A 54,356-nucleotide genomic window follows, 5' to 3' on the forward strand; every position below is an offset into this window, starting at 1 on the left:
GGCCGTATGCTCGCGGTCGTGGCCGAATGGGAGGTAGGCCTTGCCGCCACCCTCGTAGAACTTCCCGAAGAACTCGACGTACTCGAGGCGGATCCCCTGGAGCCCGGCGGACGTGATGCCGAGCACGAGCACCAGCAGGTGACCGAGCACGAGCACGACGAGCCCGGCGAGCGCGCCGACCAGCAGCATGACCGCGCCCTCGCCGTTGACCAGCCCAGAGAAGACGATGGCTTCGGGGTCGGCGACCTCGTCCATGAAGAAGATGAAGTGGAACTCGCCCTCGGAGAGGGTCGCGCCGAAGACCAGCAGGTTCACCGCGAGCGCCATCCCCGCCTTCGCCAGCAGCACGGCCGCGATCCGTGTGTAGGAGACGACGTGACCGAAGGTCTCGGTGATCGACTCGATGATCCCGATGGCACCCTCGGCGACGGCGACCATGACGAGCCCGACGATGAGCAGGAGGAGCGTCGGGTCCATGACCAGCCCCAGCCCGGGGATCGTGAACAGCTCGATGAAGGGGAAGCCGGTGAACCCGAGCGGGACCGCGACGTTCTCGATGGCCGCGCCGGTGACGGGGTTGGTCGCACCCTCGGTGGCGAACACCTCCCACATGAAGTTGGGCTTGGCGTTAGTCGCCGTCCGGGTGAACACCCATCCCCACAGGCCGACGGTCGCGATGATCCAGGAGAAGCTCTCCAGGAACGCCTCGCCGACCCCGTGTTCGAGGTTGTTCACGAAGTCGAAGAGACGGCCGACGACGATGTGGGCGACGCCGGCGATGCCGCTGAGCAGCAGCCACGCGTAGGCGTAGTAGACGTAGTGGGGCTGTAGCCCCTTGTGGATTGGCGGGGCGCCGCTGGGGTACAGCTGGTACAGCGGCAGGCCGAACAGCTCGCCGTACAGGAACCCGAACAGGGTGGTGAAGCCGCCGGCCCAGGCAGCGATACCGCCCAGACTCTTCACCACGTCGCTGTCGAACGAACGCATGAGCCAGAACCCGAGTCCCGTGTAGAGCAGCCCGTAGCCGACGTCGCCGATCATGAACCCGAAAAACAGCGGGAAGGTCAGAAAGAGGATGACCGTCGGGTCCAGCTCGGAGTACTTCGGGCGGTTGATGATCTCGACCAGTGACTCGAAGGGCTTGACTCCGCCGGGATTGTTCTGTACGACCGGCGGGTCGCTTGCGCCCATCGTGACGGTGCCGCCGTCCGCGGCGGCCTCCCGGTCGTCCGCGCTCCCGGCGTCACCACCGTCGGTCGCGACGTCGCCGCCGTCGGCGGCGGCCGTCGGTTCCGGCGAGCCCGCGCCGCCGGCCGGCTCGCGGTCGGTGACGTGGCCGTCGTCGTCGTACTCCGCCTGCTCGAGTTCGGAGATCTCGACGTGCTCGCCGACCGCCTCGTGGAGCGTCGCGACGAACTCGTCGTACTCCGCGGTCGGGATCCACCCTTCCGCGACGAAGGCGTTCTCCGTCGTCGCGAAGGAAAGCGGCGCCTCGCGGCGCTGGACCTCGATCGTCAGTTCCTCCTCGGCCGCAAGCAGGAACGCGCCGACCTCCTCGGCGGTCTCGTCGAGCTCCCCCTCGACGGCCTCGAGGTCGGCCTCGAGGTCGGCCTTGCGCTGCTGGAGGGTCTCGAGGTGTTCCTCCGGGCTCCCCTCGCCGTCGGGGACCTCGAGTTCGGTGAACGTCGCCTCGACCAGCGTGCTCTGCAGCGTCGCCTCGTCGGTGTACGCGAACACGCCGACGACCTCCTCGCCGGCGAAGACCTCGTAGGCGTCGACGTCGGAGCCTGCCAGGGCGGCCTCGACTGATTCGGGGTCGGCCTGGCCGACGCTGACCGCGAGGCTGTCGTAGCCCGACAGGAGGTCGATGTCGATACCGAGGTCGACGAACGGTTCCATGGCGTCGACCTGCTCTTCGACGCCCCGGAGCTCGTCGCGGAGCTCGTCGCGGCGGTCGTCGAGTTCGTTGACCTCCTGGCGGACCTCCTCGAGTTCCCTCTCGAGGCCCTCCTCCGTGACGACCTGGTTTGCCGCCTCGACGTCGTCCTCGTCGACGTCGAGGATGGTCTTCAGCGACCGGACCGTGACGAGCTTCTCTGCGGCCTCGTCGGCGCCCTCGACCGGGTCGCCGGGCGCGAAGCCCTCCCAGGAACCGTCGTACTCGGTGAGGTGCAGGAGGTGCAGGTCGTGGACGGTCCCGATGACCTCGTCCATGACGGGTTTGGAGCCGGTCACCGAGACCCGGCTCATCCGCTCAGGTCTGAGCATGCACCGCCTCCTCGAACAGGTCGACGACGTGCTCGACCACCTCGTCCGTGCGCTCCTGTGCGGCCGCGGTCAGTTGCTCGCGCTCCTCGCGACCCTCCTCGAGGATGCGCTCGCGCTCGGTCTCGACTTCCTCGCGGGCCTCCGCGACCCGCTCCTCCGCGGCCGACTGGGCCTCCTCGCGGGCCGTCTGGCGTATCTCGTCGGCCTCGGCACGGGCCTCTTCGACGCGCTCGTCGGCCTCCTCGCGGGCCTGTTCGACGATCTCGTCGGCCTCCCGCTCCGCCTCTTTGATGCGCTCGAGAACCTGTGTCTGTGGCATTCCTCAATCACCCGAATGTACTGGGAGTCCCTATTTGGTAGTTGCGAAAGTGTGCGAGCGGAAAGCAGGGGGATTATGCCGGTCGCTTCCCTACCTACTCCCGATGGGCGTCCTCGAGAACAAGGCGCGTGCCCGAACGTTCTACAAGTACCTCTCGAAGGTGTACGACCGCATCAACCCCTTCATCTGGAACGCGGAGATGCGCGACGAGGCCATCGCGATGCTCGACATCGAGCCCGGCGACCACGTGCTCGACGTGGGCTGTGGGACCGGCTTCGCCACCGAGGCGCTCCTCGAGCGCACCGAGAACGTCCACGGGCTCGACCAGAGCGCCCACCAGCTACAGCGGGCCTACGCGAAGTTCGGCAAGCGCGGCCCCGTCCGCTTCTACCGCGGTGACGCCGAACGGCTGCCCTTCGCGGACGACGCCTTCGACGTTGTCTGGTCGTCGGGGTCGATCGAGTACTGGCCCAACCCCGTCGACGCCCTGGAGGAGTTCCGCCGGGTTACCAGACCCGGCGGCCAGGTGCTCGTCGTCGGCCCGGACTACCCCGACAACACCGTCTTCCAGAAGGTCGCCGACGCGATCATGCTCTTCTACGACGAGGAGGAGGCCGACCGGATGTTCGCCGAGGCCGGCTACCCCGACTTCGAGCACCACATCCAGCAGGCCCGGCCGGGCAGCCCCCGCGCCATCACGACCGTGGCCTCTATCCCGAAATAGCGGCGACACAACCCACCTACCTCAGCCGGGACGAACCGTCGGTTTTTCGCCCACGTTTTTGCCGTGAGGCGTCCGCAGCGAGCGAGGAACGCCGAGCGGCAAAAAGGTGGTTCGGCAGGCCCGGCCGGGCAGCCCCCGCGCCATCACGACCGTGGCTTCCCTCCCGGAGTGAGCGGCGACCCGGACGGCTCGCCGGTCGCACCCGCCTCGTTCAGGCAGTCGTCTCCAGGCGCGCGACCACCCCCGCGTCGGTCCGGACCGTCACGGAGACGCTGTCCCCGGGGTCGAGTCGCGTGTTCGTCGACGCCAGTGCGAAGGCGGCGGTCTCCCCGGCGCGCCACTGACCGTCGTGAGCGCTGTTGAACGGACCGGTCGGGCCGCTCTCGAAGCCCGTCGCGGCGAAAAACGGCACCGGGGGCTGGTGGGCGACCGGCTCACCCCCGACGTGGACGGTCACGTCCAGGGCAGCGGCCCGGAGCGTGTCCCCGCCCTCGTGAGTGAGCGCGACCCGGTCCGGGCCGGCCTCGGCTGTCAGGCTCAGGCGCGCGGTCGGGACCGTCGCCGGCTCGCCGGCGGGGACGGCTGCGAACACTGCCGTCCCGGCGACGACCACGACCCCCAGCAGGACGACGGTGCCGACGACGGAACTGACCGCGCGCATGCGGGGGGTGGCCGCGGCTTCCTACTTGAAGGCTGGCCACGGGCCGGCACGCGGAGCGTCGGCGGTGACTACGGCCCCGACAGCGTCACGTTCGCGGGCCCGGCCGTGGCGTTCACCCGGAAGCTACCGGCGGGCTGGAGCGTCAGGAGGCGGCCGTCCGAACCGGTGGTGCCGACGCGCTGCCCGTCGATACGGACCGTCGCGTCCACCGCGGTGGCGTTCGCTCCGCCGGGGCGCGTGACGGTGACCCACATCGGCCCCGTCGGGTGGGTCGCGTTGACCCGGAGCCGGAGGTCGTCGCCGCTCGCGGTCCGCGTCAGCGACACCGGCATGGCCTCCGGCGCGTTCGCCTGGGTCTCGTGGAAGACGTTCCGGGTCGCGCCGTCGAGATACGCGCGGAGGTCACCCTGCGGGTGGGAGGCCTCGACGAGATAGACCGACGAGTCCCCGAACCCGCTCAGGCTCGGGCTGCCGATAGCGTTCTCGAACACCCACGGGTAGAGCTCGCCCGCGCGGTCGTAGGCGCGGGTGATGCTGGTGAACTGGTTTGGCTCGCCGGGGGAGCGGTCCGCCCGGAGCGTCGCCTGCCGGAGGTAGGTCCCGTCCTCGACGGTCGCGGCCACGAGCCCGTCGCTGGCGGCCTGGAGGTAGACCGTCCCCGGGTCGTCGACGCCGGTCGTGCCGTCGACGACCTGGTCGACGACGGGGGTGGGGAGAGCGACGAGCGTCCCGCGGAGGCGGGCGACACGGGTCTGTGTCTCGACCGGAAGCGAGAGGCTTGTCGACCCCGCGGTCCGCTCGCTCACGTGCTCCAGAAGCGCGCGTTCCTGCGCGGCGGCGACCCGGACCATCCCCAGCCGGCGGAGGAACGTCCGGGTGGAGACCTCGTCCTCGCCGTAGGCGGTCAGCAGCTGTCGCTGGCGGTCGTCGAGCCGGTCGAGCCGGTCCTCGATACCGGTCAGCGTGTCGGTGACCACGCCGAGCTGTCCCGGGCCCGGGCCGGCGCCTTCGAGCCGTTCGTCGAGGGTGAGCTCCGCGTGCCGACCGCCGATCCGGGCCGCGCCGACCGAGACCGCGCTCGCGACGTCGAGGTCGGCCTGCGCGTATGTCCGCCGCGTGACGCCGCCGGGTGTCGCCTGGTTCGGCGTGTCGGTGAGCGTCACGACCGCGCCGGCTCCCTCGGCGGGGTCGAGCGCGGCCCGGTCAGGGGGGGCGACCGCGCCGGCTCCGGCGCCCGCGGCGAGGAGGCCGACGGCGAGGAGACCGACGAGAGCGAGCAACCGGGGACCTGGGAGGGCGCTCATCGCCACGGTGTACCCGCCGCTTACACAAAAAGGGTTAGCCTTCCTCTGGAGAGGCGTAACGCCACGAGCGGGCCGCAGACAGTTTATGCGCTCGTCTGATGTTTTATTCTCCGATGGAAAGCGTTTTGCCGCCGCAGGGTCCACGTGGGAGGTATGTCATCGGGGTTTCGCCTCGCCCTGATAGCCCTCCTCATCCCCCTCGTCGCATCAGCGGGCGTGGTCGGACAGGCCGGCGGCCAGTCCGGCGCCGCCACCCCGTGGGTCGAGAACACGACCCTCGAGGTACAGCTCCAGCCCGACGGCGACGCCCGCTGGTCGGTCTCGGCGTCGTACGACCTCTCGACGCCGAACCGGACGGCCGCGTTCCGGACGCTGGCCGAGGAGTTCACCGCCGGCGAGACCGACGAACTCGGACTGTCGGCGTTCGAGCGGGCGGCGAACGCCTCCGCCGCGGTGACGGACCGCGAGATGGAGGTTACCGACGTCGACCGGGCCGCCTCGCCGGAGTCGGCCATCGAGAACGGGACCGGGCGGCTGACTCTCTCGTTCACCTGGACGAACTTCGCCCGGGTCGAGCGCGACAGGCTGACCGTCGGGGACGTCTTCGAGACGCCCGGCGGGACCTGGCTCCCCGGAATCGACGACGGGCAGCGGCTCGTGCTCCGTCCGCCTGCCGGCTACGCCGTCTTCAGTGCCAGCCCCAACGTCCCCGCTCCACAGAACGGCACGCTCGTCTGGACCGGGCCAGCGACCTTCGGGGAGGACAGCTTCTCGGTGACGTTCACCGGGAACCCCGGGACGTCGTCACCGACCGACACGCCGGGCGGGCCCGGCGGGCCGGGCCCGCAGGGAAGCGGTGACCTGTTCTGGGTGCTCGTTGCCACGCTGACCCTCGGGGCGGGCGCTGCGGTGGTCTACGTCGTCGTTCAGCGCAACGGCGGCGAGCACGGACCCGGGCCGGTGGCGGCCGACGACAGCGGCGACGGCGCAACAGCCGCGTCGGCGGGCGGCGACGACGGCGGGGCGGGCGCGGGGGCGGCGACCGATGACGCGGACGGGGAGGAACTCGACGAGGAGCTGCTGAGCGACGAGGAGCGCGTCGAGCGGCTGCTCGAGCGAAACGGCGGCCGGATGAAACAGGCCACCATCGTCAAGGAGACCGGCTGGTCGAACGCGAAGGTCTCGCAGCTACTCTCTGCCATGGAGGAGGAGGGACGGGTCGACAAGCTCCGGATCGGGCGGGAGAACCTCATCTCTTTCCCCGACGAGGACGTGACCGACCTCGACGACCGGGGGTAGACCGCGGGTGGTGCCGGTCGCCGACCGCCTCAGGCCAGAAATACGTGCCGGGGCCGGTCCGCGAGGACGTCGCGACCCCAGTCCAGCGTCTCGGCGAACTTCTCGGAGCGGAAAAAGCCCATCGCGTCCTCCCGGGAGTCCCACCGGCTGGCGATGAACATGTCGTTGTCGTCCTCGCGGTTGACCAGCAGGCTCGTCTCGCGGTGGCCGTCCATCTCGGTCAGCAGGTCACCGACCGACTCGAAGGTCTCGGCGAACTCCTCGCGGTACTCCGGCTTGACCGTGTAGAACATCCCCATCGTCCCGAAACCCTCGCCCTCGTCGGCCCAGCCGACGACCCCGGGGAGGTCAGTCAGGAAACCGCTGGCAGTGTCGGCGGCGTCGGCGGTCTCCCAGAGGCTGACGACCGCCGAGGCGCCCCCGTCGTGGTCCTCGTAGACGTGGGTCCCCTCGTGGGTATCGTAGCGGTCGAAGCCCTCGCGGAGGTCGGTCACCTCCTCGAGGAGCGTCCCGGGGTCGGCCTCCGAGTACAGCACCAGCGCGTAGACGTCCTCGCCGTGGGGGGTGCCGGCGTAGACGTCCATCTCCGCGAGCTCCTCGCGGATGCTCGTGGCGTCCTCGTCGCCGGTGTGGGCGCCCTCAGTGTCTTCCGCACCGCCATCCGCTCCGGCACCCTCCTCCCGGTCGGGTGCGTCATCGACTGGCCCGCGGAGGACCTCCCCGACGCCGGGAAGGTCGGTCAGGAAGCCCTCTGCGGTGTCGGCGGCGCGCTCGGCGTTCCAGACGCTGGCGACCACGGCCTCGCCGTCGGCCGCCCGGACAGCGGTCCCGACGTGGGAGTCGTAGTGGTCGAAGTTCGACCGCAGCCCGTCGACCTCCGCCGCCAGTTCCTGGGCGTCGGCCTCCGAACGGAGGAGGACGGCGTAGTCGCCGGCCCCGAAGTCCGAGCCGGCCTGGAGGCCGAGTTGGCCGAGCCGGGCTGCCATGTCGGTGACCTCCTCGCTCTCGCCGTGTGGGTGGTCGCCCTCGGCGGCGCTGCCGGGGTGTGCGCCACCGCGGCCGTCCGCGTCGCCCGCGGCCTCGCCGTGACCGGGACCCCCGTCCTCAGCGCGCCCGTGACCCCCTTCGCCGGCGTGGCTGCCGTCGTCGCCGTGACCGCCGGCCGTCGCGTCCGCGGGGTGGACCGGCGCCGCGTCGGCGTCACCGGCGTCTGCTGTCTCCCCGTCGTCGGTTGGAACGCGTTCGCCGGCCAGAAGCGCCGGCAGGTCCGCCGGCGGGAACCGCCGGCCGACGTAGAAGGACCCGAAGTCGGCGTACTGCGAGGTCGAAGGGTCGAAACGCATCTCGTAGAGGAGGTCCTTCATGTCGGTGAGGTCGTCGCCCCACAAGGTGACGCCCCACTCCCAGTCGTCGATGGCGATGGCCCCGGTGATCATCTGCTGGACCTGGCCCGCGTGATCGCGGCCGATGTCGCCGTGGGCGTCCATGTGCTCGGCGCGTTCCTCGAAGGACAGGTCGTACCAGTTCTGGTCGGGCTGGCGGCGCTTGTCCATCGGGTAGAAACAGACGTGCGTCGCGTCCGGCACGGCGGGTTTCAGCCGGGTCTGGATGTAGTTGTACAGCCCGGAGTCCTCGTCGAGGTCGCCGGTGAAGTAGTCCCGTGCGCGCTCGGAGTAGCCCGAGGCCTCCGTGACGGAGACGAAAGAGGTCGCGCGCTCCGTGAACTCGGCGAAGTCCGTCGCCTCGAATCGCCGTTCGAGGGCGCCGATGTCGGCCGTCGAGGGCCGCATGTGGAGCAGGAGGAGGTCGGCCTTGTGGCCGAGCACGGAGTACACCGCCGAAGCACCGTCCTCGGCGTCCTCGACGGCCGCCGTCGACTGGAGGTGGTCGACGGCCTCCTCGACGGCCCGGCGGCGGTCGCGCTCGGGCGTCGAGCGCCAGGCGTCCCAGTCGACGGTCCGGAAGTCGTGGAGCACGTACCAGCCCTCGTCGGTGGGCGGCGGGTCGCGTCTGTCGGGCATACCGCTGCGTTCGGCCCGGACGGTAAGGAACCTTGCCTTATCGTCGCCCGCGGACGGACAGCGGGCGGCCGGTCACGCGAGCAACTGCGGGCCGACGAACATCATGACGAGCGCGCCGAGCATGGTCAGCGAGACGACGGTCGTGACGGCGGAGGTCAGCTGCCGGCGGTTGGGCAGCGGCAGCCGGGAGACGACCGCCTCCGTGCTGGTCCGAGTGAGGTGGCCGCCGTCCAGCGGGAACGCGGGGATACAGTTGAAGATGCCGAGGTTGAGGTTGATCCACCCCGTCCAGAACAGCAGGTTCGCGAGCAGGAACACGCCGCCGCCGAGCCCGGCCAGCGGCCCCTGGACCACGTAGAAGTCCGCGACCCCGCCGGTGAAGCCGGCGAAGTTGAACGGCGAGCCCGCAAGCGACGCGATCGGCAGCCCCAGCAGCCAGCCCAGGTGGACGATGATCGACGCGAACAGGCCGCTCTGGCCCTGGATCTGCGGGTGTGACCCGTCAAGCAGCGCGAGGAAGCCCGCAGCGGGGTACTCCCGGACCCCGAAGTCGTCCGGGACGACCCCCGACACGCCGGGGGCGACGCCCGCGACCCCGAGCACGCCGTCCTCGAGTGTCACGTCGACGGTCCGGCGCTGGCCGTCGACGAAGAGCGTGACCGATGTCGACCCGCCGGCCCCCACGGCGTCGAGTGCCTCCCGCAGGTCGGCGGCGGTCCGGACGCGGGTGTCACCGACCCCCGTGATGACGGCGGAGGCGTTCTCCGGGACGCCCTCGTCGACGAGCGGGCTGTCGGGGGTCACCCGCGCGGAGTAGGCCCCGAGCGGGACCGTGACGGACCCCCGGCTGGTCTCGAGGGTCGCGACGGTCCGGTTCTCGACCGCCGCGGCGAACTCGGCCTCGGTGCGGACCGGCGTGCCGTTGACCGCCTCGATGACCGGCGCTTCGCCGCTGCTGACGTTCAGTACCTCGGGGACGAACTCGACGGCGAGGACGCGGCGCTGGACGGTGACCGTCGAGCCGTCGTGCAGGTCGACCTCGACGGCCGCGCTCTCGACGTCGGCCAGCGCCGCTTCGAGTTCCGTCCGGTTCTCGACGTCGGTCCCGTTGACGGCGGTGATGACGTCGCTGTGGCCCAGGCCGGCGTCGGCGGCCGCCGAACCCGGGTAGGCACCGCCGACCGCGACCCCCGGGGCGACCGCGATGGCGCCCGCGACCGGGCCGGCCAGCAGCGCGAAGGCGAGCGCGGTGACGACGAAGTTGTTCGTGACGCCGGCGGCGAACATCCGGCTCTGGGCGCCGCGGTCGGCTTTCACCCGGCTCTCCTCGTCGGGCTCGACGAACGCACCCAGCGGGATGAACCCGAGCAGCGCGACGCCCATCGAGTCGATGTCGATATCCTCGACGCGACAGAGCAGGCCGTGGCCGCCCTCGTGGACGACCATCCCGACCAGCAGGCCGAAGACGATGTCGGGGGCGGCCGACAGCGGGAGGAAGTCGTTGACGCCAGGTATCACGAGGGCGTTCTGTGGCTCGACGGCCCGGGTCTGTTCGGGTGCGGAGAGCACGAGATACGCCGAGAGCACCAGGAAGACCGCGGCAAACAGCATGACGACGACGGTGATCCCGAGCCCGACGTTCCCCCAGGCCCGCCAGAAGCGGCGCCGTTTCGCGAGCCGGTCGAGGAAGGCTTTCCCCCGGCCGGTGTGCAGCGTCACGAGCGGGCCGGAGACACGGACGTAATCCGGGAGGACGCCGCGGGCCTGCAGCGCCAGGAGGGCGAGTACGTAGACCCCGAATCCGATGAGGACCAGCTCGAGCGTACCGACCATTGGTTGCCAGTAGTCGGGTACGGCAAAGAGGGTTTTCCTACGGGACGGCGGGCTGGGGTCGGGGTGGGGCGTCGGCACCGTCTGCGGCGGTCATTTCCGGTTGCGACCGGTCACCGATCCCGTCGCAGCCGGTCGACGACGAACTCCCGGTCGAGCTTCGCGAGGAACGGGCCCAGCTGTGGCCCCTTGTCGTCGTCGAAAAAGAGGCGGTAGCCGGCCGAGAAGAACTCGCCGATGTCGAGGTCGTGGCGCTTGGCCGTCTCGTAGATCTCACCCTGGATCGTCTCGCCGTCGTGGCCCTCGGCGACGAAGTCAGCCAGCTCGTCGAGCGCCCGCTCGGTCTCGGGGTCGAAGTCCACCTCCGGCAACTCGGTGCGCTTGAGCTCGTAGTCGAAGGCGTTGCCGGTCCGGCGGGCCCACTCCCGGGCGCGCTCGACGCGGGCGAGCGCCGCCTCGACGGCCCACTCCGGGGCGTCCTCGGGGACGTGTCCCTCCTTGCGGGCGATCTCCTCGCGTACGGCGGGGTCGTCGGTCATCCCCAGCACCGCGGCGAAGGTGTAGGGGATCCGCACCCGCTCGGCGCGTGGCTCGTCGACGACCATCGGATAGGCGCGCTCGGCGCGGGCCCGCTCCTCCTCACCGGCCTCGAGTTCCCCGAAGTAGACCCGCTCGAAGCGGTCGAACTCGTCGACCAGCTGGTCGACGCCCTCGACGCTGAAATCGCGCTGTTTCAGCGGCTCCTTCGTGAAGAAGTACTTCAGGACCTCGGGCTCGAGGAAGGTCAGCGCCTCGTCGACGGTGAGGACGTTCCCCGCGGAGGAGGAGAGCGGCTCGCCGTCCAGCGTGAACCACTCGTAGACCATCGGCACGGGCGGCTCGACGTCGAGCACCTCCCGGGCGATGGCGACGCCGCTCGGCCAGGAGCCCTCGGCGTGGTCCTTCCCGAAGGGCTCGAAATCCACGCCCAGCAGCTTCCACTGGGCGGGCCACTCGAACCGCCAGGGGAGTTTGCCTTCCCGCAGCGTGGCCGTCCCCTCGTGGCCACACCCCTCGATGACGTCGCCGTCGGCCTCGCTGTCCGTGCACCGGTAGGCGACCGTCCCCGCCTCGAGGTCGACGCCGGTGATGGTCTCGGTGAGCTGGCCACACTCGCTACACTCCGCGAAGAAGGGGACGTAGTCGTCGTCGACCTTCTCCTGGAAGTCGGCGAGGACCTCCCGGGCGCGCTCGCGGTTCGCGAGCACGTGACGGGTGACGGCCTCGAACTCGCCGGTCCCGTAGAGCTCGGTGTTCGATACCATGTCGACCTCGACGCCCAGCCGGTCGGCGCTGTCCTGGAGCAGCCGGGTGAAGTGTGCCCCGTAGGAGTCACAGCAGCCGAAGGGGTCGGGGATCGCGGTGTAGGGCTTGCCGAGGTTGCGCCCGAGCGCGCCCGCGTCGACTTCCCCCAGGCCGACGACGTTCCAGTCCAGGTCCGCCAGGCGGCGGGGGACGGCGCGCAGGCGGTCCTTGTCGTCGGCGGTGAAGACCTGGCGGACCTCGTACCCGCGGTCCCGGAGTGACTCCGCGACGAAGTAGCCCCGGAGGATCTCGTTGAAGTGGCCGATGTGCGGGACGCCGGAGGGCGAGACGCCGCCCTTGATTACGACCGGCTCCTCGGGCTCGCGGGCCTCGATGACGTCGGCGACGGCGTCGGCCCAGAAGGGGCGGTCGGTGCTGCTGGCGGTCCCGTACGGGTCGGGGAGGTCGTCGTCGGTCATCGTGGTTCGATGTCGGTTCCGTCGTGGTCGCCGTCGACGGCCGCGACGACGGCCTCGGGGTCGCTTCCGTCGAGCACGACCGCACGGAGGCCGGCGCGCTGGAGGAGTTTCGTCGCCAGCAAGTCGACGGGCGCGTTGCTCCCGGCGTCGATGTCCATCTCGGCGACTAGCGCCACCAGGTCGTCGACGCCGATCCGGCTGTACTTCGTCGCCTCGGGGTCGGCCTCGGGGTCGGCGTCGAACACGCCGGGGACGCTGGTCGCGTAGACGAGCAGGTCGGCGTCGACGTACTCCGCCAGCGCGGTGGCGACGGCGTCGGTCGTGTGGCCGGCCTCGGTGCCGCCCATCACGGGGACATCGCCCCGGCGGAGCGCGGTCCGGGCCGCCCCGTGGTCGGTCGCGGGCGCCGAGACGGCCCGCTCGTCGAGGGCGGCGATCAGCAGCCGGGCGTTGAGCCGCGTCACCGCGATGCCGAGGTGGTCGAGTTCGGTCTCGTTGGCTCCGAGTTCGCGCGCGGCGCCGATGTATTCGCGGGCCGTCGCCCCCCCGCCGACCACCACGCACACCTCGTGACCCGCGTCCAGCAGCTGCTCGACGGCCGCGGCGTAGCCGGCGACGCGCGAGGAATCCAGGTCCGGCACGAGAACGCTCCCGCCGACGGAGACGACCACTCTCATCGTCCCGCCGTAACCCCGAGGCAGGCTTAAGGGTTGTCAAGCCGCCCACCGAGCACCCGCCGACGGGGAGAGAGACGGCTCGCACGGCCAGCCGGAGAGTCGAGAAAAGAACAGGCAACAAATTCCTATTTTTGCGCGGGAATCACCCGGTCTTACCGTCCCGACAGGGCCGGCCTACCAGCCTGGTGTGGCTCATCTCTCACTCTCTTAGAACTGATTGTAAAATGTCTATCGGGGTTTCAGGCGTTCGTGAAAGGTCGTTTTACGCCCCACGATCCCTGAAAGCGACCGAAGCTACCCGAAGGTTCGTTTCTTTATATGGGGTCGGGGGCGGTATCAGTAGATGAGCCATGAGCGCAACGACGACGCCCTCCCAGGAAAGCTCGAAGGAGGAACGGCTGCGCGCGTTCCTCGAGCGCAAGGCCACCGACGGCGAGATGTACTTCAAGAGCAAGTTCATCGCGGACGAGGTCGGGCTCTCGCCCAAGGAGATCGGCGCCCTGATGGTCAAGCTGAAAGAGTCCGCGCCGGGACTGGAGATCGAGAAGTGGTCGTACACGAGCGCGACCACCTGGCGCGTCGAGCCCGCCTGAGGACCCGACCCGCACTCCGCTGGTCCCCGTGCGCTTCCTCGGCTGACCGCCGGCGGGTCCCGGTCTTTTAACCGCGTCGGGCGCGAACCACGAGGCGATGGAGCGCAGCGAGTGGCCGACGGCGGGCCCTTCGGCCGCCGACGTCGCGCCGGTTTTCGCGGTCTACGACGTCCGCGAGGATGGCGACCGGCTGGTCTACGTCGGCCAGCCCCGCGCTCCGCCCGGCCGCGTCGAGCGCGAACTCTGGCCGCGCTTCCGGGAGTGTGGCTACGAGGTGCAACTCAGGCAGGGGTATCCCGACGGCGGCGAGGGGGACATCCCCATCTCCGCCGGGGAGTACGTCCTCGTCGCCAGGCCCCGGTTGGTCGGGGTCGACGGGGTCCCGTGGACGAACGTCGCCCTCCTCGTCGCGACGGTGTTCTCGACGCTTCTCGTGGGAGCGACGACGTGGTACCGGATCCCGCTGTCTGCGGGGCCGGTCGCGATGCTCGAGGCCTGGCCCTTCGTCGTCGCCATCCTCGGGGTCCTGGGGATCCACGAACTCGGCCACTACGTCATGAGCAGGTACCACGAGGTCGACGCGACGCTGCCCTATTTCATCCCGTTCCCATCGGTCATCGGCTCGATGGGCGCGGTCATCCGGATGAAAGGGCGGATCCCCGACCGGGAGGCGCTGTTCGACATCGGCGTCGCCGGGCCGCTGGCGGGACTGGCGGCGACGGTCGTCGTGACCGCCGTCGGCCTCCAGCTCGACCCCCTCCCCGTCCAGGAGGCCGCGAGTCGGGAGGCCGGCACGTTCATCCGGTTCAACAACCCCGCGCTGCTCGTGCTCGTCGCCGAGCTGACGGGCACGGCAGGAAAACTCGCGGCCAACGGCTCGGTCCACCCGGTCGTGTTCGGCGGGTGGGTCGGGATGCTCGTCACCGTGCTCAATCTCCTCCCGGTCGGGCAGCTCGACGGCGGCCACATCCTCCGTGCGGTGCTCGGACCCCGTCAGGAGACTCTCTCGGCCGCCGTCCCCGCCCTGCTGTTCGCGCTCGCCGCCTACCTCTACGTCGTCGAGGGGACCGTCAACTCCGTCGCTATCTGGGTCTTCTGGGGGCTGTTCGCGCTCGGACTGGCCTACGCCGGCGCGGCCGAGCCGGTCTACGACGAGCCGCTCGACCGGCGCCGGGTCGCGGTCGGCCTCCTCACGTTCGTCCTCGGTGCGCTCTGTTTCACGCCTGTTCCGATCGAGATCGTGACGGTCTGAGCCCGGCCGGGCGACTGCGAGTTGCCCGCCCACGCCGTCAGTGGGTGTACCCCCGGTCAGGCAGCGGCTCGCCGTCCAGCGTCACGCCGGAATCGGTGGCCGTCCCGACTCTTGTCAGCGGGACTGACAGCGCCTCGCGGGCAGCCTCTACCTCTGCCTCCGGCAGCGTACAGACGAGTTCGAAGTCCTCGCCGAAGAACGCGCCCAACTCCAGATACTCCTCGCCGGTCCTGGCCACCTCGTCGACGGCGTCGTCGACCGGCAGCGGCGTCTCGACGGCGAAGCCACAGTCGCTGGCCTCGGCGAGCTGGTGTAGCGAGCGGGCCAGCCCGTCGCTGGAATCCATCATCGCCGTCGCGTGGGGGGCCAGCGCCCGCCCGGCCGCGACCCGTGGCTCGAACCGGAAGAGGCCGTTCGCCCGTTCGACGTCGCCGCGCTCGAACAGCCTCAGCGCGGCGCCGCTGCGGCCGAGCGTCCCGGTCACGCAGACCGCTTCGCCGGGGCTGGCGCCCGACCGGCGGACCGGGTCCGGCGCCCGGCCGAGCGCGGTCGTGGCGACGGTGAACTCGTCGTGGCCGTCGAGGTCGCCCCCGACGTAGGCGCCGCCGGTCAGCTCACAGACCTCGCGTGCGCCTGCGACGAAAGCCGCGATCTCCTCCCACTCGAAGGTCGGCGCGCCGTAGACGGCGACGGCGGCCACCGCCTCGGCACCCATCGCCGCCAGATCCGACAGCGACGCGCCGACCGCCCGCCAGCCCGCCGTGTACCGGGTCGTCCCCGCCGGGAAGTCGGTGCGGTCGTGGAGCATGTCGGTCGTCAGCGCGAGCCCGTCCACGACGGCGGCGTCGTCGCCGGCCGCCGGGAGCGTGTCGGCGAGGTGGCGGAGCGCGGCCCGTTCGTCCATGGGGCGGGTTCGTCCGCCGGGCCCAAAGGCACGTCGCACGCGGGGCGGACCGGCTCGGTCGGCCGTCGGACGGCCCGGGCGACAGCGGGCATCCGGAGGCTTGAAGCCCGGGCCGTCCCACGGCCGGGGTATGGACGGCGACCGCCTCAAGACAGCCGCCGGGTTCGTCGCGGCGGTCGCGCTGCTCGTCGTCATCGTCTGGTACATCGGCTTCGACGAGGTCGTCGCGGCGCTGCTGCGTGGCGACCCCGGGATCGCCGCCCTGACCCTCCCCGTCGCCGTCGTCTGGCTCTCCGCGTGGGGGCTGTCGCTGTACACGGTCCTCGGGGCGCTCGGCGCGCCGATCAGGCCCCACAAGGCGGTCTTCGTGTTCACCGCCGCGGTGTTTTCGAACAACATCACGCCGTTCGGGCAGGCCGGCGGGGAGCCGGTGAGCGCGATGTTCATCTCCTCGGCCTCGGACAGCGAGTACGAGACCGGGCTGGCGGCCATCGCCAGCGTCGACACGCTGCATTTCATCCCGTCGCTGGCGGTCGCGACCGTCGGGCTGGGCTACGTCGCGGTCACGGCCGCGGAGTTCACCCAGGACCTGGTCTTCGCGGTGGCGGCGGCGGCGGCGCTCGCGGCGGTCGTCCCGACGGTCGGCTACCTGGTCTGGCGCTTCCGCGAGCGGCTCAAGCGCGTGGTCGTCGACCGACTGGGGCCCGGCATTCAGTTCCTGGGTCGGGTCGTCCCGATCGCCTCGGCGCCCTCCCGTTCGGTCATCGAGAAGCGCGTCGAGGGCTTCTTTTCCTCGGTCGGCCGCGTCGCCTCGAACCGGCGGGCGCTGGTGACCGCCATGTCGCTGTCGGCGCTGGGATGGGTCTGTCTCTCGACCTCGCTGTGGCTCTCGCTGGCCGCCCTGGGCCACGTCATCCCCTTCCTGTCGATCCTCTTCGTGGTCCCCATCGGGAGCATCGCCGGGGTGACCCCGTTCCCCGGCGGGCTCGGCGGGATCGAGGCCGCCTTCGTCACGCTGCTCCTGCCGCTGGGCGTCCCTGCCGAGGTCGCGACCGCGGCGGTACTCATCCACCGGGGGGCGACCTACTGGCTCCCGACAGCCTTCGGCGGCGGCGCGGCGTTCGTCCTCAGCGCCGAGGCCCGCCGCGCCCGGCAGTAAACGACGTGCTTAAATGACGGCGTCCGGAAAGAGCGTGCAATGACGACGCTCTACGACGTCCCCACCGAGGAGCTGATCGAGGCGGTCGCCGACCGCCTCGCCGAGGAAGACGAGGTCGAGGAACCCGACTGGCTCCAGTTCGTCAAGACCGGCGTGGACCGCGAGCTCCCGCCCGAGCAGGAGGACTTCTGGGTCCGCCGGGCCGCCAGCCTGCTCCGGAAGGTCGCCGTCGACGGACCCGTCGGCGTCGGCAGCCTCCGCACCGAGTACGGCTCCACGAAGCAGGGCTCGACCCGCTACCGGGTCCGTCCCCGCCGACAGTCCCAGTCTTCCGGGAAGATCATCCGGACCGCCCTCCAGCAACTCGAGGAGGCCGGCTACGTCGCGACCGCCGAGGGCGAGGGCCGAACCGTGACTCCCGAAGGCCAGGGCTTCCTCGACGACACCGCCGCCGAAGTGCTCGAAGAGCTGGACGACCCCGCGCTCGAGCGGTACGCCTGACCACCTTTTTTTGCGTCGGGTTTCCTCGCGAGCCGGAGGCTCGCTGCGGAACCACTCCTTGAAAAACGTGGGCGAAAAGACCTCGCCGCTCCCTCCGGTCGCGGCGAGTGAACCGCGGCACAGAGCGCCGCGGATGCTACTTTTCACATTGAGCTAACGTTCGGTCTCGCCGTGGGATTGTTCGCACTCCCCCAGCTGCCACAGCCGAGTTGTTATCCCCAGAGGAGGTATATGGGAGAACCGGTATCTATTAAATAAACAACTACTTTTCCCTTTCGTACGAACGCTCGGTTGATGAGCCAACCTACCTCTCTTCACTCCCGACTCGGACTCTCGGAGCGGTCGATAGCGGGCTTCGGCCTCACGGTGTCAGGCTTCCTCGGATTCATGGGGATAATCACGGCCGAGGTCCTCTATCCGAACTACTCGACGCGACAGGATATCAGCGACCTGGGGTCGACACGCCCGCCCGACCCAGTGATACACGAGCCCTCAGCGACGGTCTTCAATTCGACGATGCTCCTGACGGGAGCGATAGTAGTCATCTCGGCATACCTGCTTTACCGGGTGATGGACCGCCGCGGGTTCCCGATTACGCTCGCCGTCTTTGGACTCGGCGCGTTTGGTGTCGGCGTCTTTCCGGGAAACGTGACTCCGTGGCATGGACTATTCGCGCTCCTCACGTTTCTTACGGGGGGTATCACAGTCCTCCTTTCCGCTCGGGTCGTTTCCCGTCCGTTTTCGCTTCTCTGTGGACTCTTCGGTGCGGTCTCCTTTCTCACTCTCGTCAGTGTCTTCTTTTTCGGACTGGTCGTCGGTGGTCCCCATCCGCTCGAATTTCTCGGGGGCGGCGGAATCGAGCGGTGGGTCGTCTATCCGCTCATCCTCTGGTTGCTCGCGTTTGGTGGCTATCTCCTGGCGAAAGCTGAGGAGACGACGAGGGATACTACGGCGTAGCCGGCGCGTCTTGATACTCCACCGGTTTTCGGACTACGTTATAGTAGGGCCCGAGCGACACCTCGTGTCTAGCTTCGTGACACCCTGGGTGCTCCGTAATGGTTTTGCGGGCGAGCCGACAAACGGGAGGTATGAGTGGCGACCCCAGCGACGAGGAACTCGAGAAGCTCCGCCAGGAGAAGATGGAACAGCTCAAAGAACAGCAGGGCGGCGCCGACGAGGAAGCCATGGAACAGCAGCGCCAGCAGGCCGAGGCCCAGCGCAAGGCCATCCTCCGGCAGAGCCTGACCGACGGCGCGCGCAAGCGGCTCAACACTGTCAAGATGTCCAAGCCGGAGGTCGGCGAGCAGGTCGAACAACAGATCGTCGCGCTCGCCCAGAGCGGCCGCATCCAGGGGAAGATAGACGAGGAGAAGATGAAACAGCTCCTCCAGGAGCTGACCCCCGACTCCAAGAGCTTCGACATCCAGCGGCGGTAACACGGGAATGGAGGTCGGTCTGCTGTACAGCGGCGGGAAAGACTCGACGCTCGCGGCCTGTCTGCTCGACGGGCTCTGTGACGTCACCCTTTGCTGTGGCACCTTCGGCGTGACCGACGATCACTACCAGGCCAGCGAAGCCGGCCGCCGGCTCGGCTTCGAGACCGCCCGGCTGGACCTGGACCCCGAGGTCGCTCGCGAAGCTGTCGAGGAGATGGTTGCGAACGGCTACCCCCGCGAGGGTATCCAGCAGGCCCACGAGCACGCCCTTGAGCGGGCCGCCGGGGAGTGGCCGGCCGTCGCCGACGGCACCCGGCGTGACGACCGCGCCCCGACGGTCGACCGGCCGCTCGCACAGAGCCTTGAGGACCGGTTCGGCGTCTCGCACCTCGCGCCGCTCGCGGGCGTCGGCCGAAACGCGGTCGACCGGCTGGCCGACGCCCACCTCGCCGTCGAGACCGGTCCCAGTGAGGAACTCGCGACGGGCGACTACGAGACCGAACTCCGGGCGCTGATGCGCCGCGAGCACGGCCAGGAGACCGTCGAAGCGGTGTTTCCCGAACACGTCCAGTCGCGGGTGACCGGGCGGCGCGGTCGCGGGAGCGGCGCGGACTCCGAGTAGTCACTTTCAAACGCGCCGTCGCCGAAGACGGGGTATGTACGACCGGATCAAGGGCTTTCGTGACTTCTACCCCGGGGAGATGGCGGCCCGCCGCGAGGTCATGGACACCGTCGAGGGGGCGGCCCGCCGCTACGGCTTCCGGGAGGTCGGCACGCCCGCCCTGGAGCCCGCCGAGATGTACGCCGACAAGTCCGGCGAGGAGATCCTGGAGGAGCTGTACGCCTTCGAGGACAAGGGCGGTCGGGAGGTCGCGCTCACGCCCGAACTCACCCCGACCGTCGCGCGGATGGTCGTCGCCAAACAGCAGGCACTCTCGAAGCCGATCAAGTGGGTCTCGACCCGGCCGTTCTGGCGGTACGAGCAGGTCCAACAGGGCCGATTCCGGGAGTTCTACCAGACCAACGTCGACATCTTCGGCACGAGCGACCCCGCCGCCGACGCCGAGGTTCTGGCGGTGGCCGCCGACGCGCTGACCGGCCTGGGGCTCACGGCCGACGACTTCGACTTCAGGGTCTCCCACCGCGACATCCTCGGCGGCCTGCTGGAATCGATGGACGCCGGCGTCGACACCCGGGAGGCCATCCGGGCGGTCGACAAGCGCCGGAAGGTCGAGCGCGCGGAGTACATGCGCCTGCTGGAGGACGCGGGGCTGGACGGCCGGCAGGCCGAGGCCTTCGACGACCTCCTCTCGACCCCCGAAGACCGGCTCGGCGAGCTCGTCGAGTTCGCGGGCACCGACCGCGTCGAGGCGGCCGTCGAGAACCTCCAGGCGGTCCTCGAGGCGGCCGCCGACTTCGGCGTCCGGGAGTACTGTACCCTCTCGCTGACCACGGCGCGGGGACTCGATTACTACACCGGCGTCGTCTTCGAGTGTTTCGACTCCACGGGCGAGGTCTCCCGGTCGGTGTTCGGCGGCGGCCGCTACGACGACCTCATCGAGGGCTTCGGCGGTCAGCCCACGCCTGCGGTCGGCTTCGCGCCCGGCTACGCCACCCTCTCGCTGCTCTGCCAGCGTGCCGGCGTCTGGCCCGCCGAGGAACTGACGACGGACTACTACGTCCTCCAGGTCGGTGACACCCGCTCCGTCGCGGCACGCGTCGCCCGCGACCTCCGCGAGCGCGGCCACGTCGTCGAGTCCGACGTCGCCGGCCGGAGCTTCGGCGCGCAACTGGACTACGCCGACTCCATCGGCGCCGAGACCGTGGTGATCGTCGGCGAGCAGGACCTGGAGAACGACGAGGTGACGGTCAAGGACATGGAAACGGGCGACCAGACGACCGCTCCGGTCGACGACTTCCCCGGCGACCGCGGCCGGCCGACCTACGACGACTTCGCGTAGCAAGGCTCAACTGGGTCCCGGGAAACCTTCACACATGGTCCCCGACAGCGAGGACAGCGGCAGCGAGAGCGACCTCCTCGGGCGTGGCTGGACCCCCTCCAGACGGACCCGGGCCCTCGTGTTCGTCGGCGTCGGTCTCCTGCTCGTCGTCCACGCCGCCGTCGGCGGGCTGCCGGCAGCGCTCGGGCTCACGGGTACCGTCGAGTATCACGCCCTGAGTGTCGAGGCGGACCCCGACGGCGACCGGCTCCTGTTCTCCGGCGGCGTCGACGGGCGACCCGGAACCTCGGACCTCGCCGTCCGCGGTGGGCTCCGCGACGTCGACTGCTATCTCGACGTCGCGGTCCGGGGCTCGGCCGCGTGTGCGCTGGAACGGCCGCTGGTCGAGGCCGACCTCACGCTCCCCGACGACGACGCCCCCGAGGACTGGCGGGGCTACACCTACCACGGGCGGTTCTACGAGCGCGTCTCGGAGCGGACGAACGGAACCGTGACCCTCGGCCTCCGGCCCGTCCCAGCCGGGGACGTGCTGGCGGACGCCGCGGTTCCGGTCGAGTCTGTCCCCGAGGTCTCGGGCGGGGACGCGGTCCGGCGGGCCGTCGAGACCGGGAGCGTCCGGGTCGACCCGCCCTTCGCATACGCGCGGGAGGTCCTGCGGAGCGACGGGGGCTACTACGTGCTCGTCGCCGAGGACTTCCCGTCGGAGGACGACGGCCAGCATCCGGTGACGACAACGCTGTCGGCGGCGCTGGGTGTCTTGCTGCTCCAGCGCGGCAGGCGTCGCTACGGACAGTGGCGGGCGGAAAACGGCGGGGCGGGGTAGGCCCTCGCCGCCCCTTTGCTACCCCGTCCGGAAGGACAGGTCCAGCGCGGGCGCCGAGTGGGTCAAAGATCCCATCGAGACCACGTCGACGCCGGTCGCCGCGTACGCCGGCACGTCGTCGACGGTGATCCCGCCCGAGGCCTCCGCGAGCGTGTCCTCGGGCAGGAGGTCGACTCCGCGCCCGACCTCGGCGGGTGAGAGGTTGTCGAAGAGGACGACGTCCGCGCCCGCGTCGGCGGCGACCGGACCATCCTCGGGCGTCTCGACCTCGGCCTCGACCTTGGTGGCGAAAGAGGCCTTCTCCCGGAAGTGTTCGACAGCACCCTCGAGACCCATTTCGGCGACGTGGTTGTCCTTGACCATGACCATATGAGAGAGGTCGAGACGGTGGGTGTCACCGCCTCCGGCCGCGACGGCGCGCTTCTCGACGCCCCGGAGGCCGGGCGTCGTCTTGCGGGTGCCCGCGACCGCGACGTCGTCGCTGACCGACCGGGCGGCGTCGACGGCCTCCCGCGTCCGGGTCGCGACCCCGCAGGCGTGACCGGCGACGTTGACGGCCACGCGTTCGCCCCGCAGGACGTCGCGGGCCGGCCCCTCGACGCGGAGGAGCGCGTCGCCGGCCGAGACGCGGTCGCCGGCCTCGACTGCCGGCTCGGCCGCCACGTCCATGTACTCGAAGACGGCGACCGCGGCGTCGATGCCCGCCGCCACCCCTGCCTCCTTGGCGACGAGCCGCCCCACCGTGTCGCCGGCGACGTGGTTGGTCACGTCGTGGTGGCCGAGGTCCTCGCGGAGCCAGGCCTCGACCTGTCTGTCCGTGACGAGGCTCATGCCGTATCCACGGTCGCGCCCGGCCGTTCGGTCCCGTCGTCCGCTCCGTCGACCAGGTAGTGACAGCCAACCGACTCCCGGTTCTCGGCGGCCGCCCGGGCGACCAGCAGCGCGACGACCGAGGCCGCGCGGAGTTCGTACAGCGACCGCGAGGTGCGGGTGCGGGCGTAGGCGTCGACCTCGCCCTTGAGCCGCCGGAGGACCGCTTGGGCCCGGCTCAGCCCGTCGGTCGTCCGCTCGATGCCGACCTGCTCGGCCATCACGCGGCGCAGGCGGCGGAACTTCCCGGCGGCGAAGTTGTCCGGAAGTTCCGGATCCCGGTCCAGCAGCTCCGGCGGCTCGACGGTCCGGATATCGTTGCCGACGGCGTCCTCGCCGGCGCGCAGCCCCCAGACCAGCCCCTCGAGCAGGGAGGTGGAGGCCAGCCGGTTCGCCCCGTGGACGCCGGTGCGGGCACACTCCCCGACCGCGTAGAGCCGGCCCAGCGAACTCCGGCCCCGGTCGTCGACGTCGACCCCGCCACAGAGGAAGTGCTCGGCGGGCGCGACCGGGACCGTCGGGAGGTCGACGCCGGCGTCCTGGCACTTCCCGGCGAGCGAGGGGAACTCGCCCTCGAAGTCGAGCGGGGAGACGTCGAGCACCACCTCGCCGGTGGCCTCGCGCTCGGCTTCGACCGCGCGGGCGACCACGTCCCGGGGCGCGAGGTCGGCGTCCTCGTGGTAGTCGGGCATGAACCGCTCGCCGTCGCCGTTTCGGAGGATGGCGCCCTCCCCGCGGACGGCCTCGCTGACGAGAAAGCTCTCGCCTGCCTCGTCGCCGACGTAGGCTGTCGGGTGGAACTGGACGTACTCCATGTCGGCGACGTCCGCCCCCGCGAGTGCGGCCATCGCGATGCCGTCACCGGTGGCGTCGGCGGGGTTCGTCGACCGGGGGTAGAGTGCCCCGATCCCGCCCGTGGCGAGGACAGTCGCGCCGGCGTAGGTGGGGGTAATCCCGCCGTCGCGTTCGAGCATCGCGCCGTAGACCGCCCCCTCGTGACCCAGCAGTTCGAGGGCGGCGGTGTCCTCCAGCACCCTGACGTCGGTTTCATCGGCCACGTAGTTCAGGAAGGGCACGTGGACGTGCTTCCCCGTGGCGGCCTCGACGTGGAGGATGCGGGGTTCGTCGTGGGCGGCCTCCTGGCCGTAGTCGAACCCCTCGCCGTTCGTGTCGAAGTCCACCCCGATAGTGTCGACGAGCACGTCGCGGACCGCGCTGTCGGCGTTGTCGACGAGCACGTCGACAGCACCGGGGTCGGCGGTGCCGGCCGAGGCGTCGACGATGTCCCGCTTGAACTGGGCGGGGTCGTCGCGGCTGACCGCGATCCCACCCTGCGCCCACCAGGTCGAGGCCGATTCCGGACGGGTGGCTTTCGTCGCGAGCGTCACGTCTGCCCCCTCGCGGTCGGCAGCCAAGGCGGCCGAGAGGCCGGCGATCCCAGCGCCGACGACGAGGACGTCGGTGTCGCGTGGTCCCGGCATGGTCACAGCTCCATCATCCGGTCCATCGCCACGCCAGCGCGTTCCTTGGTCTCGGGGTCGACCTCGATGACGTTGCGCTCCCGGCCCTCGAGGAGTTCCTCAAGCACCCACGTCAGGTAGTTGGGGTCGATCTGGCGCATGGCGTTGCAGTCCATGCATGCGTCCCCACACAGCGGTAGTACCTCCACCTCGGGGTTCCAGCGGTCGAGGTGGTTGGCGAGGTGGATCTCGGTGCCGATAGCCCAGGTCTCACCGGGGTCGGCGTTCTCGACGGTCTCGGTGATCGTCGCCGTCGACCCCACGACGTCGGCAGCCTCAACGACCTCCCGGCGACACTCGGGGTGGACGACCACGTTCGCCTCGGGGTGGTCGCTGCGGACCTGTTCGACGTGGTGCTCCCGGAACCGCTCGTGGACCTGGCAGTACCCCTCCCAGAGGATGATGTCGTTGTCGACGGCTTTGATTGCGTCTTTCGACTCGGGGTCCCAGGGGTCCCACTCGACGGTCTCCTCGGCCATCCCCAGCTCGTGGGCGGTGTTGGTGCCGAGGTACTTGTCGGGCAGAAAGAGCACCTTCTCGCCCCGGTCGAAGGCCCACTCGAAGGCGTCGGCGGCGTTCGAGGACGTGCAGACGAGGCCGCCCTGCTCGGCACAGAAGGCCTTCAGGTCCGCATACGAGTTCATGTAGGTGATGGGAATGACCTCCTCGTCGGTGGCGGCCGTCAGCTCGGCCCAGGCGGCGTCGACCTGCAGCGCCTCGGCCATCCCCGCCATCGGGCAGGAGGCCTCCATCGAGGGGAGGATCACCGACTGGCTGGCGTCGGTGATGATGTCGGCCGACTCGGCCATGAACGTCACCCCGCCGAAGATGACGTAGTCGGCGTCGGTCGCCGCGGCCTCTCTCGAGAGGCCGTAGGAGTCGCCGACGAAGTCGGCGTGCTCGACGATCTCCCGGCGCTGGTAGTTGTGCCCCAGGATCACGACGTCGTCGCCCAGTTCGTCGAGTGCGGCCTCGATGCGCTCGGTCCGCTCACCTTCACTCAGGTCGCGGTAGGCCGGCGGCAACTGCTCCAGATTGTCGTACTTGAAGAGGCTCAGGTCCGTCTCGAACGCCGCGGTTTCCATCTCGGGCATGTGTACCACTCGGATGAAGTTTCAATCGGAACGCCGTATTGAAAACATTTTCTCTTCAATAACGCCGTCCAGACCGATATTGGCTCCCTATCTATCGGTAGAACAGCGAAAGTTGTACGTGCCCGCGAGCCGGACGAGAGTGGTCCGAACGTGGTGGAGGTGAACGCCAGCCGGTCGGCCGCGGGGCTCCGGCCTGAACCGGCTCACGCCGAGCGGAGCGACCGGGAGAACGCGACCCACGCCACGGCGGCGACGACCGCGAGGTAGACGAGGCCCCAGGCGACAGTCGCGAGGTCGACGCCGGCGGTGAACGCGGCGTCGAAGGCCATCTCGACGGTGTAGTGGCCCGGCAGGTAGGGCGCGACGGCGGGCGCCCCCTCCGCAAGCGGGCTCTGTGCCAGGAAAATGTCCAGGAACGGCCCGAACATCAGGACGTAGATGCCGGCGAGCCGGTTCGACACCAGCCCGACGAGGGCCCCGATGGCGCCGTAGGTCAGCCCCGAGACGACCGTCGCGAGGACGAACCACGCGAGCTGGTCGGGGACGTAGGTGAGGGACATGACGGTGACCGCCACGGCGCTCGCGAGCAGCGTCGCGAACCCGAGCAGGCCAAAGCGGGCGAGCAGGATGGTCCGCGGAGCAGCCCCGACGACGACCAGCCGGCTGTCGACGTCGCGGGCGGACTGCATCAGGAACAGCCCCGCGACCCCGCCGATGAGCGCGGCGACCATCGGCGTCATCAGCACCGCGACCATCGGCTTCAGGCCGACGGGCGTCAGCCCCGCGCCGGGGAGGTCGACCGGGACGGTCCGCTCGGGCATGACCCGCGTGAAGAAGACGATGACGTACGCGGGCAGGAAGACCAGCAAGGCGAGCAGGACGGGCGTCCGGGCGTACTCGCGCAGCCCCATCTCGAAGGTGGTCCGCGTCTGACTCATCCCAGGACACCCCCCTCACCGGTGACCAGCGTGTAGACGCCCAGCGCGAGCGCGAACAGGGCCGCGACGTAAACGAACGAGGCGACGATGTTGCCGCTCGCGAGGGCGTCCCCACCGACCGCGCTCTGGAACAGCTTGTGCGGGTAGTGCATCGGCAGAAGCGTCACGAGGACCGAATCGACCTCGAACAGCCCGCTCGACAGCAGTTCGTCGACGTCGGCGAGGAAGATGAGCACCAGCGACCCCTCCAGCTCGCGCGGGAGGACAGCGCCGATGAGCATCCCGACGAGCCCGTAGAGCACGCCGACGAAGGCCAGGACGGCGAACCCGACGCCGGGGTCGGCCACGTCGGTCCGGGTGGTCAGCACGGCCAGCGAGACGGCAGCGGTCAGCAGGCTCGCGGCCACGACCGCGAGCAGCCGGCTCGTGAACAGGACCGAACGGTGAAAGCCACAGACCGCCAGCCGCTCGTCGGCGCTCCTGGCGCTTATCACCTGGAAGAGCCCGATGACCCCCGGCAGGAAGGTGGCGACGAACAGCGTCCCGTTGAGCGCACCCAGCGTCCCCGGCGCGGCGTCCATGTAGGGCAGCCGCGGAAAGGCCCCCATCATCGACCCGTAGCTCGTGACGACGACCGGCGGGAGCACGACCAGCAGCGCGAGGTTGAGCGGCTCCCGGACGAACTCCCGCAGCGTCGCGGAGAGCCCGACCCGCAGGCGGCGGGAGGCGGTCGACATCACCTCACCCCCGCCTCGCCGGCTTGCGTCGAGCCCTCCTCGGTGACGTCTTCGAGGGTGCCGTCGGCGAGTTCGAAGATGCGGTCGAACCGCTCGCGCTCGTTGATCAGGTGGGAGATGATCGCCACCGACGTCCCTCGCTCTTTGAGCTGCTCGGTGAGCTCCCAGAACGCGAGGTAGGTGTCCCAGTCGAAGCCGGTGTAGGGCTCGTCGAGCAGGAGCACGTCGGGGTCGTGCATCAGCGCGACCGCGAGGTTGACCTTCTGGCGGTTCCCGCCGGAGAGGTGGTCGACCCGGTAGTCCAGAAACTCCTCGAACCCGAGCTGGTCGGCCAGGCGGTCCCGGGCGTCCGCGACGGCCTCCCGGTCCATCCCGTAGGCCTCGCCGAACAGCCGGAACGTCTCCCGGACGGTGAGCCGGTCGTACAGGAGTTCCTCCTGTGGACACCAGCCGACCCGCCCGCTCGACTCGACGGTCCCGGCGTCGGCCTCGAGCGCGCCGACGAGGATCTTCATCAGCGTCGACTTCCCCGAGCCGTTCGCGCCCACGATGCCGACCACCTCGCCCGCGCGAACTTCGATGTCGGCGCCGGTCAGCACCTCCACGCGCCGGCGGAAGGGAAGCCGGGAGCCGTAGGCCTTCTCCACCCCCGTCGCCCGCAACACCACTTCGCCGCCCGTCTCGCCGTCGCGGGCCGTCTCCTCTGGGCGGGATGTCCCGTCGGGGCGTTCGTCGGCGATACCACCGTCGGCCGCGACCTCTGATCTAATATTCGGCATTTACCGAATATTCTGAACACAATGATTTATTACTTTCGGCACGTACCGAATATACGATGACCACGGACGACGACCGCGAGAACGAGACCGGCGAGCCGGAGGAGGTCGCGGCCGCCCGGGAGGAGGTGGTCGAGGCGATGGCCCGGGGCGCGGAAGTCTACGGGATCAAGAGCAGCTACGGCCGGCTCTACGGCACGCTGTACTTCGCGGACGGGCCGCTCTCGCTCGACGACCTCGTGGAGCGCAGCGGGTACGCGAAGTCGACGGTGAGCACCGCGATGAGCGCCATGGAGCGGTTCCACCTCGTGCGCCGGCGGTCGATCCCCGGCGAGGGCAAGAAGGCCTACTTCGAGGTCGAGCGGGACCTGTGGTACGCCTTCCAGCAGTTTCTCGACGGGCAGGTCCGCCGCGAGGTCGACGTGATGACCCGGGCGCTGGAGGACGCCGAATCCCGGCTCGAGGCGGCCGAGGGCGAGGCCGCGGAGCACGCCCTCGAGCGGGTCCGCGAACTCCGGGGCGTCTACCGCCGCGGCGAGCAGGCGATCGACCTCCTGACGAGCCAGCGTCTGGAGCGGCTGTCGGAACTGGTCGGGCGGCTCCGGGACGAGTGATACGGATTGCTGTGAGCCAGTACCGGATCGAGCGCACGACAGCGTGCGGCCGTCTCGGTACACAGTCACAGCAACCCGTATGAGAAACTGTTAGGGGGGTGGGCCGCCAGCCGGTGGGTATGACCGACGGTACCGGCGGCGCGGCCGACCCGCAGCGACTCGCCGACCGCGTCCGCGAGGGCGACCTGCGGCTCCACGAACTCGAGGACCACGCCGACCCCGGGACGGCGGCGACGGCCCGCCGCCGGCTGGTCGAGGCCGAGACCGGCGCCGACCTCTCGGCGGTCGGCGAGTACAGCTTCGACCCGGCGGCGACCGAGGGCAACGTCGAGAACCTGATGGGCGGGGCGGGGGTCCCGATGGGGGTCGCCGGCCCCGTTCCCGTCGACGGCGGCGCCGCCGACGGCGAGTACTACCTCCCGATGGCCACCACCGAGGGCGCGCTCGTCGCCAGCGTCAACCGCGGGCTCGGGACCATCCGCGCCGCCGGGGGCGCGACCGCCCGCGTGACCGACTCGGGGATGACCCGCGCGCCCGCCTTCCGGGTCGAGGGCGTCGCCGAGGCTGCCGAGGTCGTCGAGTGGGTCGAGGCAAACGAGGACCGGCTCCGGGAGGCCGCCGAGGCGACCACCAGCCACGGCGAACTGCTGGAGGTGAGTCCCTACGTCGTCGGCGACTCGGTCTTCCTGCGGTTCGTCTACGACACAAAGGACGCGATGGGGATGAACATGGCCACCATCGCGACCCGCGAGGCCGCCGACGTGCTCGAGGCGGAGACGCCCGCCGAACTCGTGGCGCTGTCGGGGAACCTCTGCTCGGACAAGAAACCCGCCGCGGTCAACGCCATCGAGGGCCGGGGCCGGACGGTCACCGCCGACGTCCTCATTCCCCGCGACCTCGTCGAGGAGCGACTGGGGACGACCCCGGAGGCGATGGCCGAAGGAAACTCGCGGAAGAACCACGTCGGCTCGCTGAAGGCCGTCACCCTTGGGGGCAACGCCCACGCCGCCAACACCGTCGCCGCGGTCTTCCTCGCCACCGGCCAGGACGCCGCCCAGGTCGTCGAGGGGGCAAACGCCATCACCACCATGGAGGTCCGCGAGGAGGGGCTGTACGCCAGCATCTCGTTTGCCTCTCTTGAGGTCGGTACGGTCGGCGGCGGGACCGACCTCGCCACCCAGGCCGAGGGGCTCGAGGTCCTGGGGCTGGCCGGCGGCGGCGACCCGCCGGGGAGCAACGCCGACGCGCTCGCAGAGGTGATCGCAGTGGGGGCGCTCGCCGGCGAGATATCGCTGATCGCCGCCTTCTGCTCGCGTCACCTCGCCTCCGCTCACGAGGAACTCGGGCGGTAGCGGTTCAGTGAAGCGGCACCCGCGAGCCGCTCCCGCTCACACCCACTTTCGCGACTCCGCAGCCAGAAAGAGCACGCCCCCGATGACGACCACGAGTCCGACGACGAGCAGCGTCCCGCTGCCCAGCATCGGCCCGACAGCGAGGAAGGTCCACCCCAGGCCCGCCACGCCGTGGGCCATCGCGACCGTCCGCTGGCCCGCCCGGTAGAAGACCACCGCACCGAGGTCGAGCCCGATGGCCAGCGCCACGCCGGCGAGCCCGAACATCGGGATCCGCGCGTCGCCGACCGCGAGGGGGTCGACGACCGGCTCGGCGAGCAACAGCAACCCCGCCAGGCCGACGAAGCCGCCGACGACGTACCGCCCGACACCGGCCGACTCCGGTGACTGCGGCGACTCGGGCGACCCGCTGGGCGAGGGCCACTCGCCGTCGGAGCTCATAGCAGCCGATACCCCCCACCGGCCTCGGTCACCTCGCCGGCCCGGACGAGCTTCTCTAAGGCACGCTCGGCGTACTCGCGGGAGACGCCGTGCTCGGCCGCGTAGGAAGCGACCTCGGCCTCGCTCGGCGCCTCGAGTTCCCGGAGCGCGGCCCGGACGGTCTCCTCGCGGCTCCGGGAGCCCCCGCCGCCGGCCGCGCGGTCGGCTGCCGCCTCCACCTCGCCGGTGTCGACGCCCACGCCCTCCAGGTAGGTCTCGTCGTCGACGCCCGCGTTCTCGAGGTCGTCGTCGAGTTCCGCGAAGGAGCCCACCTCGGCGAAGGCCTCGCTCTCGCCCTGCCGGCTGGCGAGCATCGACGCCCGGACCTCGCGAGCGTGGTCCTCGTCCTCGGTGGTCAGGAACTCCCGGCGGTACTCGTGTTTGCGGGAGGTCCCGCAGCGCGGACACTCGGTGCGCTCGGGGTCGCCCTCCACGATCCACAGCGCCGAACACTCCCCGCAACCGACCACCGCGTACATACCCGGTCATGGGCGTCCGCGTGCATGAATCCGGCGGGCCAGGACGGCGCCCCTCTCTGGAGCCGCCGCCAGGGTAATGTGGATGCTGGCCGAGGCTGGGGGCATGGGCGTGAGACCGTGACCGAGGGGACGACTGCCGGTGCTGGCGGGTGGCCGGGCCCGGCGGACCTCCTCGACGAACCGGCGCGGGAGACCGTCGACGCCGTCGCCGGCGGCGACGCCCGGGGTCCGCTCGCGGTCGTGGGCAGCCCCTTCGCCGGGCGCCGCGCCGTCCTCGACCACCTCGCCGACCGGCTGGACGCGACCCGCGTCCACGTCGGCCCGGCCGGGCCGGACCCCGGTGGGGGGACCGGCGGGATGGAGGCGGACGACCCCGACACCGGGGTCGACCTCCGGGTTCGGACCGGCCCGGACGCCGACGAGCCGGGACGGGAAACCGCCGACGCCATCGCCGACGGGGGCGCGACGGTCGTCTCGGGCTGTCACCACCTCTACACCCGCCGGGTCGGCGGCTTCGAGCCGCTGGACACCTGCCTGGATGCCGTCGCCGGCGCCGACTCGACGGTCGTCACCGGCTGGAACCGGTACGCCTGGACGTATCTCGCTGCGGTCCGGGACCTCGACCGGACGGTCCCGGAGCGCGTCGAGGTCGGCCCGCTGGACGCGGCGGCGCTGTCGGAGCTTCTGCTGGCCCGGTACGACGACATCCCGACCTTCGAGCGCGACGACGACCTCCCGCTTTTCACCCGCCGACAGGTCTCCGTGGCGGGAGTCGACCTGTGGCTGCCGGCGCTGGACAGGGCAGCCCTCGCCGCCCGCCGCGGCGGCGACCCCGACCCCCGCGACGTCGTCTTCGAGCGCCTGGCCGCCGTCTCCGAGGGCAACGTCGGCGTCGCGACGACGCTCTGGGAGCGGGCCCGCGGTTCCGAGGTCCGGCCCAGCGACGTGCCCGACGTCGACCAGCCGGGCCTGGACCGGGAGACGGCCTTCTGTCTGCGGGTCGTCCTCGCGAGCGAGCGCGCCCACCGGGCGGACCTGGCGGCGGTGGTCGGCGACGACACCGAGCGCGCGCTCGGGCGCCTCCGGCGGAACGACCTGGTGACCGTCGACGGTGACTGGGTCGCCCTCTCGCCGGCGGCGGTTCCGACGGCCGTCGCCGAGACCGAACGGGAGCGGATACTGTGAGCGGAGTCGCCGCGGTTTCGGGGGCTGACCCGGTGTTACCTCTCGGCCTCACCGGCCTCCCGGTTGACCTTTCGACGCTGGCCGGCGCGCTCGCGGTGCTCGCGGGCGCGTACGTCGGGGCCCGCATCGTGGCCACGGCCCTGTCGGTCGCTGCGGAGTACAGCGGGAGCCGCCGCATCGGGATCAAGGTCTTCATCCCGGTCGCGAAGTTCGCCATCTACGGGACCGCGGTCTACCTCGTTCTGGGGCCGCTGTTCCGGCTCTCGGCGACCCAGTTGCTCGCCGTCTCCGGACTGCTCGCGGCGGCGCTGGGGTTCGGGCTGCGGGACCTTGCGGCCGGCGTCATCGGCGGGCTCGTCGTCATCGTCGAGAAGCCCTACCGGGTGGGCGACAAGGTGCGCATCGGCGACCACTACGGCGAGGTGACCGACATCAGCCTCCGCGCGACCCGGCTCGTGACCGACGACGACACCGCGGTCGTCGTCCCGAACGCGACCTTCTTCACCGAGAACGTCGCCAACGTCAACAGCGGCGACCCGGAGATGATGGTCGTCACCGAACTCGCGGTCGCGCCCGAGGCCGACATCGAGCGCGCGGTCGACATCGTGGAGGACGCCCTCGTGACGTCGAAGTACGTCTACGTCGACGACGACCACCCCGTCGCTGTCCGCGTGGAAGACGAGGTCTACCACCGGACGGTCAGAGGGAAAGCCTACGTCGCGGACCTGCGCGACGAACTCGCCTTCAGTTCGGACGTGACTCGCCGCGCGCTGGCGGCCTTCGAGGAGGCAGGGGTCGAGACGCCCGAGGTCCCCGACCGGGTGCCCGCCACGGAGTGAGTCCCGACACAACCGTTTTGCGCCCCCTCGCCGAAATCCGGACGTGTTCGAGCGCCGCGACCGCCTGGCCCGCTCGCCGCGCCACGACCTCGCGCTTCAGTGCATCGCGTCGGGGGTCGAGGCCGCCCACCCCGAGCGCGTCGTCCGTGAACGGGTCGCGGTCGACGGCGACACGCTCCGGGTCGCGCGGGGGACGGGCGCCGCCGGGGCCCACGAGGTCGACCTCTCGGCGGTCGACCGCCTCCTTGTCGTCGGTGGGGGGAACGCTGCTGGGACCGCTGCCCGGGCACTCGAAGGGGTGCTCGGCGAGCGTCTTGACGACGGCGTCGTCGTCACTGACGACCCTGCGCCCTGCGACCGCGTCCGGGTCCGCGCAGGCGACCACCCCGTCCCCACGGCGCGCAACGTCGAGGGAACCCGAGAGGTGCTTGAGCTGACCCGGTCGGCCGGCCCGGACGACCTCGTGCTCGCGGTCGTCGCCGGCGGGGGGAGCGCCCTGCTTGCCGCACCGGTCGACGGCATCTCGCTCGCGGACCTGCGGGCGACGACCGAGGGACTGCTGGCAAGCGGCGCGGCCATCGGCGAGGTCAACGCCGTCCGCAAGCACCTCTCGGCGGTCAAGGGCGGCGGGCTGGCCCGGGCGGCCGCGCCCGCGCCCGTCGTCGGGCTCGTGTTCAGCGACGTGGTCGGCAACGACCTCGGGACGGTCGCCAGCGGGCCGACGGCCCCGGACCCGACGACCTACGCCGACGCGCTCGGGGTGCTGGACCGGTACGACGTGGCCGTCACGGAAGCAGTCCGCGAGCACCTCGACGCCGGGAAACGCGGGGAGCGCCCGGAGACGCCGGCCGACCCGGCGGCACTCGGCGACGTCACCAACCGGGTGCTCGCGGACAACCTGACAGCCCTGAAGGCCGCAGCCGACGTCGCTGCGGAGCGGGGGTACACGCCGCTCGTGCTCTCGACGCAGACCCGGGGGGAGGCCCGCGAGGCCGCCAAGACGCACGTCGCGGTCGCTGAGGAGTGCGCCGCGAGCGGCAACCCTGTCGAGCCGCCGGCGGTACTGCTGGCCGGCGGCGAGGTGACCGTCGCCGGCGCCGGTGAAGGGAATTCGGGGCGGGGCGGACCGAACGCGGAGTTCGGGGTGAGCGCGGCGCTGGAGCTGGCCGGTCGCGACCCCGCAACCGGCATCGTGGCCGCGAGCGTCGACACCGACGGCGTCGACGGCCGTTCGGAGGCAGCGGGCGCACTCGTCGACCGCGACACGGCCGAGAACCCGACGGCCGCGCGCGAGGCGCTCGGGACCCACGCGACGGCGCCATACCTCGCCGACCGGGACGCAGCGGTCGTCACGGGGCCGACGGGGACGAACGTCAACGACCTCCGGGTGTTCGTGGTCGGGGAGCACAGACCGGGCGACACCAACCATTAGGGGGTTCGCGCCGACGGACCGGGTATGGAAACGATGGCACCCGCGGACGGCGAGACGGTCGAGGCGGTCGAGGGCGTCCACCTCACACAGCTGGCCGCCGACGAGCGGATGAGCGTCCAGCACTTCCACATCGAATCCGGGGCGACGGTTCCGGAGCACAGCCACCACCACGAGCAGGCCGGGTTCGTCGCCGGCGGCGCGCTCACCTTCTCCGTCGACGGCGAGACCCACGTCGTCGGCACCGGCGAGTCCTTCGTCATCCCCGGCGACGAACCCCACGCCGCGGAGAACCGCGGGGACGTCCCGGTGAGAGGCGTCGACGTCTTCAGCCCGCCGCGGACGGACCCCGACTGGGGCGAGTGAACCGCGGTCTGCAAGGGCAGTTTGCGGGCTCGCTTCCGACGACACCGAAACGCCCGAGTGGCCGGGCGTCGACCCGCCACACATGCCCTCCGTCACGCCCCGCGACAACAGGGAGATGCTTCTCGGCGTCGAACTCACCGTTCTCGGCGGCTTTCTGACCACCTGGGGGCTGGTCGCCTCCTTCATGCCGCTGGTGCTGTTCGGCGTTCCGCTCGTGCTGTTCGGCTTCTGGGTGACCGTCGACACCTACGCGAACGGCGCAGACCCGCGCCGTGACGCCCGCCAGGCTGGCGGTGCCGAGTCCGAGCCGCCGGAGCGCTAACCCGGCGGATCGACCTCGGGAGGGTCGCCGGTGAGCGCTCCGCCGCCGGAGCTGGAGTTCGGTGTGGATGGCCGGTTCGGCAGTCAGCGGCGGGACGGCGGCATTCGCGTCAGGACTCCGCCCGGTCGCGGAGCTTGTACCGCTGGATCTTGCCGCTCGGGTTCTTCGGGAGCTCGTCGACGAACACGTACCGCCGCGGGCGTTTGAACTCGGCGAGTTGCTCTGAGTCGAGGCAGTACCGGTCGAGTTTCTCCTCCAGCCCCTCACGGTCGGCCCCCTCGCTCGGAACGACGTAGGCCGTCACCGCCTCGCCCCACTGGTCGTCGTCGGTGCCCACGACGCCGGCATCTGCCACGAGGTCGCTCTCGTACAGCACCGCCTCGACCTCGGTGGGGTAGATGTTCTCGCCGCCGCTGATGATCATGTCGTCGACCCGGTCGACGAGGTAGATGAACCCGTCCTCGTCTTCGTATCCGAGGTCGCCCGTGAAGAACCAGCCCTCGCGGATCGCGTCGGCAGTCTTCTCGGGACGATTGAGGTAGCCCTCCATCATGCACGGCCCGGTGAGGATGATCTCCCCCTCCTCGCCGGGCGGGACGGTGTCCGCGGGCGTGACCAGGTCGTCCGGGTCCTCGGTGGACGTCGGTTCGACGATCCTGGCGTCGTGGTTCGGGAGCGGCACGCCGACGCTCCCGAGTTTCTCGACGACGTCCTCCGGCTCGATCGCCACCGCGACCGGCCCCATCTCCGTCATCCCGTAGGCCGTGCTCACGACCTCGCCGAACGTGTCGACCAGGTCCTCCAGCAGCGGCCGCGGCATATCCGAGGTCCCGTACCCGATGCTCTCGAGGCTCTCGCCCGCGAAGTCCGTCTCCTCCTTGCTGTCGAGCACCTGCTGCCACGTCCGCGAGGGGAGGCTCATCGACGTGACTCGTTCCTCGTCGACGAGTTCGAGCGCCAGTTCCGGGTCGAAGCCGCTGAGGACCACCGATTTCCCGCCGACGTTGACGCCCGGAAGCAGGCTGCAATTGAGCGCCGCGTTGTGGTAGAGGGGCATCATGATGATCCCGACGCGGTTCCGCGACATCCCACCCATCATCGCCATGTTGTGATAGGTCGCGTTCTCGTGGGTGTGGAGGACGCCCTTCGGCCGGCCCGTCGTTCCGCTCGTGTACATGATCGCCCAGATATCCCCGGGATCGTTCGACGCGGCCGGGGGTGTTTCGACGGCGTCCTCGAGCAGCTCGTGGAACCCGACCGCGTACTCCGGGACCGGATTCGAACCGTCGTCGAAGTACACGAACCGGTCCGCGGTCAGGTTCTCGCGGACGTTCTCGACTGTCCCCCGGACGCTTTCGTCGAAACAGACGACTTCGGCCCCCGAGTCGTCGAAAATATACGCGGCCTCGTCCGGGGCCAACCGGTAGTTGACCGGGCTGAACACCCCTCCTGCACGCGGAATGCCGTAAATCGAGACGACCATCGGGACGGAGTTATGAGACATGACCGAGACGGTATCGCCCTTCGAGACCCCCAGTTCCCGGAGCGCGTTCGCGAACCTCGTCGCCCTCGCGTCCAGTTCCGCGTACTCCAGCCGGACGTCCGCCTCCGGATACACGAGCGCCTCGTCGTCGGGGTATTTCTCCGCGGACCGGGTCAGCGTCTCCGGGACAGTCGGTAGCATGGCGCAACCATCTGTACCGACCGTCTTGTATGTACCCCCGACCCCCCGCCACGCCGGCCACCGCGGGGCCTGTCGGTGCGCCCCGCTCTGACCACGAAACCGTGGTGGACGTGTGACCCGGAGAATTGCCTGCTACATACAGAGGCTGTATGCAACGCGGGGGATCGATAAAACGCGTCTTGTCGGGGACGGGACCTACATCTGGAGTCCGTGTTCTTCACACAGTCGTGGAATACTCTCGAAGTCAACCTCGAACCCGTAGCGCTCGTTGATTGCCTGATACCCGGCCATTTTTTCCTCGTCAGTTGGATCCAGCGGGAACAGTTCGGCAACTTCCTCGAAGAGCCCCGAGAACTCGCCCGGCACGATGATCTCGAGGAGCTGGAGCGGGTCGTCACCGGCGTTCCAGAAGGTGTGCCAGATGTCCCGGTCTTTCACGACGAACTCCCCCGCTGGGACCGTTGAGATTTCGTCGTCGGCGAGAACAGTCATCTCGCCGTCCAGCACGTAGGAGACCTCGTCTTCACGGCTATGGCGGTGCAGCGGCGCGGCGAGCGAGTGGGGTGCGAGCTCGTGTTCCACCACTGCCACACTGGCTTCGTTTTCGTCCGCTGAGACTGCGAGTTTCGCTCCGAGTTGACCTAGTTTGACGTCGTATTTCGCCGGGGGTGTGGCTTGTGAACTCATCACAGGTACTGACGACGAGCGCCAGCATAAACTAGCAATGATCCGTGCTAACTCGGGTGCCAGAGAGGGCCCGAAACGCTTCCATCTCATCGAGATTTGTCAACCGCACAACGTGACGATACCTTTTCTCTGGCCAGTGCAGCGACTGATCCGCGCCCTGTATTCAGCACGGCCGTTTCACCCTCTCACAGCTTGAGAGTCCCAACAGGGCAAAAAACGAGTTACGAGCGCTTCCGGGCGTTCTGGCGGCTCCGCCGTCAGGGGACGAGCGACCCGTTACGCCAGCTGCTCGATATTCTCGACGACGGCGTCGGCGTACTCGGAGGTGGCGAGCTTCTCCCCGCCCTCGATCTGGCGGTGGAGGTCGTAGGTGACCTGCTTCGAGGAGATGGTCGCCTCGCAGGCGTCGCGGACGAGCTGTGCGGCGTCGTCCCAGCCGATGTACTCGAACATGAGCACGCCCGAGAGGATCATCGCGGTGGGGTTGACCTTGTCCTGGCCGGCGTACTTCGGGGCGGAGCCGTGGACCGGCTCGGCCAGGCAGAGCCCGTCGCCGAAGTTCGCGCCCGGCGCGATGCCGAGCCCGCCGATCTGGGCGCCACAGGCGTCGGAGAGGTAGTCGCCGTTGAGGTTCGGCATCGCGAGGACGTCGTACTGTTCGGTCCGGGTGAGGATCTGCTGGAGCATGTTGTCCGCGATGCGGTCGTTGACGACGACGGCGTCCTCGGGAGGCTGCCCGTCGCGCTCCTCCCAGAGGGTGTCCTCGGTGATGACCTCCTCGCCGTACTCCTCTTCGGCGACCTCGTAGCCCCAGTCCCGGAAGGCGCCCTCGGTGAACTTCATGATGTTGCCCTTGTGGACCAGGGTGACCGTGTCCCGGCCGCGTTCCAGCGCGTAGTCGATGGCCTTCCGGACCAGCCGCTTGGTGCCGAACTCGGTGATCGGCTTGACGCCGATCCCGACCGGGCCGTCGTGGATGGTGTCGTCGAAGCCCATCTCCTCCTCGACGAACTCCTTGACCTGCTGGACCTCGTCGGTGCCGGCCTCCCACTCGATGCCGGCGTAGACGTCCTCGGTGTTCTCCCGGAAGGTCACCATGTCCATCTGCTGAGGCTCGGAGACGGGCGACGGGACGCCCTCCAGGTGGTAGGTCGGCCGGACGTTGGCGTATGTGTCCAGAGTCTTCCGGAGCGCGACGTTCAGCGACCGGAATCCCGCACCCACCGGGGTCGTCAGCGGTCCCTTGATCGCGACCCGGAACTCCTTGATCGCTTCGACCGTGTCCTCCGGGAGGTTCTCGTCGTACCGTTCGCGGGCGCTCTCGCCGGCGTAAACCTGCATCCAGCTGACGTCCCGGCCGGTGGCGTTCGCCGCCGCCTCCAGGACCTTCTGTGCCGCCGGGCCGACGTCGGTGCCGATGCCGTCACCGTAGAGGATCGGGATGACCGGCGTGTCGGGTACGTCGAGTTCGTCGTTCTTGGCGTCTACGACCTCGATCGCTTCCCCCTCGTCGGGAACCTCGACCTGTTCGTATGTCATTACGTCGCATTTCAGGGGCCGGGTCTAAATGTATGCCGCTTCCCTGCTAACGGTGATTATTAATCCTGTCATTGGCTGATCTCGGGGCGATTCAGTCGAGGAGCGCGCCGGCCATCGCCCGGAACTCGCGGGGTCCGTTGCGAAGCAACGCCCGCGGGAACCGCTGCCGCGCACCCTCGAACGCCACGGCGAGTGCCGCGTCCGCGTCCTCGAACACGCCCGCCCCGTGCCCCACCAGCACGCGCTCGGGCTCGCAGTCCGCGAACCGCTCCCGCGAGGGAAAGAGTCTGCCGAGCGTCGGGAGTCCCAGCCGCTCCGGGCCGACGGTGAAGGCGTCGTGGGTGCTCAGGTAGTCGGGCACGTACAGCGTCCCGTCCGCCTCGCGGTAGGCGGCGACCTCCCGCCAGGCGTACAGCGGGCGCAGCGGGCGGAGGGCAAAGCCCGCCAGCTCATCCTCGACGCGGTCGACGCGGCAGTCGAGCCGGTCGGGCACCCGGTCGAGCCAGCCGGGGACGGTGACCGGGACGTCGTAGCGGCGGGCGAACCGCGCGGCATCGCGGGCGTGGTAGTCCGAGAGCACCGCGACGCCGGCCACCTCGCCGAGCCCCGCGAGGAGGTCGTCGACGCCCGGCGCGTCCAGCGGGTCGAGCACCCAGACCCCCTCGTCGGTGGACACCGCGTGGCTGACGCGCCGTCCCGCCTCCTCGGGGTGGGCGAGCCAGCCGACGCCGTCTTCCCAGCGGTCGACCTCGCGGTACCGGTCGGAGTCAGTTCGGTCGTATGTCGGGGACACGTCCCCCGACGCGCTCCGGGGGGCGATATCTCTTTTCCTCCGGCGGTCGACGGGCCGGCATGGAGCTACTCGTCCACGGCGGCGCCGGGAGCGAACCCGAGGAGCCCGACCGACGCTGGCGGGACCTGCGGCGGGCCGTCCGGCGCGGACGGAAGCGGGACCGCCCGCTGACGGCGGTTCGGGCCGCCGTCCGCCACCTGGAGTCCGCGCCGCGGTTCAACGCCGGCGTCGGGGGCGCCGTCCAGAGCGACGGCACCGTCCGGACGGACGCGGGTATTATGGGCAGCGACGGGGTCTGTGGCGCGGCCTGCGCGATGCCCGGGGTCGAGCACGCCGTCGAGGTCGCCCGGGTCGTCGCAGAGGAGACCCCGCACGTCTGTGTCGCCGGCGAGCGGGCGGTCGCGCTCGCGGGGGCGTTCGACGTCGGGACCGACCGGGACCTGTGGACCGAGCGCACCCGCGAGCGGTGGCGGGAGGCCGACGTCCCTGCGCCGGCGGGCGGGGACGGCGGAAGCGTCCGGGACCAGCTGGCGGCCGTCCGCGACCGGTTCGGCGGGACGGACACGGTGGGTGCGGTGGCGACCGACGGTGACCGGCTGGCCGCGGCCACCTCGACCGGCGGGCGGTGGTTCGCGCTCGCCGGCCGGGTCGGGGACGTCCCGCAGGTCGGCGCCGGCTTCTACGCGACGGCGCAGGCGGCCGCGAGCGCCACCGGTGAGGGCGAGGCCATCGCCCGCTTCGGCCTGGCGCGGCGGGCCGTGGCGGCGGTCGCCGACGGCGACGACCCCGGCACCGCCGCCGACCGCGTCGTCCGGGGCTTTGCGGCCGAGACCGGCGGCCGCGCGGGCGTCATCGTCGCCGACCGCTCGGGCCGGACCGGCCACGCTCACAACGCCGAGGCGATGGGAACGGCGGGAACCGGGCCGGGGTAGGCGGGCGGAGGCACTCGCCCGGGCCGTGAGAACACGGCGCCCGCCACCACCGGCTTTTTGACGGGGCGGGGAGACCTGCGACCATGCAGGCGCTGGACGACGTCGACCCCGGGCGGGTCGGGCTGGCGGGCTTCGGGCTCCTGCTCGCGCTGGTGGTCGTCTTCGTCGTCTACTCGTTTCTCGGCGTGTTCGTCCTCGGGATCTTCCTCTACTACGCGACCAGGCCGTTTCACCGGCGGTTCGACGCCTACCTGCCGGGGTCGGTCGCCGCGGCACTCTCGCTGCTCGTCCTGGCGGTCCCGGTCGTCGTGCTCGTCGCCTACACCGCCACCGTCGGCTACAGCGAACTCGCAGCGCTCGCGGAGACGACCGGCGTCGACGCGCTGAACGGCGTGGTCCCGTCGGCCAACGTGACCGCGGCCGTCCAGGACCCCGGGTCGCTCTTGACCGACCGGGACCCCGGCCGGCTCGCCGACATCGCCCGGGCCGCGCTCGGCTACCTCGCGCTCGTGTTCTCGTCGGTGTTCGACATCGTCGTCGCCTTCACCATCGCCTTCTATCTCCTGCGGGACGGCGGCCGGCTCCGGGGGCTGCTCGAGAACTACCTCGACCGGCACAGCGACGCCCTCGACGGCGCGGGGCTCGACGACTACTTCGACGCCATCGACGCCGACCTAGAGACGGTCTTTTTCGGCAACATCCTCAACGCCCTCCTGATCGCGGTCATCGGCGCCCTCTCCTACAGCGCGCTCAACGTCTTCGCGCCGGCGGCGTTCGACATCCCCTACCCCGTGCTGGTGGGCATTCTCGCCGGCGCGGCCAGCCTCGTCCCCGTGGTGGGGATGAAGATCGTCTACGTCCCCGTCGTCGCGTACCTGGGTAGCCGGGCGGCGCTGACAGGCGGCGGGTGGAACTTCGTGGTCGCGTTCGCCCTCGTCTCCGTGGTCGTGGTCGACACCGTCCCCGACCTGGCGTTGCGGCCCTGGGTGTCCGGCGGGGACCTGCACCTCGGGACCGTCATGTTCGCGTACATCTTCGGCCCGCTGGTCTTTGGCTGGTACGGCCTCTTTCTCGGGCCGCTCGTGCTCGTGCTCGTCGTTCACTTCTACGACGTCGTGCTGGACATCGGCGCTGAAGCCGACACCCGTGACGACACTGGCGCCGGTGACGGCACCGACGAGGACGCGAGCGGAGTAGATGAGGGGGGCGGAACAACCGAACCGGCAGCCTCCGGTGATACGGCCGACGGCAGCTGATCCCCAGGGTCCGGGAACGTCGGGAACCATTAACCGGGTGGTGGGTGTAGGCCCCCGCATGTACGAACGGATACTGCTCGCGACGGACGGCAGCGACCACACCAGACGGGCGGCCGAGTACGTGCGGACGCTTGCCGACCGGTTCGACGCCGACGTCCACGTCCTCGCGGTGGCCGACGTCGGCAGCGTCTCCGTCGCCTTCGACACCGGCGGTATCGAGCAGGAGGTCATCGAGCGCCTCCAGCGCCAGTGCGAGGAGTGGGCCGAGGAGACCGGCGAGTTCGTCGACGCCGCGGAGACGGCGGTCCGCAGCGGCAAGCCCCGCCAGGAGATCCTCGACTACGCAGCCGAGCACGGCGTCGACCTCCTGGCCATGGGGACCCACGGCCGGACCGGGATCCGCAGGTACGTCATCGGGAGCGTGACCGAGCACGTCCTCCGGCGGGCGGAGGCGCCGGTGCTGACCGCGCGGGCCGACGAGGAGGCAAACGGCGGCGAGATCGACCGGGTGCTGGTTCCGACCGACGGCAGCGGTGCGGCGGAAGCCGCCGTCGACCACGCGGTCGCCGTCGCCGACGCCTGCGGGGCCGCCGTCCGGGTGCTCAGCGTCGTCGACACCCGCGCGCTCGCCGCTCAGTCCGAACTCGCTCCCTCGGATGCGGTGATCGAGAGCCTCGAGGAACGGAGCGAGCACGCCGTCAACGAGGTGGCCGAGCGCTGCGAGGAGGCGGGGCTGTCCGTCGAGACTGTCGTCGCCCGCGGCGCTCCCTCCAGGGCCATCTGCGAGGACGCCGACGAGAGCGGCGCCGACCTGGTCGTTATGGGGACCCACGGACGCAGCGGACTGGACCGCGTGCTGCTCGGAAGCGTCGCCGAACGGACGGTCCGGCACGCGCCCGTTCCCGTGATGGCCGTCCGCGGCGAGGACTCCGGCGGGGAGTAGCCCGTCCGCGGTGGCGAGGCCGGGGGGGAGTGGCCGGATCGAGTGGCTCCGGAGTGGACAAAGGCTTTGCCCGCCACCGCTCAAGGGCGGGTATGAGCGAGGTAGACCTGGAGGCCGAGCAGTACGAGAAACACCGCGAGGCCGGCGAGATACTCGCGACCGTCCGCGCGGAGGCCGTCGAGCGCGTCGAGGTCGGCGCCAGTCACCTCGAGGTCGCCGAGCACGTCGAGGACCGCATCCGCGAGCTCGGCGGCCAGCCCGCCTTCCCCGTCAACGTCAGCATCGACGAGGAGGCAGCCCACGCCACGCCCTCGGCAGGCGACGACAGCACCTTCGGCGAGGAGATGATAAACCTCGACATCGGCGTGGCCGTCGACGGCTGGCTGGCCGACTCCGCCATCACCGTCGACCTCTCCGGGAACGAGGACCTGGTCGAGGCCTCCGCCGAGGCCCTGGAGGCGGCCATCGACCTCGTCGAACCCGGCGTCCAGACCGGCGAACTCGGCGCCGCCATCGAGGAGACCATCGACGGCTACGGCTACAACCCCGTGGTCAACCTCACCGGCCACGGGCTGGGCCACTGGGAGCAACACACCGAACCCAACATCCCCAACCGCGCGGTCTCGCAGGGCGTCGAACTCTCGGTCGGGGACGTGGTCGCCATCGAGCCCTTCGCTACCGACGGCGCCGGCAAGGTCAGCGAGGGCAACGAGGAGGAGATCTTCGCGCTGGAACAGGAGCGGTCGGTCCGGAACCGGCAGGCCCGGCAGGTGCTCGAACAGATCACCGAACAGTTCCGGACACTGCCCTTCGCCACGCGGTGGGTCGACTCCTCGCGGGCGGAGATGGCCCTGCGCCGGCTCAAACGCCAGGACGTCATCCACGGCTATCCCGTCCTCAAGGAGGAGGAGGGGAAGCTGGTCAGCCAGAAAGAACACACCGTCATCGTCACCGAGGACGGCTGTGAAGTGACGACCCGGTGAGCGGGCCCAGCGAGGGGGACTGGTCACTCGCCAGCGAGAGAGCGGCCCGGACTCACAGCGGGGTCAGAAGCGACGGCAGGGCGGTCGGCGCAACGGCGACGACGACCTGTCCGACGCCGGCGAGAACCACGATTGCGCCGGCGGCCGGCTCGAGCCGGCTGCCGAGGCCCGCGAGTCGACCGGCTGCCAGGTCGAGTCCGAACCCCACCGCGAGGGTCACGGCCAGAAGCGGCAGAGCGACGCCGGCGGCGTAGGCCACCACCACGGCGACCGCGACCGGCGGCGAGAGCGCGACTGCCTGGACGACGACCGCCAGAAAGACCGGCAGCACACAGCCGGCAGACGCTCCGGCGTAGCCGGCCCCGAAGAGCACGAACCCCGAGGTACCGGCACGCCGGGCCGGCAGCGCGACCGTCAGCGCGGGACCGCGTCCGGTGAGCAGGCTGGCCCCGAAGGCGACCAGCGCGACACCGACCAGCGGTTCCACGACCGGCAGCAACCGCGAGACCGGCCGGCCGGCGAGCACCGCCGCCCCCGCGAGCCCGCCGAGTGTCACGACGACGCCCACCCCGGCTGCGACGCCGCGCGCGACGATGCCAGCCGCTCGTCGGTCGTCGCCGACGGTACTGGCGTAGTACCCCACGTAGCCCGGGACCAGCGGGAGCGCACACGGCGACAGGAAGGTCAACACGCCGGCGCTGGCCGCGAACGCCAGGTAACTCCCAACCGGGTCGCTCACGAGTACTCACCGCCACCTGCGGCCCGTATCTCGTCGACGATCCGCGCGGCGGTCGTTCGCCCCGCGTGCGACCAGGTCTCGGTGCCGTCGGGCGCGACGACGACAGCCCTCGGGACGCTCGTTGCGCCGTAGCGCCGCGCCAGCGCCGTCCCGTCGTCGGCGGCGACGGTCCAGGTCCCGCCGTGGTCGGCCCACCACGAGGCGACCGCCTCGGTCGAGATACTCAGCCCGACGGGTTCGCTGGTCACCGAGAGGAACTGGACGCCGTCGGGGACCTGCCTGTGGGCCTCGCCGACGGCGGACATCTGCGACGCACAGACGCCACAGGTGGTGGCGAAGAACTCGACGAACGTCACGCGGCCCGGCTCCGGGACGGTCGCCCGGCCCGCCTCGCTCCCGGGGGCGTCGATGGTCTCGACGGTCACCGGCTCCGCCTCGCGTACGTCCTCGCCGGTGAGCGACTCGCCGAGGCCGTTGCATCCGGCAGCCGTCGTCGCGGCGGCGACCGAGGCGAGCAGCTCACGCCGCCGCACGCGGGTCACCTCCGCTTCTCGTTCGCTCTGGCACGCTCACCACGGCTGGAAATGAGGCAGCGGGATCCCCGGCAGGACGACCCCGAGCGCCGCCAGCCCGTGCTGGAGCGGGATGTACCCCAGGACGACGAAGGCGAGTCCGAGGACCCGGTGGAGCCGCTGGCGAGTGCCGACCTCCAGCCCGCTTGCCAGCGTCCCGGTCAGGAAGACCGCGGGGACGGTTCCCAGCCCGAGCGCCGCGAGCGCGGCCGCGCCCCCGACCGCCGAGCCCTGGACGAACGCGTACAGGTACGCCGGGTACAGGAGCGGACAGGGCAGGAGCCCGTGGACCGCGCCGAGCCCGGCGATGCGGTAGTCGCCGACCCACGCGTCGACCCGCGGAACCAGGGTGCCACGGACTGCGGCCGCGACCCGCCCGACCCCGGGGACTGGCACGCGCCGCGTGCCGCTGCCGGCGAGGTAGCTGGCGCCGACGGCGGCGACGACGGCCCCGACGAGGATGCCGGTCGCGGCCCGGACCTCCGTCGCCACGAGGGTCACGTCCCGGAGGCCGACGAAGACGAGCTGGCCGGCCAGCCCGAAGAGCCCGCCGAGCAGGGTATAGCTGGCCGTCCGCCCGAGATTGAACAGCGCGTGCTGCCGGACGGCCTGCGTCGTGAGGACGTCCTCGCGTCCCCCCGCGTCCATCCTGGCGGCGTAGGTCGCGACCAGCGGCCCGCACATCCCGATGCAGTGTGCGCCCCCGAGCAGGCCGACGAGCGCCAGCACCGGGAGGCCGAGTGTCTCCGTGCCGAGGAGGGGATTGGCCGGTGTGCATGTCGCCATCAGTCAGGAGGTGGCCTCCACGACGGTCTCGACGTCCGAGAGGACGCGCTCGTGGTCCGGCCGGTCGGTCCGGTAGGCCCGTTCGACGACCCCGTCCGGATTCCGGAGGAACGTCAGCGAGAGGTGCCGGAAGTCGTAGCCCGGGAGACGCCGGGACTCGCCCGCACCGACCCGCTCGAACGTGATGCCGAGCTTCTCGTCGACCACCGTCTCCGCGCGGGCCGCCGACTCCGGGCGCAGGAACCGCCAGTTCCCCGCCCCCATGTCGATGTTCATTTTGCGGGCGTACTCCCTGAGTAGCTCGGCGTCGTCGCGCTCGGGGTCGAACGTGATCGCCAGGAACGTCACCTCGTCGCCGATACCCCGCTCGAGGGTTCCGTGCTGGACACCCGCCAGCTGGCCGACGAGACGGACACACTCGACGGGACAGCTGGCGAAGAAGCCGGTCACGACCAGCGTCCCATCGATGGCGGTGCTGTCGACCACCTCGTCGGCCAGTGGGTCCGGTAGGCTGAACGCCGGCAGCGCCTCCCCGTGGGCCGGATACGGGAGGTCGCTGCTGTCGAACTGCCGGTCTCGCGGCGGGTCGAGAACAGTCTCACCAGCGGTCGTGCTGTCCCCGAGAACCGTGGTGAGACAGCCGGAACTCGCCGCGGCGACGCCGAGACCAGCCGCAAGGTAGGTTCGTCTCTCCATCGATCGAGGCTCGTCAACTCACGGATGTAAGCCGTCTGGTGCACCCTTCGAAAACTTCCGACAGCCACACCAGACGGCCTATTATTGCCGCCGACCCAGCTTCCGGTATGGACGGTCCGACCACCCCAGTTGACCGACGCAGACTGCTCGCGCTGATCGGTGCCAGTTCCGCTGTCGCCCTGGCGGGCTGTGCCGGCGGGGGCGACGACGGCGACGGCTCGCCTCCGACGGACACGCCGACGCCGAGCGACGTCGTCCCGGAGGAGTACCGGACCGCGGCCAGCCTGAACGACAGACAGCGCGACCCTGATGCGCTCTCGGCCAAGAGCGACGTGAACTATCAGGACGAACCGGACGACGGCCAGCAGTGTTCGGGCTGTGCGTACTACATCCCGGACAGGAACGGCGACGGCGTCGGTGCCTGCTCGATCGTTGAGGGGAACATCGAGCCGAGCGGGTACTGCGTGAGCTACGCCGCACACGAGGAGGGAACCAGTACGGACGGCGACAGCACCGGGGACGGCGAACCGTCGCTCGCGCCCGCCGACGTCCCCGGGGACGCGGAGTGTGCCGTCTGTGGCATGACCGTCGCGAACTTCCCGGAGTGGAACGCCCAGACGGTCCACGAGGACGACACCCGCGAGTTCTTCTGCACCGCCGGCTGTGCGACCACCTACTACGCCGTCACCGACCAGTTCGCCGACACCGATGCGGCTATCGCAGGCCTCTGGGTCAGGGACTTCGACAGCCGGGAGCTGGTCGACGGCACGAGCGCGTCCTACGCGCTCGAGACCGACTCCGACCGCGTCGACGACCCGATGCGGCTGAACCCCGCGCCGTTCGCGACCCGCGAGGACGCCGTTGCCTACGTCGAGGCGGTGGCTCACCTCACCGTCGAGGACATCGTCGAGCTGTCGGCGTTCGACCGAGACCTGGCCGAGCAGTACCGCGGCCGGCTGATCGAGTGACGGGTACCGGAAACGCCGGTGTGCGGGGTGAACACGCCGTCCGGTCCGTCTGTCAGTCGAGGAGCGCGTCGTCGACCAGCCGGGTGAACCGGTCGACCAGACGGTCCGGGGCCGAAGGCGAGACCTCGTCGAGCAGTCGGCGCGTCTCGTCGGGTCGAGTCAGCCTGATGTGGCTCCGGCCGTGTTCGTCGTAACACTTCTCCGCGACACCCGCGTCGACGAGCGTCGAGACGTGCCAGGAGACCGTGCTCCGGGCCACGTCGAGGTCCGTTGCCAGGTCGGCGGCCGACGGCTCCGGCTCCTTGAGCGCGGCGACGATGATGCCCCGGACGGTTTCGCGCCGGAGGAGGGCGATCGTTCGCTGCTCCCAGGGGTCGTACCCCTCCGGGAAGTAGTGGGTACGGTCGCGGACCTTCGCGGTATCGAGCCCCCCCGCACGACGGAGCCGGCGGAGGTGGTACTGCGCCTGCCCGGTCGCGATGCCGAGGTTGCGGGCGAGTTCGTTGAAGTGGACGCCCGGGTTGGATTCGATGTGTCGGCGGATCGCCCGTCTCACCTCGCTCATGGGAGCCACTAGCCGCCTCTCGGTAAAGACACTCGCTGGCGTTCCCAGCTGCTGGGAACGTAGCACTCAGCCGGCCCGCGACGGCGTCCCGGTGCTGTACAGCGCGTACAGGACGAGCGTGGCGACTGCGAAATCCGAGCCGTGCTCGATGAGGTGGTGAACCGGCATCGGAACGATGCCGAGCACCGTCCCGAATCCGATGACCGACCGGGAGACGAGAATCCCGAGCGCGGCCGTCACCAGGAGGTAGACCCTCGTCCGTCGCCGGCGGTAGCCGACCAGCCCGGTCAGAAACAGCGTCGCTGTCCCGAGCGTCGCGAGGACGAGTACGGCGAGGATCGCCGCCGCCTCGGCCCCGCTCACCCAATCGGCCGCGGACGGGAACATATCCGCTCAACACACCTGAGCCGTGAGTGTGTTACGGGTTCCGCCGGAAAGCCCTCGCCTCTGGACCCTTCCCCGCGCTCCAGCCACGGCTGGCAGGGCCCCGGGCGACAGTGGAGCCCGCTACCCGTCCGCGCACGGACCGCTCGAGGCGCCCTGGCACGGCCCAGCGTCGTTCCGGGAGCCCCGGAGCGGCCGCGCTTTCGACGGGGCTACGGGAGCGGACTCACGGCCGTCGCGGAGTCGAGTCTCTCACCGGTCCGCAGGCAAGTCAGGAGTGGTGCCCCCACACCCGTGGGCTGTGCGGCAACCGGAAGGGGTGGCTGGTGTGGGTGAGAGCGGGTACGCGGATGTGGGGCGTGGATGGCACCTACTCGTTGTTCATCCGGGTCGTCGTGGTGGTGCCACAGACGCGACACTCGCTGACGCGGTACGGCTCGCGGGAGAACTCCGCGTTGTCCGGCGTCGTGCTCTCGGTCAGGATCCGGACGTTCACCTCGTGTGGCGTCTCCCGGCCGCAGTCGGAACACGCTTCGGTCATCGTGGTGACCGCGTCGTTCGTGGTTGCCATCCTGCCTGTACCGTGTCCCGGAAGGGGGATAAAAAGGGTCGACCGTTGAGTCCGTTCGGACCGTTTTATCGACGGAGGGGAGCGAGATTGGTCGCCAAGCACCTCAGAAAACTCGAGACAGTTCACAACCGACTCTCAGGGAATATTTCGCCTCATTCCCGATGAACGGCCGATCCCTTTATGTACACCGTCACGCTCGCCGTAGAGGGAAAACGTGCGGTGGGGAGAGCCGAGGGCGTACCGGATCAGAGCGGTCACAGTCGGTCGAGAAAAGCGTCGAAAGCCCCGCTCTCGGGGTGGACATGGCAGTACGTTCCCAGCGCCCGGTGTTCCATGAGTCCGTCCCGCCCGTCGCTGATGCCATCGCCCCGGGCGACGTCGAAGGCAAAGGAGGCATCGGAGCCGACGCTCGCGCTGGAGTAGTGAAACTCGTGGCCACGGAGCCTCCTGCCAGCCGCCGCGGTCAGCGCGCCGGTCCGCGCCCGGAGTTCGACGTGGTCGAGCGCCTGGTACCGGTCGTGCATCCGGACCTCCGTCGGGAGGATGCCCGCCATCTCGTGAGTCTGGCTGTCGGCCGTCGTCAGCGTCTCTGCCATGGCCATCAAGCCGCCACACTCCCCGTACACCGGGAGGCCCTCGGCGGCCCGGTCGGCGAGCCGGTCAAGGGTCGGGCTCCCCGCGAGCGCCTCCGCGTGGAGTTCGGGGTAGCCTCCCGGGAGGTACACCCCGTCGCAGTCGGGCAGCGGGTCGCCGGCAACGGGTGCGAACGTCACCACCTCGGCGCGGTCCCGGAGGCGCTCGACGGTCGCCGGGTAGGAAAAACAGAAGGCGTCGTCCCGGGCGACGGCGACGCGACGTGCCGTCCTCGAGCGGTCGGCACCGACGTCGACGGGCTGGGGGTCTCGAGGCTGGCGGGCGAGTTCCAGCAGCCGGCCGGTCCGGAGGCAGTCGGCAGCGGCGTCGAGCGCCTCGGCGTCGGGGGCGGAGTCCGCGCCCATCTCGAGCCCGAGATGCCGGTCCGGGATATCGAGGTTATCGCAGGGGGGTACGCGACCGAGATACGCGACGCCGTCGGGGAGCGCCTCGCGGACACCACGCTCGTGGCGACCGCCGGCCGTTTGCTGGGCGACCACGCCGGCGACATCGATGTCCCGGCCGGCCCTGGCGGCGTATTCGTGGAAGCCAAGCGCCGTCGCGCCGACGCTCTCCATGCCAGCGCTGGCATCGACGACCAGAACGACGGGGAGGTCGAGCGCCTCCGCGACCATCGCGGTGCTCGCAGCATCACCGTCGTACAGTCCCATCATCCCCTCGACGACGCAGACGTCGCCCTCGCCGCGGTGGTAGTTGCGGACAAGCCCGTCCTTACCCTGGAGCCATGGGTCGAGTGTCCGGGAGGAGCGACCGGTGACAGCCTCGTGGTGGCTGGGGTCGATGAAGTCCGGACCGGCCTTCGCCGGCTGGACCGCCTTCCCCTCCGCCTCGAGGGCGCGGGCGACCGCGAGAGCCGCCACGGTCTTGCCGACGCCCGAGCGCGTGCCACCGAGGACAAGCCCCTTCATGGCCGGGGAGGGCGTGTCGGGCGGCGCAACGCTCGATCGCTCATCCGTCGCCCCCCGTGGCGGCGGCCGGGCCCGGCCCGGATTCTGGCGCCCGGACGACAAGGACCGACAGGTCGGAGAACGCCGTCCCTTCGGGCCCGTCACCGGTGTCGCCTGCGAGGGTTCCCAGAGGAGAGCGCGTCGTCGTCTCTCCCGGCCGGGTCAGCCGCTCGAACACCAGCGCATCGAGCCCCGGGTCGACGCCGCGGTCGAGGGCGTACCTCGCCAGGTCCTCCGGCATCCAGTCGTACGGACGGGGAATGACCAGCAGGTGTCGCCGCCCGGCCGTCCGCACCAGACGGTCGAGCGTCTCGTCGACCGGACCTCGCCGGTGGAGCGAGAGGACCGCCGACCGCTCCAGTGGCGTCCGCGCCCGGCTGGCCGCGACCTGTACCGACGATACCCCCGGTACGACACGAACCGGCCCGTCCACCGACCCTTCGACTTTCTCGAGAAACTGGTACCCCGAGACGTTCGGGTCACCCATCAGCACGGCGACCCCATCGTCCCCCCCGGCAACGCGGTCGCCGAACCGCTCCAGCGCCGCCGCCTCGTCGTCGTATCCGCAGGCGATGACCGTCGCGTCGGTAGCATCACGTGCCAGGTCGACGACCGTCTCGAACCCCACGACGATGTCGGCCTCAGAGAGGAGCCCGCGGGCGCGACCGGTCAGGTGCCCCGGGCCCGGCCCGACGCCGACAGCGTGGGCGGTTACCTCCCCGTGCGGCGGCTCCGGGCTCCGTGCCGCGTTTCCCCCCGGCGTCGATCCCCTCTCAGGCGTTTCTGTCATAGGTTTCCCTCGGTCGCGTCGCAGTCTGTTTCACGCTGCACAAGTCTAGTTTAGATAAGTAAATATTTATTGGACAGGGCTCACACCGGGGACGCATGGACAGGACGGTGTTGGTGGCGGTTGTCGTTCTCACCGCAGCATTCGTGCCCGCGGTGGCAGGTGCACAGACAGCAGACGGTGACTGTTCGTTCCCGGTCGAGCGAACAGACGTGACCGGCACGGAGGTCCGTGTCACAGAGGAACCGACGCGCGTGGTGACGCTGAACCCGAGTGCGGCACAGACGATGTGGGAGATCGGCGCACGGGAGAAGGTCGTCGGCGTCACGAAACACGCGTCGAACCTCGACGGCGCCGCCGCGAAGACGAACATCTCCGGCGCGGGGCAGACGATCAACAACGAGGAAGTCGTCGGGCTCGAGCCCGACCTGGTGCTGGCTCCGAACACGGTCACCAACGACACCGTGGAAAAGCTCCGGGACTCGGGGCTGACGGTCTATCGGTTCCGGGAGGCCGAATCCATCGACGACATCAAGCGAAAGACGGTGATCATCGGGGAGCTGACCGGGGAGTGCGCCGGCGCGGCCGAGACTGTCGAGTGGATGGAGTCGCGGCTCGCGACCGTCGACCAGGCGGTCGAAGGAGCCCAGCAACCCGACGCCATCTACGTCTTCTACAGCTATACCTCCGGACAGAACACGTTCATCCACACCCTCATCGAGCGGGCCGGGGGCGACAACATCGCCGCGGATGCCGGCATCAAGGGGTACAAGCCGGTCAACCAGGAGGTGATCGTCAACCGCAACCCCGAATGGATCCTGCTCAACGATGACTGGGACGAGGTGCCGAACAACGCCGCCTACAACAGCACGACCGCCGTCCGGGAGGACAACGTCCTCGTCATAAACAAAAACCACCTGAACCGGCCCGGGCCACGGGTCGTCTACGCACTGACGACGATGGCCGAGACCTTCCATCCGGAGGCCTACGCAGCCGCGAATACGACCGACACGACGGCCGCGTCGAGTGGGACCGACACGGCGGTCGAGACGGCGACGGAGACGGCAACGGGGACGGCCGGAGACGGACAGTCGACGATGTCCACGCCGGCCGAGCAGACGACGGGTGGCGGCAGTCCGGGCTTCGGTGCCGTCGTTGCACTCCTCGCGCTCGTGGTGCTCACCGCCGGGGCGGTCGGTGCTGGCCGGGAAAGATGACCAGCTCCGACCTGACCGTCGTTTCGACGACCCCGTCGGGGACGGAGATCCTGTTCGAACTCGGGGTCGAGCCCGCGGCGGTCTCTCACGCCTGCGACTGGCCGCCGCGGGCGGCCGAACTTCCGTCGGTCGACAGGTCACGGGTGGACGCCGACCGGAGCAGACAGCGAGACGAGCAGGCGGCCGGCGATGTCTACGACGTCGACGTCGGGCTGTTGCGCGACCTCGCCCCGGACTTGGTCGTCACGCAGTCGGTCTGTGGGGTCTGCGCGGTCGACGAACAGCTGGTCGAGACACACCTGGACGACCTCCCGACGACCCCGCAGGTGCTGCCGCTCTCGGCTGCGGACCTGGAGGGGGTGGCCGGATGTATCCGGGAGGTCGGGAGGGCAGTCGGACGAACCGACCGGGCCGAAGGGATTGTCGACCGCCTCGAGTCGCGCGTAGAGCAGGTCGGCGAGCGCACGGCAGCCGTTACACACCGGCCGAGCGTCGTCGTGCTAGAGTGGATGGACCCGATCCACGCCGCCGCGAACTGGGTGCCGGAACTCGTCTCGGCGGCCGGCGGTCGCTACCCGCTCGCGGAGACAGGACAGCGGTCCCGCGAACTGGCCTGGCAGGAAGTCCGGGCGGTCGACCCGGAGGTGCTTGTGGTGGCGCCGTGCAGTGCCAGCCCCAAGTGGGCCCTCGAGCGGCGCGACGAACTCCGGTCCCGCCCGGGGTGGGATGACCTGCGGGCCGTTGAGGAGGGGCGGGTGTATGCGCTCGACGGACGGTTGTTGAGCAGGTGGACGCCGCGCCTCGCCGACGCGCTCGAACGGCTTGCGGGCATGTTTCACCCCGGGCTCGCCGCCGGGACTGCCGAGGTGCGACCGCTGGCCGACCGAGGGCGGTGAGCGCCCACCGAAGGTGAAGCGTAAGCCGTTGGCCGTACATGCGGGGGCATGGACCAGGTGTTTGCCCCGTGGCGCATCGACTGGGTCGAGCGGTCCGACCGTAACGCGGAGTTCGAGGGGTGTGTCTTCTGTGGGATCCCCGAGCGGGACGCCGACCGGGAGTACAACCTGCTCGCGCGCGGCGAGGACGCCTACATCCTCCTGAACAACTACCCCTACAACCCCGGGCACGCGATGGTCATCCCCCACCACCACACGGGCGACTACCGCGAACTGGACGACGCGGCGCTGCTGGCAAAGGAGCGGCTCGTCCAGCGACTCGTCGACGCGATGGACGACGCCCTCTCCCCAGACGGCTACAACGTCGGCTACAACCTCGGCGGGGCGGCCGCGGGTGGTTCCATCGGCGAGCACCTCCACGCCCACGTCGTCCCCCGCTGGGGCGGGGACACCAACTTCATGCCCGTCGTCGGCGACACGAAGGTGATCGTCGAGGCCGTCGCCGAGACCTACGACCGCCTGCGCGAGGCGCTGGCCACCCAGGAGGGCGTGACCGACCGCGGGGAGGGGGCGCTCCGGGTGGAGCGGTAGTCCGGGGCCAGCCGAACGAAGCGGCTTTGAGCGGGCGGGATGAAGGGGGAGGCGATGTCGCGACGGACCGCGCTCCGGCGGGTCGGCCTCCTCGTCCTGGGGGTCAACGCCGTCCTGTTCGTCGCGAAGGGCGGGGTCTACTTGGAGACCGGGAGCCTCGCGGTCGGCTCCGAGGCCGTCAACAGCCTCGCCGACACCGTCTACAGCCTCGTGGTCGTCGCGGGGCTGTATCTCACCACCCGCCCGCCCGACTTCGAGCACCCCCACGGCCACGAGCGCATCGAGCCCTTCGTCTCGCTGTTCGTCGCGCTGGGCATCTTCGCGGCTGGGGGGGCCGTCCTCTGGCAGGCCGGCTCAGCCGTGCTCGAGGGGAGCGTGACGGTCAGCCGGAGCCCGGCAGCGGTGGCCGTCCTCGCCGGGACCGCGGCCGCGAAGTACCTCCTGTATCGGTACTGCCTGCGGGCCGGCACCGAGAACCGCTCGCCGGCGCTCGTGGCGACGGCGCTGGACAACCGCAACGACATCCTCACCGCCGGCGCGGCGCTGGCCGGCGTCCTCGGCGCCGGCCTCGGGTATCCCGTACTCGACCCGCTCGCTGCGGGGGTCGTCGCCGTCGGCATCCTCTACACTGGCGTCGAGGTCGTCCGGGACAACGTCGACTACCTGGTGG

57 protein-coding genes (2 of these 57 only partly in view) are annotated in these 54,356 nt (G+C 70.4%); 27 read left to right on the top strand and 30 right to left on the bottom strand.

All coding sequences use genetic code 11. The features are described 5' to 3' along the window. Window positions 1-2,268 carry the 5' portion of a V-type ATP synthase subunit I gene (locus GN153_RS01080; protein ID WP_159898918.1) on the bottom strand. Its footprint begins 6 nt before the window's first position, so 2,268 of the gene's 2,274 nt are visible here — the first part of the coding sequence; it begins with the start codon at window positions 2,266-2,268; its stop codon lies beyond the left edge, outside the window. Next, window positions 2,255-2,587 carry an ATP synthase archaeal subunit H gene (gene ahaH / locus GN153_RS01085; protein WP_159898920.1) on the bottom strand — a complete coding sequence of 111 codons (333 nt, stop codon included), beginning with the start codon at window positions 2,585-2,587 and terminating at the stop codon, window positions 2,255-2,257. The genes GN153_RS01080 and ahaH overlap by 14 nt, the downstream gene beginning before the upstream one ends. 103 nt (window positions 2,588-2,690) lie before the next feature. Between ahaH and GN153_RS01090 the strand changes: the two genes are divergently transcribed. Further along, complete coding sequence (locus GN153_RS01090) at window positions 2,691-3,311, top strand: methyltransferase domain-containing protein (protein WP_159898922.1); 621 nt, start codon at window positions 2,691-2,693, stop codon at window positions 3,309-3,311. Between the two features lie 211 nt (window positions 3,312-3,522). On the opposite strand, the gene GN153_RS01095 is transcribed toward GN153_RS01090, so the two are convergent. Together GN153_RS01095 and GN153_RS01100 are read right to left on the bottom strand one after the other, a co-directional pair. Further along, window positions 3,523-3,972 carry a type IV pilin gene (locus GN153_RS01095; RefSeq protein WP_159898924.1) on the bottom strand — a complete coding sequence of 150 codons (450 nt, stop codon included), beginning with the start codon at window positions 3,970-3,972 and terminating at the stop codon, window positions 3,523-3,525. Window positions 3,973-4,040: 68 nt separating this feature from the next. Next, window positions 4,041-5,276 (bottom strand): DUF7094 domain-containing protein, encoded by a 1,236-nt coding sequence (locus GN153_RS01100; RefSeq protein WP_159898926.1) that lies wholly within the window; start codon window positions 5,274-5,276, stop codon window positions 4,041-4,043. Between the two features lie 153 nt (window positions 5,277-5,429). On the opposite strand from GN153_RS01100, the gene GN153_RS01105 reads away from it, so the two are divergent. Next, a complete protein-coding gene (locus GN153_RS01105; RefSeq protein ID WP_159898928.1) occupies window positions 5,430-6,575 on the top strand; it encodes a helix-turn-helix transcriptional regulator in 1,146 nt (381 codons plus the stop codon). Window positions 6,576-6,604: 29 nt separating this feature from the next. Here GN153_RS01105 and GN153_RS01110 read toward each other — a convergent pair whose 3' ends face one another. The 4 genes from GN153_RS01110 to pyrH form a co-directional block, all read right to left on the bottom strand. Continuing rightward, window positions 6,605-8,596 (bottom strand): heme-binding protein, encoded by a 1,992-nt coding sequence (locus GN153_RS01110; RefSeq protein WP_159898930.1) that lies wholly within the window; start codon window positions 8,594-8,596, stop codon window positions 6,605-6,607. 72 nt (window positions 8,597-8,668) lie between these two features. Continuing rightward, window positions 8,669-10,429 (bottom strand): site-2 protease family protein, encoded by a 1,761-nt coding sequence (locus GN153_RS01115; protein ID WP_159898932.1) that lies wholly within the window; start codon window positions 10,427-10,429, stop codon window positions 8,669-8,671. Window positions 10,430-10,539: 110 nt separating this feature from the next. Then, window positions 10,540-12,189: a lysine--tRNA ligase gene (gene lysS, locus GN153_RS01120; RefSeq protein ID WP_159898934.1), complete on the bottom strand. Its 1,650-nt coding sequence runs from the start codon at window positions 12,187-12,189 to the stop codon at window positions 10,540-10,542. After that, on the bottom strand, window positions 12,186-12,866 hold the full coding sequence (gene pyrH / locus GN153_RS01125; RefSeq protein WP_159898936.1) for a UMP kinase: 681 nt from the start codon (window positions 12,864-12,866) through the stop codon (window positions 12,186-12,188). The genes lysS and pyrH overlap by 4 nt, the downstream gene beginning before the upstream one ends. Window positions 12,867-13,216: 350 nt before the next feature. Between pyrH and GN153_RS01130 the strand changes: the two genes are divergently transcribed. Then, on the top strand, window positions 13,217-13,459 hold the full coding sequence (locus GN153_RS01130; protein ID WP_159898938.1) for a DUF7123 family protein: 243 nt from the start codon (window positions 13,217-13,219) through the stop codon (window positions 13,457-13,459). A 97-nt stretch (window positions 13,460-13,556) separates the two neighbouring features. Continuing rightward, entirely contained in the window at window positions 13,557-14,711 is a 1,155-nt protein-coding gene (locus tag GN153_RS01135) for a site-2 protease family protein (RefSeq protein WP_159898940.1), read from the top strand. Between the two features lie 37 nt (window positions 14,712-14,748). Here GN153_RS01135 and thiL read toward each other — a convergent pair whose 3' ends face one another. Then, a complete protein-coding gene (gene thiL / locus GN153_RS01140) occupies window positions 14,749-15,615 on the bottom strand; it encodes a thiamine-phosphate kinase (protein ID WP_159898942.1) in 867 nt (288 codons plus the stop codon). 130 nt (window positions 15,616-15,745) lie between these two features. Here thiL and GN153_RS01145 point away from each other — a divergent pair, with 130 nt between their 5' ends. The 7 genes from GN153_RS01145 (at window position 15,746) to GN153_RS01175 (ending at window position 21,495) form a co-directional block, all read left to right on the top strand. Continuing rightward, entirely contained in the window at window positions 15,746-16,774 is a 1,029-nt protein-coding gene (locus GN153_RS01145) for a lysylphosphatidylglycerol synthase transmembrane domain-containing protein (protein WP_159898944.1), read from the top strand. A 39-nt stretch (window positions 16,775-16,813) separates the two neighbouring features. Then, a complete protein-coding gene (locus GN153_RS01150) occupies window positions 16,814-17,275 on the top strand; it encodes a 30S ribosomal protein S19e (protein ID WP_159898946.1) in 462 nt (153 codons plus the stop codon). 294 nt (window positions 17,276-17,569) lie between these two features. After that, a complete protein-coding gene (locus GN153_RS01155; protein ID WP_159898948.1) occupies window positions 17,570-18,232 on the top strand; it encodes a DUF998 domain-containing protein in 663 nt (220 codons plus the stop codon). A gap of 131 nt (window positions 18,233-18,363) precedes the next feature. Next, window positions 18,364-18,711, top strand: coding sequence for a DNA-binding protein (locus tag GN153_RS01160; RefSeq protein ID WP_159898950.1), 348 nt, complete (start codon window positions 18,364-18,366; stop codon window positions 18,709-18,711). A gap of 7 nt (window positions 18,712-18,718) precedes the next feature. Continuing rightward, entirely contained in the window at window positions 18,719-19,333 is a 615-nt protein-coding gene (locus GN153_RS01165; RefSeq protein WP_159898952.1) for a DUF7411 family protein, read from the top strand. 34 nt (window positions 19,334-19,367) lie between these two features. Next, window positions 19,368-20,672, top strand: coding sequence for a histidine--tRNA ligase (gene hisS / locus GN153_RS01170; RefSeq protein ID WP_159898954.1), 1,305 nt, complete (start codon window positions 19,368-19,370; stop codon window positions 20,670-20,672). 34 nt (window positions 20,673-20,706) lie between these two features. After that, entirely contained in the window at window positions 20,707-21,495 is a 789-nt protein-coding gene (locus GN153_RS01175; protein ID WP_159898956.1) for a hypothetical protein, read from the top strand. 18 nt (window positions 21,496-21,513) lie between these two features. Here the strand turns inward: GN153_RS01175 and nadC are convergent, their stop codons facing one another. The 6 genes from nadC to GN153_RS01205 all read right to left on the bottom strand — a co-directional run bounded on the left by nadC (window position 21,514) and on the right by GN153_RS01205 (window position 27,433). Then, on the bottom strand, window positions 21,514-22,326 hold the full coding sequence (gene nadC / locus GN153_RS01180) for a carboxylating nicotinate-nucleotide diphosphorylase (protein WP_159898958.1): 813 nt from the start codon (window positions 22,324-22,326) through the stop codon (window positions 21,514-21,516). Then, window positions 22,323-23,846: an L-aspartate oxidase gene (locus GN153_RS01185; RefSeq protein ID WP_159898960.1), complete on the bottom strand. Its 1,524-nt coding sequence runs from the start codon at window positions 23,844-23,846 to the stop codon at window positions 22,323-22,325. The genes nadC and GN153_RS01185 overlap by 4 nt, the downstream gene beginning before the upstream one ends. A gap of 2 nt (window positions 23,847-23,848) precedes the next feature. Further along, entirely contained in the window at window positions 23,849-24,979 is a 1,131-nt protein-coding gene (gene nadA, locus GN153_RS01190) for a quinolinate synthase NadA (protein ID WP_159898962.1), read from the bottom strand. Window positions 24,980-25,182: 203 nt separating this feature from the next. Further along, window positions 25,183-25,917, bottom strand: a complete 735-nt coding sequence (locus tag GN153_RS01195) for an ABC transporter permease (protein ID WP_159898964.1) — start codon at window positions 25,915-25,917, stop codon at window positions 25,183-25,185. Next, window positions 25,914-26,654, bottom strand: a complete 741-nt coding sequence (locus GN153_RS01200) for a hypothetical protein (protein WP_159898966.1) — start codon at window positions 26,652-26,654, stop codon at window positions 25,914-25,916. The genes GN153_RS01195 and GN153_RS01200 overlap by 4 nt, the downstream gene beginning before the upstream one ends. Beyond that, on the bottom strand, window positions 26,654-27,433 hold the full coding sequence (locus GN153_RS01205; RefSeq protein ID WP_159898968.1) for an ABC transporter ATP-binding protein: 780 nt from the start codon (window positions 27,431-27,433) through the stop codon (window positions 26,654-26,656). Before GN153_RS01205 ends, GN153_RS01200 begins: the two co-directional genes overlap by 1 nt. A 56-nt stretch (window positions 27,434-27,489) precedes the next feature. Between GN153_RS01205 and GN153_RS01210 the strand changes: the two genes are divergently transcribed. Continuing rightward, the gene (locus tag GN153_RS01210) at window positions 27,490-28,044 is read left to right on the top strand and encodes a GbsR/MarR family transcriptional regulator (RefSeq protein WP_159898970.1); all 555 of its coding nucleotides are present in this window, start codon (window positions 27,490-27,492) and stop codon (window positions 28,042-28,044) included. A 119-nt stretch (window positions 28,045-28,163) separates the two neighbouring features. Further along, window positions 28,164-29,396, top strand: coding sequence for a hydroxymethylglutaryl-CoA reductase (locus tag GN153_RS01215; protein WP_159898972.1), 1,233 nt, complete (start codon window positions 28,164-28,166; stop codon window positions 29,394-29,396). A 36-nt stretch (window positions 29,397-29,432) separates the two neighbouring features. Here GN153_RS01215 and GN153_RS01220 read toward each other — a convergent pair whose 3' ends face one another. After that, window positions 29,433-29,837 carry a hypothetical protein gene (locus GN153_RS01220; protein ID WP_236544725.1) on the bottom strand — a complete coding sequence of 135 codons (405 nt, stop codon included), beginning with the start codon at window positions 29,835-29,837 and terminating at the stop codon, window positions 29,433-29,435. Further along, window positions 29,834-30,355 (bottom strand): DUF5817 domain-containing protein, encoded by a 522-nt coding sequence (locus tag GN153_RS01225; protein WP_159898974.1) that lies wholly within the window; start codon window positions 30,353-30,355, stop codon window positions 29,834-29,836. Before GN153_RS01225 ends, GN153_RS01220 begins: the two co-directional genes overlap by 4 nt. A 117-nt stretch (window positions 30,356-30,472) precedes the next feature. Between GN153_RS01225 and GN153_RS01230 the strand changes: the two genes are divergently transcribed. The 5 genes from GN153_RS01230 (at window position 30,473) to GN153_RS01250 (ending at window position 34,496) form a co-directional block, all read left to right on the top strand. Then, window positions 30,473-31,540, top strand: a complete 1,068-nt coding sequence (locus tag GN153_RS01230; protein ID WP_159898976.1) for a hypothetical protein — start codon at window positions 30,473-30,475, stop codon at window positions 31,538-31,540. Then, window positions 31,537-32,379, top strand: coding sequence for a mechanosensitive ion channel family protein (locus GN153_RS01235; protein WP_201287781.1), 843 nt, complete (start codon window positions 31,537-31,539; stop codon window positions 32,377-32,379). The genes GN153_RS01230 and GN153_RS01235 overlap by 4 nt, the downstream gene beginning before the upstream one ends. Before the next feature lie 43 nt (window positions 32,380-32,422). After that, window positions 32,423-33,811 carry a glycerate kinase type-2 family protein gene (locus tag GN153_RS01240; RefSeq protein ID WP_159898978.1) on the top strand — a complete coding sequence of 463 codons (1,389 nt, stop codon included), beginning with the start codon at window positions 32,423-32,425 and terminating at the stop codon, window positions 33,809-33,811. Between the two features lie 24 nt (window positions 33,812-33,835). After that, the gene (locus GN153_RS01245; protein WP_159898980.1) at window positions 33,836-34,174 is read left to right on the top strand and encodes a cupin domain-containing protein; all 339 of its coding nucleotides are present in this window, start codon (window positions 33,836-33,838) and stop codon (window positions 34,172-34,174) included. A gap of 82 nt (window positions 34,175-34,256) precedes the next feature. After that, entirely contained in the window at window positions 34,257-34,496 is a 240-nt protein-coding gene (locus GN153_RS01250) for a hypothetical protein (protein WP_159898982.1), read from the top strand. Window positions 34,497-34,605: 109 nt separating this feature from the next. Here GN153_RS01250 and GN153_RS01255 read toward each other — a convergent pair whose 3' ends face one another. The 4 genes from GN153_RS01255 to GN153_RS01270 form a co-directional block, all read right to left on the bottom strand. Next, window positions 34,606-36,180, bottom strand: coding sequence for a long-chain-fatty-acid--CoA ligase (locus tag GN153_RS01255; protein WP_159898984.1), 1,575 nt, complete (start codon window positions 36,178-36,180; stop codon window positions 34,606-34,608). A 195-nt stretch (window positions 36,181-36,375) separates the two neighbouring features. After that, window positions 36,376-36,867 carry a cupin domain-containing protein gene (locus tag GN153_RS01260; protein WP_159898986.1) on the bottom strand — a complete coding sequence of 164 codons (492 nt, stop codon included), beginning with the start codon at window positions 36,865-36,867 and terminating at the stop codon, window positions 36,376-36,378. A 276-nt stretch (window positions 36,868-37,143) separates the two neighbouring features. Then, entirely contained in the window at window positions 37,144-38,406 is a 1,263-nt protein-coding gene (gene icd / locus GN153_RS01265) for an isocitrate dehydrogenase (NADP(+)) (protein WP_159898988.1), read from the bottom strand. 91 nt (window positions 38,407-38,497) lie between these two features. Then, the gene (locus tag GN153_RS01270) at window positions 38,498-39,199 is read right to left on the bottom strand and encodes a hypothetical protein (protein WP_159898990.1); all 702 of its coding nucleotides are present in this window, start codon (window positions 39,197-39,199) and stop codon (window positions 38,498-38,500) included. Window positions 39,200-39,258: 59 nt separating this feature from the next. Here GN153_RS01270 and GN153_RS01275 point away from each other — a divergent pair, with 59 nt between their 5' ends. The 4 genes from GN153_RS01275 to map all read left to right on the top strand — a co-directional run bounded on the left by GN153_RS01275 (window position 39,259) and on the right by map (window position 43,313). Beyond that, window positions 39,259-40,131: an isoaspartyl peptidase/L-asparaginase gene (locus GN153_RS01275; RefSeq protein WP_159898992.1), complete on the top strand. Its 873-nt coding sequence runs from the start codon at window positions 39,259-39,261 to the stop codon at window positions 40,129-40,131. 83 nt (window positions 40,132-40,214) lie between these two features. Then, complete coding sequence (locus GN153_RS01280; protein WP_159898994.1) at window positions 40,215-41,387, top strand: AI-2E family transporter; 1,173 nt, start codon at window positions 40,215-40,217, stop codon at window positions 41,385-41,387. Window positions 41,388-41,445: 58 nt separating this feature from the next. After that, window positions 41,446-42,330 (top strand): universal stress protein, encoded by an 885-nt coding sequence (locus tag GN153_RS01285; protein ID WP_159898996.1) that lies wholly within the window; start codon window positions 41,446-41,448, stop codon window positions 42,328-42,330. A 92-nt stretch (window positions 42,331-42,422) separates the two neighbouring features. Further along, a complete protein-coding gene (gene map, locus GN153_RS01290; RefSeq protein WP_159898998.1) occupies window positions 42,423-43,313 on the top strand; it encodes a type II methionyl aminopeptidase in 891 nt (296 codons plus the stop codon). 52 nt (window positions 43,314-43,365) lie between these two features. Here the strand turns inward: map and GN153_RS01295 are convergent, their stop codons facing one another. Genes GN153_RS01295 through GN153_RS01310 form a run of 4 tightly spaced genes read right to left on the bottom strand, consistent with a single transcriptional unit; the run spans window position 43,366 to window position 46,106 of the window. Next, window positions 43,366-44,052 (bottom strand): cytochrome c biogenesis protein CcdA, encoded by a 687-nt coding sequence (locus tag GN153_RS01295; protein ID WP_159899000.1) that lies wholly within the window; start codon window positions 44,050-44,052, stop codon window positions 43,366-43,368. Beyond that, the gene (locus GN153_RS01300) at window positions 44,049-44,585 is read right to left on the bottom strand and encodes a TlpA family protein disulfide reductase (RefSeq protein ID WP_159899002.1); all 537 of its coding nucleotides are present in this window, start codon (window positions 44,583-44,585) and stop codon (window positions 44,049-44,051) included. The genes GN153_RS01295 and GN153_RS01300 overlap by 4 nt, the downstream gene beginning before the upstream one ends. Before the next feature lie 36 nt (window positions 44,586-44,621). Then, a complete protein-coding gene (locus tag GN153_RS01305; RefSeq protein WP_159899004.1) occupies window positions 44,622-45,410 on the bottom strand; it encodes a sulfite exporter TauE/SafE family protein in 789 nt (262 codons plus the stop codon). Window positions 45,411-45,413: 3 nt separating this feature from the next. Beyond that, complete coding sequence (locus tag GN153_RS01310) at window positions 45,414-46,106, bottom strand: SCO family protein (RefSeq protein ID WP_159899006.1); 693 nt, start codon at window positions 46,104-46,106, stop codon at window positions 45,414-45,416. A gap of 107 nt (window positions 46,107-46,213) precedes the next feature. Between GN153_RS01310 and GN153_RS01315 the strand changes: the two genes are divergently transcribed. Further along, window positions 46,214-47,074, top strand: a complete 861-nt coding sequence (locus GN153_RS01315) for a nitrous oxide reductase accessory protein NosL (protein ID WP_159899008.1) — start codon at window positions 46,214-46,216, stop codon at window positions 47,072-47,074. A 52-nt stretch (window positions 47,075-47,126) separates the two neighbouring features. Here GN153_RS01315 and GN153_RS01320 read toward each other — a convergent pair whose 3' ends face one another. From GN153_RS01320 to GN153_RS01340, 5 genes are all read right to left on the bottom strand, one after another. Beyond that, window positions 47,127-47,639 (bottom strand): winged helix-turn-helix transcriptional regulator, encoded by a 513-nt coding sequence (locus GN153_RS01320; RefSeq protein ID WP_159899010.1) that lies wholly within the window; start codon window positions 47,637-47,639, stop codon window positions 47,127-47,129. A gap of 66 nt (window positions 47,640-47,705) precedes the next feature. Beyond that, a complete protein-coding gene (locus tag GN153_RS01325) occupies window positions 47,706-48,026 on the bottom strand; it encodes a DUF7471 family protein (protein ID WP_159899012.1) in 321 nt (106 codons plus the stop codon). 367 nt (window positions 48,027-48,393) lie between these two features. After that, window positions 48,394-48,594 (bottom strand): DUF7835 family putative zinc beta-ribbon protein, encoded by a 201-nt coding sequence (locus tag GN153_RS01330; protein WP_159899014.1) that lies wholly within the window; start codon window positions 48,592-48,594, stop codon window positions 48,394-48,396. A 254-nt stretch (window positions 48,595-48,848) separates the two neighbouring features. Further along, the gene (locus GN153_RS01335; protein WP_159899016.1) at window positions 48,849-50,156 is read right to left on the bottom strand and encodes a cobyrinic acid a,c-diamide synthase; all 1,308 of its coding nucleotides are present in this window, start codon (window positions 50,154-50,156) and stop codon (window positions 48,849-48,851) included. 40 nt (window positions 50,157-50,196) lie between these two features. Further along, the gene (locus tag GN153_RS01340; protein WP_159899018.1) at window positions 50,197-50,985 is read right to left on the bottom strand and encodes a cobalt-precorrin-7 (C(5))-methyltransferase; all 789 of its coding nucleotides are present in this window, start codon (window positions 50,983-50,985) and stop codon (window positions 50,197-50,199) included. 95 nt (window positions 50,986-51,080) lie between these two features. On the opposite strand from GN153_RS01340, the gene GN153_RS01345 reads away from it, so the two are divergent. The 4 genes in view from GN153_RS01345 to GN153_RS01360 are tightly spaced (at most 54 nt apart) and all read left to right on the top strand, a layout consistent with a single transcriptional unit that may run on beyond the window. Further along, entirely contained in the window at window positions 51,081-52,199 is a 1,119-nt protein-coding gene (locus tag GN153_RS01345; RefSeq protein ID WP_159899020.1) for a PGF-CTERM-anchored ABC transporter substrate-binding protein, read from the top strand. After that, window positions 52,196-53,095, top strand: a complete 900-nt coding sequence (locus tag GN153_RS01350) for an ABC transporter substrate-binding protein (RefSeq protein ID WP_236544726.1) — start codon at window positions 52,196-52,198, stop codon at window positions 53,093-53,095. The genes GN153_RS01345 and GN153_RS01350 overlap by 4 nt, the downstream gene beginning before the upstream one ends. A 48-nt stretch (window positions 53,096-53,143) precedes the next feature. Further along, on the top strand, window positions 53,144-53,686 hold the full coding sequence (locus GN153_RS01355) for an HIT family protein (protein ID WP_159899022.1): 543 nt from the start codon (window positions 53,144-53,146) through the stop codon (window positions 53,684-53,686). A 54-nt stretch (window positions 53,687-53,740) separates the two neighbouring features. Then, window positions 53,741-54,356, top strand: partial view of a cation diffusion facilitator family transporter gene (locus GN153_RS01360; protein ID WP_159899024.1) — the 5' portion only. The gene runs 311 nt beyond the window's last position; the window shows 616 of its 927 coding nt (coding positions 1-616); the start codon lies at window positions 53,741-53,743; its stop codon lies beyond the right edge, outside the window.

Source organism: Salinirussus salinus (assembly GCF_009831455.1).
Lineage (GTDB): Archaea > Halobacteriota > Halobacteria > Halobacteriales > Haloarculaceae > Salinirussus > Salinirussus salinus.

What these genes read in the sequence shown, in the direction of transcription:
- GN153_RS01145 (WP_159898944.1), top strand. Translation starts at nt 15,746, where the DNA reads ATGGACGGCGACCGCCTCAAGACAGCCGCCGGGTTCGTCGCGGCGGTC.
- GN153_RS01325 (WP_159899012.1), bottom strand. Translation starts at nt 48,026, where the DNA reads ATGTTCCCGTCCGCGGCCGATTGGGTGAGCGGGGCCGAGGCGGCGGCG.
- GN153_RS01250 (WP_159898982.1), top strand. Translation starts at nt 34,257, where the DNA reads ATGCCCTCCGTCACGCCCCGCGACAACAGGGAGATGCTTCTCGGCGTC.
- GN153_RS01260 (WP_159898986.1), bottom strand. Translation starts at nt 36,867, where the DNA reads ATGAGTTCACAAGCCACACCCCCGGCGAAATACGACGTCAAACTAGGT.
- GN153_RS01135 (WP_159898940.1), top strand. Translation starts at nt 13,557, where the DNA reads ATGGAGCGCAGCGAGTGGCCGACGGCGGGCCCTTCGGCCGCCGACGTC.
- GN153_RS01150 (WP_159898946.1), top strand. Translation starts at nt 16,814, where the DNA reads ATGACGACGCTCTACGACGTCCCCACCGAGGAGCTGATCGAGGCGGTC.
- GN153_RS01200 (WP_159898966.1), bottom strand. Translation starts at nt 26,654, where the DNA reads ATGTCGACCGCCTCCCGCCGCCTGCGGGTCGGGCTCTCCGCGACGCTG.
- ahaH (WP_159898920.1), bottom strand. Translation starts at nt 2,587, where the DNA reads ATGCCACAGACACAGGTTCTCGAGCGCATCAAAGAGGCGGAGCGGGAG.
- GN153_RS01100 (WP_159898926.1), bottom strand. Translation starts at nt 5,276, where the DNA reads ATGAGCGCCCTCCCAGGTCCCCGGTTGCTCGCTCTCGTCGGTCTCCTC.
- GN153_RS01095 (WP_159898924.1), bottom strand. Translation starts at nt 3,972, where the DNA reads ATGCGCGCGGTCAGTTCCGTCGTCGGCACCGTCGTCCTGCTGGGGGTC.
- GN153_RS01105 (WP_159898928.1), top strand. Translation starts at nt 5,430, where the DNA reads ATGTCATCGGGGTTTCGCCTCGCCCTGATAGCCCTCCTCATCCCCCTC.
- GN153_RS01320 (WP_159899010.1), bottom strand. Translation starts at nt 47,639, where the DNA reads ATGAGCGAGGTGAGACGGGCGATCCGCCGACACATCGAATCCAACCCG.
- GN153_RS01285 (WP_159898996.1), top strand. Translation starts at nt 41,446, where the DNA reads ATGTACGAACGGATACTGCTCGCGACGGACGGCAGCGACCACACCAGA.
- GN153_RS01345 (WP_159899020.1), top strand. Translation starts at nt 51,081, where the DNA reads ATGGACAGGACGGTGTTGGTGGCGGTTGTCGTTCTCACCGCAGCATTC.
- GN153_RS01255 (WP_159898984.1), bottom strand. Translation starts at nt 36,180, where the DNA reads ATGCTACCGACTGTCCCGGAGACGCTGACCCGGTCCGCGGAGAAATAC.
- hisS (WP_159898954.1), top strand. Translation starts at nt 19,368, where the DNA reads ATGTACGACCGGATCAAGGGCTTTCGTGACTTCTACCCCGGGGAGATG.
- GN153_RS01310 (WP_159899006.1), bottom strand. Translation starts at nt 46,106, where the DNA reads ATGGAGAGACGAACCTACCTTGCGGCTGGTCTCGGCGTCGCCGCGGCG.
- GN153_RS01220 (WP_236544725.1), bottom strand. Translation starts at nt 29,837, where the DNA reads ATGAGCTCCGACGGCGAGTGGCCCTCGCCCAGCGGGTCGCCCGAGTCG.
- GN153_RS01110 (WP_159898930.1), bottom strand. Translation starts at nt 8,596, where the DNA reads ATGCCCGACAGACGCGACCCGCCGCCCACCGACGAGGGCTGGTACGTG.
- pyrH (WP_159898936.1), bottom strand. Translation starts at nt 12,866, where the DNA reads ATGAGAGTGGTCGTCTCCGTCGGCGGGAGCGTTCTCGTGCCGGACCTG.
- GN153_RS01280 (WP_159898994.1), top strand. Translation starts at nt 40,215, where the DNA reads ATGCAGGCGCTGGACGACGTCGACCCCGGGCGGGTCGGGCTGGCGGGC.
- GN153_RS01275 (WP_159898992.1), top strand. Translation starts at nt 39,259, where the DNA reads ATGGAGCTACTCGTCCACGGCGGCGCCGGGAGCGAACCCGAGGAGCCC.
- GN153_RS01305 (WP_159899004.1), bottom strand. Translation starts at nt 45,410, where the DNA reads ATGGCGACATGCACACCGGCCAATCCCCTCCTCGGCACGGAGACACTC.
- GN153_RS01165 (WP_159898952.1), top strand. Translation starts at nt 18,719, where the DNA reads ATGGAGGTCGGTCTGCTGTACAGCGGCGGGAAAGACTCGACGCTCGCG.
- GN153_RS01195 (WP_159898964.1), bottom strand. Translation starts at nt 25,917, where the DNA reads ATGAGTCAGACGCGGACCACCTTCGAGATGGGGCTGCGCGAGTACGCC.
- GN153_RS01335 (WP_159899016.1), bottom strand. Translation starts at nt 50,156, where the DNA reads ATGAAGGGGCTTGTCCTCGGTGGCACGCGCTCGGGCGTCGGCAAGACC.
- thiL (WP_159898942.1), bottom strand. Translation starts at nt 15,615, where the DNA reads ATGGACGAACGGGCCGCGCTCCGCCACCTCGCCGACACGCTCCCGGCG.
- GN153_RS01205 (WP_159898968.1), bottom strand. Translation starts at nt 27,433, where the DNA reads ATGCCGAATATTAGATCAGAGGTCGCGGCCGACGGTGGTATCGCCGAC.
- GN153_RS01175 (WP_159898956.1), top strand. Translation starts at nt 20,707, where the DNA reads ATGGTCCCCGACAGCGAGGACAGCGGCAGCGAGAGCGACCTCCTCGGG.
- nadC (WP_159898958.1), bottom strand. Translation starts at nt 22,326, where the DNA reads ATGAGCCTCGTCACGGACAGACAGGTCGAGGCCTGGCTCCGCGAGGAC.
- GN153_RS01215 (WP_159898972.1), top strand. Translation starts at nt 28,164, where the DNA reads ATGACCGACGGTACCGGCGGCGCGGCCGACCCGCAGCGACTCGCCGAC.
- GN153_RS01330 (WP_159899014.1), bottom strand. Translation starts at nt 48,594, where the DNA reads ATGGCAACCACGAACGACGCGGTCACCACGATGACCGAAGCGTGTTCC.
- nadA (WP_159898962.1), bottom strand. Translation starts at nt 24,979, where the DNA reads ATGCCCGAGATGGAAACCGCGGCGTTCGAGACGGACCTGAGCCTCTTC.
- GN153_RS01130 (WP_159898938.1), top strand. Translation starts at nt 13,217, where the DNA reads ATGAGCGCAACGACGACGCCCTCCCAGGAAAGCTCGAAGGAGGAACGG.
- lysS (WP_159898934.1), bottom strand. Translation starts at nt 12,189, where the DNA reads ATGACCGACGACGACCTCCCCGACCCGTACGGGACCGCCAGCAGCACC.
- GN153_RS01355 (WP_159899022.1), top strand. Translation starts at nt 53,144, where the DNA reads ATGGACCAGGTGTTTGCCCCGTGGCGCATCGACTGGGTCGAGCGGTCC.
- GN153_RS01160 (WP_159898950.1), top strand. Translation starts at nt 18,364, where the DNA reads ATGAGTGGCGACCCCAGCGACGAGGAACTCGAGAAGCTCCGCCAGGAG.
- GN153_RS01245 (WP_159898980.1), top strand. Translation starts at nt 33,836, where the DNA reads ATGGAAACGATGGCACCCGCGGACGGCGAGACGGTCGAGGCGGTCGAG.
- GN153_RS01155 (WP_159898948.1), top strand. Translation starts at nt 17,570, where the DNA reads ATGAGCCAACCTACCTCTCTTCACTCCCGACTCGGACTCTCGGAGCGG.
- GN153_RS01340 (WP_159899018.1), bottom strand. Translation starts at nt 50,985, where the DNA reads ATGACAGAAACGCCTGAGAGGGGATCGACGCCGGGGGGAAACGCGGCA.
- map (WP_159898998.1), top strand. Translation starts at nt 42,423, where the DNA reads ATGAGCGAGGTAGACCTGGAGGCCGAGCAGTACGAGAAACACCGCGAG.
- GN153_RS01090 (WP_159898922.1), top strand. Translation starts at nt 2,691, where the DNA reads ATGGGCGTCCTCGAGAACAAGGCGCGTGCCCGAACGTTCTACAAGTAC.
- GN153_RS01185 (WP_159898960.1), bottom strand. Translation starts at nt 23,846, where the DNA reads ATGCCGGGACCACGCGACACCGACGTCCTCGTCGTCGGCGCTGGGATC.
- GN153_RS01350 (WP_236544726.1), top strand. Translation starts at nt 52,196, where the DNA reads ATGACCAGCTCCGACCTGACCGTCGTTTCGACGACCCCGTCGGGGACG.
- icd (WP_159898988.1), bottom strand. Translation starts at nt 38,406, where the DNA reads ATGACATACGAACAGGTCGAGGTTCCCGACGAGGGGGAAGCGATCGAG.
- GN153_RS01210 (WP_159898970.1), top strand. Translation starts at nt 27,490, where the DNA reads ATGACCACGGACGACGACCGCGAGAACGAGACCGGCGAGCCGGAGGAG.
- GN153_RS01115 (WP_159898932.1), bottom strand. Translation starts at nt 10,429, where the DNA reads ATGGTCGGTACGCTCGAGCTGGTCCTCATCGGATTCGGGGTCTACGTA.
- GN153_RS01225 (WP_159898974.1), bottom strand. Translation starts at nt 30,355, where the DNA reads ATGTACGCGGTGGTCGGTTGCGGGGAGTGTTCGGCGCTGTGGATCGTG.
- GN153_RS01315 (WP_159899008.1), top strand. Translation starts at nt 46,214, where the DNA reads ATGGACGGTCCGACCACCCCAGTTGACCGACGCAGACTGCTCGCGCTG.